This is a genomic window from Micromonospora sp. C81, assembly GCF_018070425.1.
GTDB lineage: Bacteria > Actinomycetota > Actinomycetes > Mycobacteriales > Micromonosporaceae > Micromonospora > Micromonospora zamorensis.
Window position 1 is genome coordinate 56,534 of sequence record NZ_JAGPXS010000016.1, and the last position, 54,639, is coordinate 111,172.

61 protein-coding genes and 1 pseudogene (2 of these 62 only partly in view) are annotated in these 54,639 nt (G+C 69.6%); 14 read left to right on the forward strand and 48 right to left on the reverse strand.

Annotation, left to right across the window (positions count from 1 at the left end; translation table 11 throughout):
• On the reverse strand, positions 1-541 hold the 5' portion of the coding sequence (locus KBX46_RS23795) for an MSMEG_4193 family putative phosphomutase (RefSeq protein WP_088948066.1). 182 nt of this gene lie to the left of the window's left edge; 541 of the gene's 723 nt are visible here — the first part of the coding sequence; it begins with the start codon at positions 539-541; its stop codon lies beyond the left edge, outside the window.
• Between the two features lie 159 nt (positions 542-700).
• Here KBX46_RS23795 and KBX46_RS23800 point away from each other — a divergent pair, with 159 nt between their 5' ends.
• Entirely contained in the window at positions 701-1,429 is a 729-nt protein-coding gene (locus tag KBX46_RS23800; protein ID WP_210794120.1) for a YoaK family protein, read from the forward strand.
• A gap of 17 nt (positions 1,430-1,446) precedes the next feature.
• Here KBX46_RS23800 and KBX46_RS23805 read toward each other — a convergent pair whose 3' ends face one another.
• The 12 genes and pseudogenes from KBX46_RS23805 to KBX46_RS23860 all read right to left on the reverse strand — a co-directional run bounded on the left by KBX46_RS23805 (position 1,447) and on the right by KBX46_RS23860 (position 13,417).
• Positions 1,447-3,144, reverse strand: coding sequence for an ammonium transporter (locus KBX46_RS23805; protein ID WP_308159675.1), 1,698 nt, complete (start codon positions 3,142-3,144; stop codon positions 1,447-1,449).
• Between the two features lie 27 nt (positions 3,145-3,171).
• Complete coding sequence (gene yut, locus KBX46_RS23810; protein WP_210794121.1) at positions 3,172-4,197, reverse strand: urea transporter; 1,026 nt, start codon at positions 4,195-4,197, stop codon at positions 3,172-3,174.
• Between the two features lie 21 nt (positions 4,198-4,218).
• Entirely contained in the window at positions 4,219-5,136 is a 918-nt protein-coding gene (locus KBX46_RS23815; RefSeq protein ID WP_210794122.1) for an urease accessory protein UreD, read from the reverse strand.
• A complete protein-coding gene (gene ureG / locus KBX46_RS23820; RefSeq protein ID WP_210794123.1) occupies positions 5,133-5,762 on the reverse strand; it encodes an urease accessory protein UreG in 630 nt (209 codons plus the stop codon). Before ureG ends, KBX46_RS23815 begins: the two co-directional genes overlap by 4 nt.
• A 66-nt stretch (positions 5,763-5,828) precedes the next feature.
• Positions 5,829-6,506, reverse strand: coding sequence for an urease accessory protein UreF (locus KBX46_RS23825; protein WP_247668066.1), 678 nt, complete (start codon positions 6,504-6,506; stop codon positions 5,829-5,831).
• A gap of 22 nt (positions 6,507-6,528) precedes the next feature.
• The gene (ureE, locus tag KBX46_RS23830) at positions 6,529-7,092 is read right to left on the reverse strand and encodes an urease accessory protein UreE (RefSeq protein WP_210794125.1); all 564 of its coding nucleotides are present in this window, start codon (positions 7,090-7,092) and stop codon (positions 6,529-6,531) included.
• Between the two features lie 60 nt (positions 7,093-7,152).
• Complete coding sequence (locus tag KBX46_RS23835; protein ID WP_088948059.1) at positions 7,153-8,871, reverse strand: urease subunit alpha; 1,719 nt, start codon at positions 8,869-8,871, stop codon at positions 7,153-7,155.
• A 174-nt stretch (positions 8,872-9,045) separates the two neighbouring features.
• Positions 9,046-9,381, reverse strand: a pseudogene (locus KBX46_RS23840) (urease subunit beta); the annotation flags it as partial.
• Positions 9,382-9,424: 43 nt separating this feature from the next.
• Complete coding sequence (locus KBX46_RS23845) at positions 9,425-9,727, reverse strand: urease subunit gamma (protein WP_088948057.1); 303 nt, start codon at positions 9,725-9,727, stop codon at positions 9,425-9,427.
• A gap of 173 nt (positions 9,728-9,900) precedes the next feature.
• The gene (locus KBX46_RS23850; protein WP_210794126.1) at positions 9,901-11,358 is read right to left on the reverse strand and encodes a sugar porter family MFS transporter; all 1,458 of its coding nucleotides are present in this window, start codon (positions 11,356-11,358) and stop codon (positions 9,901-9,903) included.
• Positions 11,359-11,531: 173 nt separating this feature from the next.
• Positions 11,532-12,368 carry an undecaprenyl-diphosphate phosphatase gene (locus tag KBX46_RS23855; protein ID WP_088948055.1) on the reverse strand — a complete coding sequence of 279 codons (837 nt, stop codon included), beginning with the start codon at positions 12,366-12,368 and terminating at the stop codon, positions 11,532-11,534.
• Complete coding sequence (locus KBX46_RS23860; protein ID WP_030332780.1) at positions 12,365-13,417, reverse strand: LLM class F420-dependent oxidoreductase; 1,053 nt, start codon at positions 13,415-13,417, stop codon at positions 12,365-12,367. Before KBX46_RS23860 ends, KBX46_RS23855 begins: the two co-directional genes overlap by 4 nt.
• A gap of 186 nt (positions 13,418-13,603) precedes the next feature.
• On the opposite strand from KBX46_RS23860, the gene KBX46_RS23865 reads away from it, so the two are divergent.
• Positions 13,604-14,575, forward strand: coding sequence for an aldo/keto reductase (locus tag KBX46_RS23865; RefSeq protein WP_088948054.1), 972 nt, complete (start codon positions 13,604-13,606; stop codon positions 14,573-14,575).
• Between the two features lie 61 nt (positions 14,576-14,636).
• Here KBX46_RS23865 and KBX46_RS23870 read toward each other — a convergent pair whose 3' ends face one another.
• The gene (locus KBX46_RS23870) at positions 14,637-15,545 is read right to left on the reverse strand and encodes a hypothetical protein (protein WP_210794127.1); all 909 of its coding nucleotides are present in this window, start codon (positions 15,543-15,545) and stop codon (positions 14,637-14,639) included.
• 272 nt (positions 15,546-15,817) lie between these two features.
• Here KBX46_RS23870 and KBX46_RS23875 point away from each other — a divergent pair, with 272 nt between their 5' ends.
• Positions 15,818-16,009, forward strand: coding sequence for a DUF5703 family protein (locus KBX46_RS23875; RefSeq protein ID WP_013734349.1), 192 nt, complete (start codon positions 15,818-15,820; stop codon positions 16,007-16,009).
• A 54-nt stretch (positions 16,010-16,063) separates the two neighbouring features.
• On the opposite strand, the gene KBX46_RS23880 is transcribed toward KBX46_RS23875, so the two are convergent.
• Together KBX46_RS23880 and KBX46_RS23885 are read right to left on the reverse strand one after the other, a co-directional pair.
• The gene (locus KBX46_RS23880; protein ID WP_141909300.1) at positions 16,064-16,726 is read right to left on the reverse strand and encodes a hypothetical protein; all 663 of its coding nucleotides are present in this window, start codon (positions 16,724-16,726) and stop codon (positions 16,064-16,066) included.
• Positions 16,727-16,784: 58 nt separating this feature from the next.
• Positions 16,785-18,113 (reverse strand): M20/M25/M40 family metallo-hydrolase, encoded by a 1,329-nt coding sequence (locus tag KBX46_RS23885; RefSeq protein ID WP_099853237.1) that lies wholly within the window; start codon positions 18,111-18,113, stop codon positions 16,785-16,787.
• 204 nt (positions 18,114-18,317) lie between these two features.
• Here KBX46_RS23885 and KBX46_RS23890 point away from each other — a divergent pair, with 204 nt between their 5' ends.
• The 3 genes from KBX46_RS23890 to KBX46_RS23900 all read left to right on the forward strand — a co-directional run bounded on the left by KBX46_RS23890 (position 18,318) and on the right by KBX46_RS23900 (position 20,290).
• Positions 18,318-18,920 carry a hemerythrin domain-containing protein gene (locus KBX46_RS23890; protein WP_210794128.1) on the forward strand — a complete coding sequence of 201 codons (603 nt, stop codon included), beginning with the start codon at positions 18,318-18,320 and terminating at the stop codon, positions 18,918-18,920.
• An 86-nt stretch (positions 18,921-19,006) separates the two neighbouring features.
• On the forward strand, positions 19,007-19,987 hold the full coding sequence (locus KBX46_RS23895) for a LysR family transcriptional regulator (protein WP_088948045.1): 981 nt from the start codon (positions 19,007-19,009) through the stop codon (positions 19,985-19,987).
• 57 nt (positions 19,988-20,044) lie between these two features.
• A complete protein-coding gene (locus tag KBX46_RS23900) occupies positions 20,045-20,290 on the forward strand; it encodes a hypothetical protein (protein WP_088948044.1) in 246 nt (81 codons plus the stop codon).
• A gap of 57 nt (positions 20,291-20,347) precedes the next feature.
• On the opposite strand, the gene KBX46_RS23905 is transcribed toward KBX46_RS23900, so the two are convergent.
• Genes KBX46_RS23905 through KBX46_RS23915 form a run of 3 tightly spaced genes read right to left on the reverse strand, consistent with a single transcriptional unit; the run spans position 20,348 to position 23,453 of the window.
• Positions 20,348-20,698, reverse strand: a complete 351-nt coding sequence (locus KBX46_RS23905; protein ID WP_210794129.1) for a DUF3140 domain-containing protein — start codon at positions 20,696-20,698, stop codon at positions 20,348-20,350.
• On the reverse strand, positions 20,698-20,901 hold the full coding sequence (locus KBX46_RS23910; RefSeq protein ID WP_210794220.1) for a hypothetical protein: 204 nt from the start codon (positions 20,899-20,901) through the stop codon (positions 20,698-20,700). Before KBX46_RS23910 ends, KBX46_RS23905 begins: the two co-directional genes overlap by 1 nt.
• Positions 20,898-23,453 carry an ATP-dependent Clp protease ATP-binding subunit gene (locus tag KBX46_RS23915; RefSeq protein WP_088948041.1) on the reverse strand — a complete coding sequence of 852 codons (2,556 nt, stop codon included), beginning with the start codon at positions 23,451-23,453 and terminating at the stop codon, positions 20,898-20,900. Before KBX46_RS23915 ends, KBX46_RS23910 begins: the two co-directional genes overlap by 4 nt.
• 141 nt (positions 23,454-23,594) lie before the next feature.
• Here KBX46_RS23915 and KBX46_RS23920 point away from each other — a divergent pair, with 141 nt between their 5' ends.
• The 5 genes from KBX46_RS23920 to KBX46_RS23940 all read left to right on the forward strand — a co-directional run bounded on the left by KBX46_RS23920 (position 23,595) and on the right by KBX46_RS23940 (position 28,881).
• Entirely contained in the window at positions 23,595-23,987 is a 393-nt protein-coding gene (locus tag KBX46_RS23920) for a hypothetical protein (protein WP_088948040.1), read from the forward strand.
• Between the two features lie 152 nt (positions 23,988-24,139).
• Entirely contained in the window at positions 24,140-24,400 is a 261-nt protein-coding gene (locus tag KBX46_RS23925; RefSeq protein WP_088948039.1) for a hypothetical protein, read from the forward strand.
• Positions 24,401-24,405: 5 nt separating this feature from the next.
• Positions 24,406-25,554, forward strand: coding sequence for a hypothetical protein (locus tag KBX46_RS23930; RefSeq protein WP_210794130.1), 1,149 nt, complete (start codon positions 24,406-24,408; stop codon positions 25,552-25,554).
• The gene (locus KBX46_RS23935) at positions 25,547-28,222 is read left to right on the forward strand and encodes an FtsK/SpoIIIE domain-containing protein (protein WP_210794131.1); all 2,676 of its coding nucleotides are present in this window, start codon (positions 25,547-25,549) and stop codon (positions 28,220-28,222) included. Before KBX46_RS23930 ends, KBX46_RS23935 begins: the two co-directional genes overlap by 8 nt.
• Positions 28,219-28,881, forward strand: a complete 663-nt coding sequence (locus KBX46_RS23940) for a hypothetical protein (RefSeq protein WP_210794132.1) — start codon at positions 28,219-28,221, stop codon at positions 28,879-28,881. The genes KBX46_RS23935 and KBX46_RS23940 overlap by 4 nt, the downstream gene beginning before the upstream one ends.
• A gap of 75 nt (positions 28,882-28,956) precedes the next feature.
• Here KBX46_RS23940 and KBX46_RS23945 read toward each other — a convergent pair whose 3' ends face one another.
• Complete coding sequence (locus KBX46_RS23945; protein ID WP_210794133.1) at positions 28,957-30,231, reverse strand: cupin domain-containing protein; 1,275 nt, start codon at positions 30,229-30,231, stop codon at positions 28,957-28,959.
• Positions 30,232-30,240: 9 nt separating this feature from the next.
• Positions 30,241-30,546 (reverse strand): hypothetical protein, encoded by a 306-nt coding sequence (locus KBX46_RS23950; RefSeq protein ID WP_099853213.1) that lies wholly within the window; start codon positions 30,544-30,546, stop codon positions 30,241-30,243.
• Between the two features lie 157 nt (positions 30,547-30,703).
• Here KBX46_RS23950 and KBX46_RS23955 point away from each other — a divergent pair, with 157 nt between their 5' ends.
• A complete protein-coding gene (locus KBX46_RS23955) occupies positions 30,704-31,483 on the forward strand; it encodes a DUF72 domain-containing protein (RefSeq protein ID WP_210794134.1) in 780 nt (259 codons plus the stop codon).
• A gap of 45 nt (positions 31,484-31,528) precedes the next feature.
• Here the strand turns inward: KBX46_RS23955 and KBX46_RS23960 are convergent, their stop codons facing one another.
• Positions 31,529-31,957, reverse strand: a complete 429-nt coding sequence (locus tag KBX46_RS23960) for a DUF2267 domain-containing protein (RefSeq protein WP_088948032.1) — start codon at positions 31,955-31,957, stop codon at positions 31,529-31,531.
• A 495-nt stretch (positions 31,958-32,452) separates the two neighbouring features.
• On the opposite strand from KBX46_RS23960, the gene KBX46_RS23965 reads away from it, so the two are divergent.
• Complete coding sequence (locus KBX46_RS23965) at positions 32,453-32,656, forward strand: hypothetical protein (RefSeq protein WP_210794135.1); 204 nt, start codon at positions 32,453-32,455, stop codon at positions 32,654-32,656.
• Here the strand turns inward: KBX46_RS23965 and KBX46_RS23970 are convergent.
• Entirely contained in the window at positions 32,641-32,826 is a 186-nt protein-coding gene (locus KBX46_RS23970) for a winged helix-turn-helix domain-containing protein (RefSeq protein WP_210794136.1), read from the reverse strand. The two genes, KBX46_RS23965 and KBX46_RS23970, sit on opposite strands and share 16 nt — an antisense overlap.
• 252 nt (positions 32,827-33,078) lie before the next feature.
• Between KBX46_RS23970 and KBX46_RS23975 the strand changes: the two genes are divergently transcribed.
• Positions 33,079-33,273 carry a hypothetical protein gene (locus tag KBX46_RS23975; RefSeq protein WP_210794137.1) on the forward strand — a complete coding sequence of 65 codons (195 nt, stop codon included), beginning with the start codon at positions 33,079-33,081 and terminating at the stop codon, positions 33,271-33,273.
• 60 nt (positions 33,274-33,333) lie between these two features.
• Here KBX46_RS23975 and KBX46_RS23980 read toward each other — a convergent pair whose 3' ends face one another.
• The 25 genes from KBX46_RS23980 to KBX46_RS24100 all read right to left on the reverse strand — a co-directional run.
• Positions 33,334-33,843, reverse strand: a complete 510-nt coding sequence (locus KBX46_RS23980; RefSeq protein ID WP_210794138.1) for a hypothetical protein — start codon at positions 33,841-33,843, stop codon at positions 33,334-33,336.
• Between the two features lie 4 nt (positions 33,844-33,847).
• Positions 33,848-34,477 carry a hypothetical protein gene (locus tag KBX46_RS23985; RefSeq protein WP_210794139.1) on the reverse strand — a complete coding sequence of 210 codons (630 nt, stop codon included), beginning with the start codon at positions 34,475-34,477 and terminating at the stop codon, positions 33,848-33,850.
• Between the two features lie 92 nt (positions 34,478-34,569).
• On the reverse strand, positions 34,570-35,652 hold the full coding sequence (locus tag KBX46_RS23990; protein WP_210794140.1) for a DUF5047 domain-containing protein: 1,083 nt from the start codon (positions 35,650-35,652) through the stop codon (positions 34,570-34,572).
• On the reverse strand, positions 35,649-36,893 hold the full coding sequence (locus KBX46_RS23995; protein ID WP_210794141.1) for a hypothetical protein: 1,245 nt from the start codon (positions 36,891-36,893) through the stop codon (positions 35,649-35,651). The genes KBX46_RS23990 and KBX46_RS23995 overlap by 4 nt, the downstream gene beginning before the upstream one ends.
• Positions 36,893-38,746 carry a hypothetical protein gene (locus KBX46_RS24000; RefSeq protein ID WP_210794142.1) on the reverse strand — a complete coding sequence of 618 codons (1,854 nt, stop codon included), beginning with the start codon at positions 38,744-38,746 and terminating at the stop codon, positions 36,893-36,895. The genes KBX46_RS23995 and KBX46_RS24000 overlap by 1 nt, the downstream gene beginning before the upstream one ends.
• Positions 38,739-39,188, reverse strand: a complete 450-nt coding sequence (locus KBX46_RS24005; RefSeq protein ID WP_210794143.1) for a hypothetical protein — start codon at positions 39,186-39,188, stop codon at positions 38,739-38,741. Before KBX46_RS24005 ends, KBX46_RS24000 begins: the two co-directional genes overlap by 8 nt.
• Before the next feature lie 145 nt (positions 39,189-39,333).
• Positions 39,334-39,642 (reverse strand): hypothetical protein, encoded by a 309-nt coding sequence (locus KBX46_RS24010; protein ID WP_210794144.1) that lies wholly within the window; start codon positions 39,640-39,642, stop codon positions 39,334-39,336.
• 231 nt (positions 39,643-39,873) lie between these two features.
• On the reverse strand, positions 39,874-40,284 hold the full coding sequence (locus KBX46_RS24015) for a hypothetical protein (protein WP_210794145.1): 411 nt from the start codon (positions 40,282-40,284) through the stop codon (positions 39,874-39,876).
• A gap of 1 nt (position 40,285) precedes the next feature.
• Entirely contained in the window at positions 40,286-40,615 is a 330-nt protein-coding gene (locus KBX46_RS24020) for a hypothetical protein (protein ID WP_210794146.1), read from the reverse strand.
• Positions 40,612-41,205 (reverse strand): hypothetical protein, encoded by a 594-nt coding sequence (locus KBX46_RS24025; RefSeq protein ID WP_210794147.1) that lies wholly within the window; start codon positions 41,203-41,205, stop codon positions 40,612-40,614. Before KBX46_RS24025 ends, KBX46_RS24020 begins: the two co-directional genes overlap by 4 nt.
• 36 nt (positions 41,206-41,241) lie before the next feature.
• A complete protein-coding gene (locus KBX46_RS24030) occupies positions 41,242-41,487 on the reverse strand; it encodes a hypothetical protein (RefSeq protein WP_210794148.1) in 246 nt (81 codons plus the stop codon).
• A 45-nt stretch (positions 41,488-41,532) separates the two neighbouring features.
• Complete coding sequence (locus KBX46_RS24035) at positions 41,533-44,475, reverse strand: phage portal protein (RefSeq protein ID WP_210794149.1); 2,943 nt, start codon at positions 44,473-44,475, stop codon at positions 41,533-41,535.
• Complete coding sequence (locus tag KBX46_RS24040) at positions 44,466-45,986, reverse strand: terminase large subunit (protein ID WP_210794150.1); 1,521 nt, start codon at positions 45,984-45,986, stop codon at positions 44,466-44,468. Before KBX46_RS24040 ends, KBX46_RS24035 begins: the two co-directional genes overlap by 10 nt.
• Positions 45,987-46,838: 852 nt before the next feature.
• Positions 46,839-47,027 carry a hypothetical protein gene (locus KBX46_RS24045; protein ID WP_210794151.1) on the reverse strand — a complete coding sequence of 63 codons (189 nt, stop codon included), beginning with the start codon at positions 47,025-47,027 and terminating at the stop codon, positions 46,839-46,841.
• Positions 47,028-47,237: 210 nt separating this feature from the next.
• Positions 47,238-47,603: a hypothetical protein gene (locus KBX46_RS24050; RefSeq protein ID WP_210794152.1), complete on the reverse strand. Its 366-nt coding sequence runs from the start codon at positions 47,601-47,603 to the stop codon at positions 47,238-47,240.
• Positions 47,604-47,806: 203 nt separating this feature from the next.
• Positions 47,807-49,156 carry an AAA family ATPase gene (locus tag KBX46_RS24055; RefSeq protein ID WP_210794153.1) on the reverse strand — a complete coding sequence of 450 codons (1,350 nt, stop codon included), beginning with the start codon at positions 49,154-49,156 and terminating at the stop codon, positions 47,807-47,809.
• The gene (locus KBX46_RS24060; RefSeq protein WP_210794154.1) at positions 49,149-49,325 is read right to left on the reverse strand and encodes a hypothetical protein; all 177 of its coding nucleotides are present in this window, start codon (positions 49,323-49,325) and stop codon (positions 49,149-49,151) included. The genes KBX46_RS24055 and KBX46_RS24060 overlap by 8 nt, the downstream gene beginning before the upstream one ends.
• Positions 49,326-49,615: 290 nt before the next feature.
• The gene (locus KBX46_RS24065) at positions 49,616-49,888 is read right to left on the reverse strand and encodes a hypothetical protein (protein WP_210794155.1); all 273 of its coding nucleotides are present in this window, start codon (positions 49,886-49,888) and stop codon (positions 49,616-49,618) included.
• A 101-nt stretch (positions 49,889-49,989) separates the two neighbouring features.
• Entirely contained in the window at positions 49,990-50,937 is a 948-nt protein-coding gene (locus tag KBX46_RS24070; RefSeq protein ID WP_210794156.1) for a tyrosine-type recombinase/integrase, read from the reverse strand.
• 64 nt (positions 50,938-51,001) lie between these two features.
• Positions 51,002-51,871 carry a DUF72 domain-containing protein gene (locus KBX46_RS24075; RefSeq protein WP_210794157.1) on the reverse strand — a complete coding sequence of 290 codons (870 nt, stop codon included), beginning with the start codon at positions 51,869-51,871 and terminating at the stop codon, positions 51,002-51,004.
• Positions 51,872-51,919: 48 nt separating this feature from the next.
• Positions 51,920-52,318, reverse strand: coding sequence for a TraR/DksA C4-type zinc finger protein (locus KBX46_RS24080; RefSeq protein ID WP_088948030.1), 399 nt, complete (start codon positions 52,316-52,318; stop codon positions 51,920-51,922).
• 164 nt (positions 52,319-52,482) lie between these two features.
• On the reverse strand, positions 52,483-53,139 hold the full coding sequence (locus tag KBX46_RS24085; RefSeq protein WP_210794158.1) for a uridine kinase: 657 nt from the start codon (positions 53,137-53,139) through the stop codon (positions 52,483-52,485).
• Between the two features lie 41 nt (positions 53,140-53,180).
• The gene (locus tag KBX46_RS24090) at positions 53,181-53,786 is read right to left on the reverse strand and encodes a winged helix-turn-helix domain-containing protein (protein WP_210794159.1); all 606 of its coding nucleotides are present in this window, start codon (positions 53,784-53,786) and stop codon (positions 53,181-53,183) included.
• Between the two features lie 247 nt (positions 53,787-54,033).
• A complete protein-coding gene (locus KBX46_RS24095; protein WP_210794160.1) occupies positions 54,034-54,582 on the reverse strand; it encodes a winged helix-turn-helix domain-containing protein in 549 nt (182 codons plus the stop codon).
• 50 nt (positions 54,583-54,632) lie between these two features.
• On the reverse strand, positions 54,633-54,639 hold the 3' end of the coding sequence (locus KBX46_RS24100; protein ID WP_088948027.1) for a rhodanese-like domain-containing protein. Its footprint extends 479 nt past the window's final position; the window shows 7 of its 486 coding nt (coding positions 480-486); its start codon lies beyond the right edge, outside the window; the stop codon is at positions 54,633-54,635.

Consider the following 54,639-nt stretch of genomic DNA (forward strand, 5'->3'; position numbering starts at 1 on the left):
CCGGGTCGGCCACGATCCGCTGAAAAAGATCAAGGTGTACGCCGAGCGCGTCGGCCACGATCGCCTTGATCACGTCGCCATGGCTGCACGCCAGCCAGACCGCCTCCGGGCCGTGCTCGGAGGTGATCCGCGCATCCCATGCGCGCACCGCCGCGACCGCCCGTGCGGCCATCGCCGCCATCGCCTCACCCTGCGGGAAGACCACGGCGCTGGGGTGCTGCTGGACCACCGGCCAGAGCGGCTCCTTCGCCAGCTTCTTCAGTGGCTGTCCCTCCCAGGCTCCGTAGCCGCACTCGATCAAGCCCTCCTCCACGAGCGGGTCGGCGTCGGGCAGCGCGAGCTCCAGGGTCTGCCGGCACCGGATAAGCGGGCTGGTCACCACCGCGGCGAGCGGCACCGACCGCAGCCGCTCGCCGACCGCGGCCGCCTGGGCCCGGCCCGTCTCGTCCAGCTCGACCGGCTGGCGGCCGGCCAGGCCGCCGTCGGCGTTCGCGGTCGTCCGGCCGTGTCGCAGAAGCAGAAGGGTCGCCACGGGGACCACCCTATGACCTGCGCCCGACCGGCAGCATCGCCCTCCGGCCTGCCCGTGTCCGCGTCGCCCGGTGGGATCGGACGGGAAACGGATCGAGCCGCTGCCTTGGCGGTAAAATACTGAATGCCCGGGTTGTCCGGGCCCTCTGTCGGGAGGGTGTGAAAGGCGATGGGCGACCCGGCACCCGCGCAGGCCTCGGCCATCTCGGACCCGCAGGACGTGTACGGGGAGTTCCGGCGCCCGCTCCTGGTCCTCGCCCTCACCACCGGCATCGCCGGCTTCGTGGACGCGTTCGCCTTCCTGCGCTACGGCGCGTTCGTCGCCAACCAGTCGGGCAACGCCGTCCTCCTGGGCATCGGCCTGGCCGGACGACACGCCGCCTGGCCCGAGTCCGCGGCCTCACTGATCGCGTTCGCCGCCGGGACGGGCGTGGTCTCACAGGTACGCGCGGCACGCAGCCCGTGGTCGCCGTCCTTGCGGGGACTCGCCTGCGCCGTGCTCACGCTGGCGCTCTGGGCGGTGCTCAACGTCCTGCTCCACCACGGCCGGCAGGGCGGGCCGCCGCGGATCGCGCTGGCGGCCGCGGGTGGCTTCGCCATGGGCGCGCTGGCGACCCTGTTCGTCCGCACGGCCGGGATCACCACCCACATCACCTACCAGTCGGGCACGGTGGCGAAGATCGGCGAACGCGTCGGGCGTTGGCTCGCCGGACCGGACAACGGCCGGAAGCGGGCCCGGCAGGGCACCTTCCTCGGGCTCCTGGCACTGCTCTGCTACGCCACCGGAGGCGGCATCGGAACGCTGGCGCAGCAACAACCACTCTGGGTGCCGGCCTGGGGAACGCTCGCCCTGTCCGCCCTGTCGTTCCTGCTCCGTTGCCGCCGGTCAAAGAGGTGACCTGGGCCCGCACCAGCTCAGCGGACGTCCGTCGCGAGCTGGACGTCCTGCACGAAGCACTCCGAGCGCTCGGCACCGTAACGACCCAGCACGTCCAGCACGGCGGACACCGCCTCGCGTTCCACCACGACCTCGACCCGGGCGCGACCGACCAGGTCCTGGTCCTGCCAGTAGCCCCGGGGCAGCGAACGGGCAGTCGGTTCGGCGGTGGAGACCGTGGCGTCGAAGAGCACGATGGAGGTGGCTCCCGCACCGACCAGGGCGTCCCGTAGCTCCCGGGTGGTCGGCAGCAACGTCGGATTGACCGTCGCGGTGACCAGCCGGGCGTTCTGGGCCGGCCGGGCGTTCTGGGCCGGCCGGGCGTTCTGGGCCGGCCGGGCGGGCCGTTCGGCGCCGCGTTCCCGTCCGGGTTCGCGTCGACGCTGCGGTGCGCCAGTGCCGTTGAGGCCCGCAACACCGCCCAGGTGGTACGCGTCGGCGTCCTGCTGGGCGTGGTCGAGGTTGTCCTGCTCGTCGGCGGGGGCACGGAGCCCGAGGACGGCCTGCACGGCGGCGGCGATCGCCCAACTGAGCACGAAGGAGAAGGCCACCACGGCGACCACGCCGACGATCTGGTGCCAGAGCAGGGACCCGCCTCCGCCGAAGAGGAGACCGTCCTTGCCGAGCGGGTTGACGCCACTGTCGCCGAAGAAGCCAACCAGCAGCGAGCCGAGCATGCCGCCGACGAAGTGGACCGCGAGGACGTCCAGCGCGTCGTCGAGCCGGAGCAGATACTTCAACCGCAACGCGAAGTGGCAGACGATTCCGGCGATCGCTCCGATGGCGATGGCGGAGAGCGTGTTGACGTACCCGGCGGCGGGGGTGACCGTCGCGAGCCCCGCGACAGCGCCGGAGACGCCACCCACGACGGTGCTGTGGCCGTCCTTCAGCCGCTCCGCCACCAGCCAGACGAGCATGCCGGCGGCGGCCGCGAGATGAGTGTTGATCAGCGCCTGGGCGGCGAGCCCGTTCGCCTGGAGTCCATCGCCGCCGTTGAAGCCGAACCATCCGAACCAGAGGATGCCCGCCCCGAGGATGGTCAGCGGGATGGAGTTGGGCGGGGACGCGGTGCGCGGCCAACCACGGCGGCGTCCGACGACCAGCAGGGTGCCGAGCACTGCGGCTCCCGCGGAGGCGTGGACCACCATGCCACCGGCCCAGTCCTGGGTGCCGAACCGGGCCAGCCAGCCGTCGGGGTGCCAGAGCCAGTGCGCGACCGGCGCGTAGACCACGATGGACCAGATCGCCAGGAACGCGACCCAGCCGGCGAACTTCAGCCGGCCCGCGGTGGCGCCGGTGACGAGCGCGGGCGTGATCACCGCGAACATCATCTGGTACGCGACGAACGCCAGGGTCGGGATCGTCACCTGGCCGGTGACCACGTGCAGGTGGGGTGCGGGCGGGACCCGGAGGTCGTTGAGCCCGAAGAGTTCGAGGTTGCCGAAGAGGCCGGTGCCGGCGTCGTCTCCGAAGGCGATGGTGTAGCCGACCAGCACCCAGGTCAGGCTGACGACCCCCAGCGCGACCATGTTCTGCTGCAACATCGCGAGCACGTTGCGGGTGCGGACCATTCCACCGTAGAAGACGGCCAGGCCCGGGGTCATGAACAACACGAGGCCGGCGCAAACCAGCACCCAGGCGGTGTCGCCCGAGTTCACCGCGTCCTGAGCGAGCACGGAAGCTCACCTCTCCTCTCGGTACGGTCAGACGGAGTGCTTCACCGTCGAGACGACGGTCTCCTTGGCGCGTTCGTGGTTGGGCACCGGCGCGAAGTGCCGTTTCGGCAGCAGCAGCAACCAGGTGGCGATGTTGAAGGGTCCGGTGAGCACCGGGATGGCCAGTGGGGTGAGCACTGTCGCCAGGGCCATCTGGACGAAGAGCGTCAGGGCGATGCCGAAGAGGGTGTAGAGGGTCACCAGCGCTCCGGGACGGTGCAGCACCGCACCAACGGCGATCGCCGTCAACACCGCGTTGAAGCCGAACAGGCCCTTGTCCAGGGAGGCCGCGTCGGCCCCGAACCAGAGCGCCAGCAGTGTCGCGCCGACCGCGCCGATCACCGCGAAGAGCGCCGACCAGCGGGAGTTGACCAGCAGCGCGACCAGGATGATCAGGCCGGTGACCCAGCTGTTGATCAGATAGATCTGGGAGACCCCGCGCAGGAAGGTGGGGACCAGGTCCCAGTCGAAGCGCCCACCGGTCAACTGCCCCTCGCCGGGAAACATCGGCTTCAGGTTGGTCAGCACGGTGAACCGGTCGAACTGGTACGCGGCCAGCAGCAGCACCCAGGTGGTCAGCACGAACGGCATGGTGAACGCGGTCAGGCCCCAGGTCTTGAAGATCGCGTTCAGGGCCAGTGTGACGACTGTCGTGGCGATCGCTCCGAGCACCAGGTAGAGCCACATCAACGGCCGGTCGTCGAGGAACGTCGGGACGGCGATCCCGGTCAGCAGCGGGCTGAAGCCGAACAGTCCCTTGCGCAACGAGGGCTCGTCCACCCGCAGGGCGACGGCCGTGGCGGTGCCGACGACGAGACCGAGGACCGCGCCCCCGAGGATCCGTGGTTGCCCGTTCTCGAACGCTCCCCAGGCGATCGCGACGAGGACGAGCAGCCCGGTGAGTGGGTTGTTCTGCAGGACGACCTGTGCCGGCCCGCGCAGGCAGGCGTCGACGAACCCGATCAGAGGGTTGTGGTCACTCAGCCTGTCCCAGCTGCGGGTCACGCTCGTCACGGCATTCTCCTCGGGGATCCGTCATCGCCAACTGAAGGCCGGCGGGAAGGTCCGGCCGGTCACCTCTTCGCGGGCGGCCACGCAGAAGGCACGGACAGCGGCACGGACCGGCTCCGTCTCCTGGCCGAGGACCTTGAAGATGAGGCCCGCGTCGTTCGGCAGTCGACTGACGGCGCTGGCCAGCGGCGTCTCCTCGTCCCAGACCGGCGTCGAGGTCCGTTCGTAGACGCGGGCGGCCCGCTCCGGGCTGGTGAGGAGTACGACGTTGCCGAAGATGTGGAAGCGATCCATGACGCCGAGCCGCGCCACTGGGAACTGCCCGGGAGCCACCACGAACTTCTCCACGAACAACTGCCGGCCGTCGGGCCGCTCCGCGCCCAGGGAGGAGGAGAAGAGGTCGTAGGCGAAGAGTTCCCCGTCGCGGTAGTACTTCCGGCCGGGTTGGAGGACCTCGCCGTAGAGCATGGTGGCGCTCTCCGGGAGCCGCACCCGGGTGTCGGTGACGAACCGGCTGCCCCGGTACGGGATCACGGGCTCCGGGAGGTATTCGAGGTAGGTGTCCTCGGCCAGGGTGAAGCGCTGGATCTGCGAGCCGTAGTTCGCGTCCATCTCCTGGATCTTGGTGGCGGCCTGGGTGACCAGGTGCGCCTGGCTGCCCGGTGCCAGGTCGACGTCCATGTGCAGGCGGTCGCCCTGGAGCACACCGCCGGAGGTGGTGAGGATCATGACGCAGGGAAGCTGCGGCATCTCCTCGTCCCAGTAGAGCGCCCGCTGGACGAGCAGCGGTGACTGCCGGTAGAGGTCGTGCAGGATCGTCCGGTCACCGCGCCGTTCGAACCCGAGGCGCAGCACGCCGACCTTGCCGTTGGACGCGGCGGGCAGCTGTGCCGGTTGGTCCTGGTACGGTGCCAGTTCCCGCGCACCGTCCAGTGTGATCATGCGACCACTTCGGCGTCGAAGAGCGCGTTGCGGCGGATCAACGAGACGAGTTCGTCGATGCCCTCACCCGTCTTGCAGTTGGTGAACATGACCGGCTTGCCGTTGCGCGTCACGTCCGCGTCGCGGGCCATGAGATCGAGGTCGGCATCCACGTAGGGGGCGAGGTCCGTCTTGTTGATCACGAGGATGTCGGACTTGGAGATCCCCGGGCCGTTCTTGCGCGGGATCTTGTCGCCGGCCGCCACGTCGATGACGTAGATGAAGTAGTCGACCAGGGCGGGGCTGAACGTCAGCGTGAGGTTGTCGCCGCCGCTCTCGATCAGCACCACGTCGCTGTCCGGGAACCGGGACTCCATGTCCTCCACCGCCGCCAGGTTCATGCTCGGGTCCTCGCGCACGGCGGTGTGCGGGCAGGCCCCGGTCTCCACCCCGAGGATCCGGTCCTCGACGAGGACCCCGGTCAGGGCGCGCCGGACGTGTTTCGCGTCCTCGGTGGTGACGACGTCGTTCGTGATCACCAGTACGCGCAGCCCGTTGTCCACGAAACGGGGCACGACAGCCTCGATGATCGCGGTCTTGCCGCTGCCCACCGGGCCGCCTACGCCGATACGACTTGCCGACTTCATGATGTGACCAGTCCTTCTGGGAGACGTGTTGAGGGTCAGAAACGTGTGGATCGCGGAGGTCAGCTCTCAGCTCATGAACATCCGCACGTGGATGTGCTGGTGCGCGCCGGCCAGGACGTCGATGTGCGGTCCGAAGCTCTGCATGTCGTCGAGGTCGGCGGTGCGCACGTCGCGGTAGTCGTCGGTGACCTTCTCGTTGACCGCGAACAGGATCGACTGCGCGTCGAGGTGGTCGACCCGCATCAACCGGATGGCGGCGCTGAGCACCGTCGAGGCGGCGCCGTACTGGTGGGCCGCGAACGCGTCCTCCTCGGGCACCCCGAGGTCGGCGAAGACCACCCCGAGCGCGACCGGGTAGGTGACCGGCGCGCCCGACGCCGACTCGCCGAGCCGCTTCTTGAGCAGGGTCTCCCCGACGATCCGGGTCGCGGCCTCCGCCAGCTTGCGCCCCATGCGTACGGACATCGTCCGCATCTCTTCGTTGATCTTGCGCAGGTGGACGGCCTCGTCGGCACGCCGGATCCGGTCGAGGTCTCCCGCGACGGCGGCACGGTGCCCGGCGAGCAGGGCGACACCGTCCCCGGTGGCGGCGAGCCGGGTGACCGTGCGGACGTAGTCCTGGAGGGTTTCCCGGTCGTGCACGACGCCGTGCTGGACGGCCATCTCCAGGCCGCTGGAGAAGGAGAAGGCGCCGACCGGGAAGACCGAGTCGCCGAACTGCAGCAGCTTCAGGGTTTCCGCCATGGTGCGCACCGTCCGGCCCCGCTCAGTTGAGGTCGGCGGGGAGGTGGGAGTGCGGCGTCGAGTCGGCGCCACCGAACAACCGCCGCGACTCGTGCGGCGCGAGGTACGCGATGACCTCAGTGCCGGGAACGAACTCGTGGGTGATCCCGGTGAAGGCGTGGGTGCGCATCACCGAGTCCATGACCTTGCGGTCCACGGTCAACGGGACGTACATCTTCGTGCCCTTGACCACGGCCGGCCAGTGCTGGTTGCCGATGGCGTGACCGAGCTCGACCGCCGAGCGGATGAGCAGCTCGGCCGACTCGCCGCGCAGCTTGTCGAGGTGGACCACCATCACCTCGCCCAACTGCACCCGGGCCACCACCGCGGTGGCGGTCAGGTCGTCCCAGGCGAGGACGTCGCCGTCGCGCAGGCGGACGCCACGCGCCAGCGCCACCGACAGCTCCGACCCGGAACTGGTCATCTTGCGGATGCGGCTCTTCTGGGCGTCCCACTGGTCGAGGACCAGGTCGTCGATGCGCGCTTCCTTCAGGCGCAGCGTCCAGTCGGGCTCGTTCATGTTGCCCAGCACCGTCTCGACGAGCACGGGCCTCTCCTTTCGGTCGGTGTGCCGGGACCAGGCACGTACGAGACGGTCCCAACGGGGTCAGCTGAAGAAGTAGAGCTGGCTCAGGGGCAGGTTCCGGGCCGGCGGCACCGTCGCGTGGACGCCGTCCATCTTCACGGCGAACGTCTCCGGATCGACCTCGAGCTTGGGAAGCCGGTCGTTGCGGACCATGTCCCGCTTGGTGAGCCCCCGGGTCCGGTAGACCGGCATGACCTGCCGTTGCAGGCCGAGCTCCTCGGCGATGCCGGCTTCGTGCGCCGCCCGGGACACGAAGGTCACGCAGGTCTTGGCGAGCTGGCTGCCGTACGCGGCGAACGAGGGCCGGTAGTAGACCGGCTGCGGGGTCGGCAGTGACGCGTTCGGGTCACCCATGATCGACCAGGCGATCATGCCGCCCTTGAGGACCAGCTTCGGCTTCGCGCCGAAGAACGCCGGCTCCCAGAGCACGAGGTCGGCCATCTTGCCCGGCGTGACCGAGCCCAGCACGTGCGAGATCCCCTGGGTGATCGCCGGGTTGATGGTCATCTTGGCGACGTACCGCAGCACCCGGAAGTTGTCGTTGGCGCTGGAGTCCTCGGCGAGCTTGCCGCGCGCGGTCTTCATCTGCCCGGCGAGCTGGATGGTCCGCAGCCAGGTCTCGCCGACGCGCCCCATGGCCTGCGAGTCGCTCTGCATCATCGAGATGACGCCCTCGTCGAGCAGGACGTCCTCGGCCGCGATCGTCTCGGTCCGGATCCGGCTCTCCACGAAGGCCACGTCCGAGGGGACCTGCGGGTTGAAGTTGTGACAGACCATGATCATGTCGTACAGCTCGGACTGGCTGTTGATGCCGTAGGGCACCGTCGGCGTGGTCGAGCTGGGCAGCACGTTCATCTGGCTGGCGACCTTGATGACGTCCGGCGCGTGCCCACCACCGGCGCCCTCGGTGTGGAAGGTGTGGATCGTCCGGCCCTCGAACGCGGCGATGCTGTCCTCGAGGTAGCCGCTCTCGTTGAGAGTGTCGGTGTGGATGCTGACCTGCACGTCGAACTCGTCGGCGACATCCAGGCAGGCCCGGATCACCGCCGGCGGGGCGCCCCAGTCCTCATGGATCTTGAAGCTCGGCGCGCCGGCCATGATCTGTTCGACCAGCGGCGCACGGCCGGTGCTGTTGCCCTTCGCCATCAGACCGATGTTGATCGGGATGGTTTCGAAGGCCCGCATCATCGCGTGGAGGTTCCACGGACCCGGGGTGATGGTGACGCCGTTGGTGCTGTCGGTCGGGCCGGTGCCGCCGCCCCACAGGGTGGTGACGCCGTTGCTCAGGGCGGCGTACGCCTGCAGCGGCGTCACCAGGTGCACGTGCGTGTCGATGCCCCCGGCGGTCAGGATGAGGTGCTCGCCGGAGATGGCCTCGGTGCCCGGACCGGTCACCAGCTCGGGGGTGACCCCGTCCATGATGTTCGGGTTGCCGGCCTTGCCGATGCCGGCGATCTTGCCGTCCTTGACACCGACGTCGGCCTTGATCACGCCGAGGGTCGCGTCGACGATCGTCACGTTCGTGATGACCAGGTCGAGGCCACCCTGCGCGTTGGTGTACTGGTTGTTGACCCCCATGCCGTCGCGCAGGGTCTTGCCCCCGCCGTACATCACCTCGTCGCCGAGGACCCGGAGATCCTTTTCGATCTCGATGTACAGGTCGGTGTCGCCGAGCCTGATCTGGTCGCCCGTCGTCGGGCCGTACATTCCGGAATATTCTTGCCGCGAAATCTGGCTCATCGAATCATCTCTCCTGCCCGAGGCTGGCAGCCCTGCGGGATAGCGGATCTACTTCTTCTTGTCCTTGGGGCTGTCCTGCTGCTCCGGGGCGAACTTGAAGCCCCGCGTCCTGGCGTTGTGGATCGCCTCGGTGCGGTCCGGCCGGTAGCTGGGGGTCGACTCGCTGCCGCTCCACCCCTGCACCAGGCCGTTGAATCCGTACACGCGCTGCTGTCCGCCGAAGGGGATGAGCTCGACCGTCTTCTTGTCGCCCGGCTCGAAGCGGATGGAGGTCGTCGCCGGGATGTTCAACCGCCGCCCGAAGGCCGCCTCGCGATCGAAGGCGAGCATCCGGTTGGCCTCGAAGAAGTGGAAGTGTGAGCCGACCTGGATCGGTCGGTCGCCGGTGTTCTGGACGACGACCTCGGTGACCGGCCGCCCCGCGTTCAGCTCCAACGGCTGGTCGCTCAGCACGTAGCCCCCGATGGGTCGCACGTGCTTCGAGTTGGGGCCGGGATGTTGCTTGGCCATTTCCTGCTCCACCTTCCTGGAGATCGCCTCTGGTTGGCTGCGCCTATCGGATCGGTGAGTGCACGGTGACCAGTCGCGAGCCGTCGGTGAAGACCGCCTCGACCTGGATCATGGGCAGCATGTCCGGCACGCCCGGCATCACGTCGTCGGCGCTGAGGGTGCTGCGGGCCTCGTTCATGACCTCTTCGACGGTCTTGCCCTCCCGGGCCCCCTCCAGGGCCGCGGCGCAGATCACCGCCACGGCCTCGGGGTGGTTCAGCTTGATCCCCCTGGCCTTGCGGGCGTTGGCGACGATGGCCATCGAGAGGATCGTCAGCTTGTCGAATTCCCTTGGTGTCAGATGCACGTCCTGGTCCTTCGCGACTGTCGGTCGGGAGCCGCCATTGCGCCGAGAGGACTCGCCACAGGGTGAGCGCTTACGCTTGACCCTAATGAGGTGCTTTGTCCTACTGATCCGTTTTGGGCGGCTTCGGATCGACCGTACGCCTCGCCCCTGCGTCGCGGGTCAGAAGGCGTGAATCACGCCGTACCGGTCGACCGGTCATCGGCACGGTGCGGACGCCGAGCACGAGCGTCGGTCTGCCACATCTGCTGGATCTGTTCGAGGGTCCTGCCCTTGGTCTCCGGCAGGTACCGCCAGACGAACAGAAAGCCGAGCACACAGGTGCCGGCGAAGAGGGCGAACACTCCCGATCTCCCCAGGGCATCCAACATGCTCAGGAAGAACTGCGTGATGAGGTACTCGGTGCCCCAGTGGGTGGCGGAGGCGATCGCCACGCACCGGCCACGGATGCGGCCCGGGAAGATCTCGTTGATGACCGTCCAGGCGGTCGGCCCGATCGACATCGCGTAGAACGCCACGAACATGACCACACCGATCAGCAGGAAGATGCCCGCGTCGGTGGGATGGTGCCCGGTCGCTCCCGCCGTCCGCGCCGCCGGGGCCATCCTGGCGAAACTGATGCTGACCACCACGAGCGAGACCGCCATGCCCAGCAGCCCGACCAGCAGCAGCGGCCGGCGACCCAGCCGGTCAAGGAAGGCGACCGCGACCAGCGTGAAGAGTGAGTCGACCCCGCCGATCGCCCAGGTGGTCGCCGCCAGTTGCGCCTGCGGGGTGTGGAACCCGGCGGACGAGAAGATCTCGTCGGCGTAGTAGATGATCCCGTTGATCCCGGTCAGTTGCTGGAACAGCGCCATGCCGACACCGAGCGCCAACGGGCGCCGCCACTGCGGCGACAGCACCTCCCGCCAGCCCGCCTTGCCGGCCGAGAGGCTCTCCTCGATGGCGTGCAGTCGCTGAGGCACGTTCCGCTCGGGCACTGTCGCCCGCAGGGACGCCTCCGCCCGGCGCCGGTCCCCCCGTCCGAAGTACCAGACGGCCGAGTCGGGGATCACTGTGGTGACCAGGGCGAGGGCCACACCCAGCAGCGCCGCCGCCACCAGCAGGTAACGCCAGGAGTTGCCGGCCTCGAACAGCTCGTCGGCCAGGTAACCGATGAAGATGGCGAACGTGGTGGAGAACTGGTAGACCGCCAGGAGGCTGCCGCGGATCCGTTCCGGCGCGGCCTCCGCCGCGTACATCGGCCCGGCGACCGAGGCCACCCCGATGCCCAGCCCCAGGATCAACCGCGCGCCGAACATGACCCCGATCACCGGTGCGGTCGCCTGCAGGATCGTGCCCACCGCGAACGTGGCGGCGGCGACCCACAGCGCCCCGCGGCGACCGATCCGGTCCGCGAGGTGGCCGCCGAGCAGCGCGCCCACCAGCGCCCCAGGGGTCACCCAGCTCGCCGCCACCTCGACGGCGAAGGTGTCCGCGTGGAAGGTCTGGCGAATGTCGCGGAGCGCACCGCTGATGACGCCCTGGTCGTAGCCGAAGAACGCACCGGAGAGCACGACGATCGAGACGACCGCGACGAGGTTGCGTCTCGGTGGCCGCCCCCGGCCACGCTTCGGGCCAGCGCTGGCAGTCACGGTCGCCCCCTCCGACGCGAGCCACCGACAGATCCCACCCGGGGAGACAGCCCGATATCAGGAGAATAGAACCGCTAAGTCCTCGTTGTGCGGACCAGCGGAAACGGCCCGCCTTGGCCACGGAAAGACCCCCGCCTCCTCTGCGAGGGGGCGGGGGCCGAAGTGCGGGCGGATCAGGTGGCGCTGATCGTGCCGGTCATCAGCAGAGCCAGGACCAGGGTGCCCAGCGCGACCCGGTACAGCACGAAGACGTACAGGGTGTGGTGGGCGACGTAGCGCAACAGCCACGCGATGGCCGCGTAGCCGATGGCGAAGGCGATGACGGTGGCCACGATCGTCTGCGCCACGGTGGGCACGGACGTGCCCGGGGCGGACGGCTCGAAGACGTCCCCGAGGCTGAACACGCCGGACATCACCACCGCCGGGATGGCCAGCAGGAACGAGTAGCGTGCCGCGGCCTCCCGGGTGAGGTTGAGCAACAGGCCGGCGGTGAGCGTGCCGCCGGAGCGGGACACCCCGGGCACCAGCGCCATGGCCTGGGCGAAGCCCATCACCACGCCGTCCTTCATCCGGAAGTTCTGCAGGGTACGCGTCTGCCGCCCCCAGTATTCGGCGAACGCCAGCACGAAGGCGAACACGATCAGCGTGGTCGCCACCACCCACAGGTTGCGCCCAGCGGTCTTGATCTGGTCCTTGAACAGGAAGCCGAACAGCCCGATGGGGATCGAGCCGACGATCACGTACCAGCCCATCCGGTAGTCGAGGCTGGAGCGCACCGACTTGTCCCTGATGCCGACCAGCCACGTCCGGGTGATCCGCCAGATGTCCTTGGCGAAGTAGATCAGCACGGCCGCTTCGGTGCCGAGCTGGGTGACCGCTGTGAACGACGCCCCGGCGTCACGGTCGAAGAAGATCGCCGAGGTGATCCGCAGATGCCCCGACGAGCTGACCGGGAGGAACTCGGTCAGTCCCTGGACGATGCCCAGGACGATGGCCTCGACCCAGGTCACTCGCCAACTCCGGAGAGGTCGAGCGCCTCGGCGACGGTACGCAGGGTCTGCACCCCGCTGTCCCGGTCCGCCACGAACAGGGTCACCGACAGCGTGGTGACGCCGGCGGCAGCGTACTCCCGCATCCGCTCGGCGATGCGCTCCTTCGGGCCGAGCAGCGAGGTGCGGTCGATGAACTCCATCGGTACGGCGGCGGCGGCGTCGCGCTGCCGCTTGGCCAGATACAGGTCCTGCACCTCGCGGGCGGCGTCGCCGTAACCCATCCGGGTGGCGAGCTGGTTGTAGAAGTTCTGCTGGCGGCTGCCCATGCCACCCACGTACAGCGCCGCGTACCAGCGCACCAGCTCGGCGCAGGAGGCCACGTCGTCACCGATCACCACGGGCACCGACGGCACCACGTCGAACCCGGCCAACTCCTTGCCGACCTTGGCCCGCCCGGCGCGGACCGAGGCGAGCTGCTCCTCGGCGAACTCCGGGGCGTAGAACACGGCCAGCCAGCCGTCGGCGATCTCGCCCGCCAGCTCCAGGTTCTTCGGGCCGACCGCCGCCAGGTAGATCGGAATGTGCTCGCGTGGCGGGTGGAAGCCCAGCCGCAAGGCCTTACCGGGGCCGTCGGGCAGCGGCAACGTGTAGTGCTCGCCGTCGTACGCCACCTCCTTGCGGGCGATGGCCAGCTTGACGATGTCGACGAACTCGCGGGTCCGGGCGAGTGGCTTGGCGAACCGCACACCGTGCCAGCCCTCGGAGACCTGCGGGCCGGAGACGCCCAGGCCGAGGCGGAACCGACCACCGGAGAGCGCGTCGATGGTGGCGGCGGTCATGGCGGTGGCCGCCGGCGTACGCGCGGGGATCTGCATCACCGCGGCGCCGACGTCGATCCGTTCGGTCTGGCCGGCCATCCAGGCGAGCATGCTGGGCGAGTCGGAGCCGTAGGCCTCCGCCGCCCACACCACCGAGTAACCCAGCCGGTCGGCCTCCTGGGCCAACGCCAGGTGGTCGGCCGGTGTGCTCCACGCCGTCTGGTATCCGAGACTGAGCCCGAGTCGCACTGGTCCTCCCCCATCCGTGGCACAGGTCGCACCAGGTTACGCAATGCCGATAACAGACTCGATCACCGGCTCGACACCTTTGGTCCCCCCTCCATCGGGGCAGCCCATGGCGGCGGAACCGGCAGAACCGGCAGAGATACGGGAGCGAGGATATCTCTGGCGGCAGGTTCGAAATAAGGTTCACCCATGCAACAGCGACCGCTCGGCCGAAGCGGGCTGGCGGTTTCCCGGCTCGCGCTCGGCACCATGACCTGGGGCCGGGACACCGACGCCGACGATGCGGCCGCCCAGCTGAAGAGTTACCTGGACGCGGGCGGCAACCTGATCGACACCGCCGACGTGTACGGCGACGGCGACGCCGAGTCGGTGATCGGCTCACTGCTGGGCTCCCTGGTGCCCCGCGAGGAGCTGCTGATCGCCACCAAGGCCGGTTTGCGCCCGGGCAGCGGCCGGCGCCGGGACGGCTCCCGGGGGCACCTGCTGCGGACGTTGGACGCGTCCCTGCGGCGACTGGGCACCGACCACGTCGACCTGTTCCAGGTGCACGGGTACGACCCGGACACCCCGCTGGAGGAGACCCTGGCCGCCCTGGACCACGCGGTGGCCAGCGGCAAGGTCCGCTACGTCGGGGTGTCGAACTTCTCCGGGTGGCAGACCGCGCGGGCCGCCGCCTGGCAGACCGCCTGGCCGGGGCGGGCGCCGGTGGTCGCATCCCAGGTCGAATACTCGCTGCTGGAGCGGGGTGTGGAGCGGGAGGTGCTGCCCGCCTGCGACGCGCTCGGTCTCGGCGTGCTGCCCTGGTCGCCGCTGGGCCGGGGAGTGCTGACCGGTAAGTACCGGCACGGCCGTCCGGCGGATTCGCGGGCCGCGTCGCCGCACTTCGAGCGGTTCGTCGCCACGTACCTGGACCCGCGTTGCTCCAGCATCGTGGAGGCGGTGGCGACCGCGGCCGGCGGGCTGGGTGTGTCGCCGCTGGAGGTGGCGTTGGCCTGGATCCGGGACCGGCCCGGGGTGACCGCGCCGATCCTCGGCGCCCGGACGGTGGGGCAGCTGCTCGGCGCGCTCCAGGTGGAACGGATCACACTGCCCGAGGAGATCACCACAGCGCTGGACGACGTCTCGGCGGTGCCGGTCGGCTACCCCGAGCGCGACGGCTGACCCACGCGCCGGGTCACGGGCAGACCCGTCGGCCAGCGCACCGCGCCCGACGCCGTCCCGGTCACGGCGTCGGACGCTGTCCGGGGAGGTCCTGGATCGCGGTCAGGAAGCGCGACTGGTCGTCGCGGAGCGCGGGCTGGGTGAGTCGGATCCACGAGCCGTCGTCGAACACGATGGTGGAGGCGAGCTGCACGAGCCCGCTCGCGCCACGCTCGGAGTCGACCCGGGCCACCCGGTCGCGGCGCACACTCCACAGCACCCGCGGTTGACGGCGGTCGGGCCGGTCGGCGTCCGGGCGGGGACCCATCCGCAGTAGGTGGAGGTGGGTGTCCGTCACCGCCAGCGGGGTACCCGTGTAGCGCTCCAGGAAGAGCAGGAGGCTCCCAGCGAGGGTGGCGAGGTCGCCGCTGAAGACGTACCGCCGGCGGTAGGCGATCTCGGCCAGCTGGTCGGCCAGCGGGCGGTACAGGCTGAGCCGGAACAGCGCCCGGAACGCCTCCTGCTCCTCGGTGAGCGGGATCGGCTCCCGTTGGGCGGGTTGCTGGGGCAGGCCCGGCTCCGGCGCCGCCAGCTCCGGCACACCGGCAGCGATGGCACCGGCCTTGCCCGGCAGCAGCAGTACGCCCGCGGCCAGCCGCACCGGCGTCAGCACGGCGTCCACCCAGACCACCGGGTTGACGATGTTGAGCAGCCCGAACAGCACCTTCGGGTCGAGCGAGTCGACCAGTTCGTTTGTCATCACGTCGGCGAGCTGCCGGCCAGCCTTGTGCGTGTCCGGGGCTCGGACCGGGCCGAGGCCCACGTAGCGGAGCTCCTGCCCGAGCAGGAGCGGCGCCACCAGGGCGCGCTCCGGCTCGTCGCTGGTGCGAAACTCGTCCCGCAGCTCGCGGGCCTTGTCCCGGGCTGCCCGCGCGCCGCCGAGCACCGCGTCGGTGAACCGACCCAGCCGACCCCGCTCCCCTGACATCACCCGTCGCCTCCCTAGCGGCCCGACGGCTGACCTGCCGGCGGCTGCCTGAAGACATTCTGGTCGATCCAGTCCGAGCCGCCCTGCACCGCTCGGTCGATCTGGTCTTCCACGGGCGATAGCCGCCTGCCCGACGAGGCAGTAGGGGTCGGCGCTCCAGCCGCCCGTCCGAGACCGGGCGGCGCGCACAGGGCGGCACGAACCGCCCACGCCAGCGTCGTTGGTCACCCCCGAGGGGGTGGCGAATGGCCGCTGGGCTGGGCAGCATGGATGGCATGGACTACGAATACGCGCCGCTGCGGCTGCCGCCGAACGTCGACCGGTTGACCGCCGCGGCGCAGTTGGCGATCCAGGCGGAGTTCTCAGGATGGGAGTTGGCCCGGGTGCGGCTGTACCGCGACGGCACGCGGCAGGTGGTGCTGCGTCGCCGGCGGGTCAACCAGCCGCAGCCGGGCCTGTCGTACTGAAGAGTCGGGCGGAAACGCCCGGGGCCCCGAACCGGGCCCCGGGCGTGATCCGACCTAGTGCTGGTGCCCGGCGTGGTCGTGGTCGTCGTCGAGCTCCAGGAACGGATGCTCGTCGAGCCGACCGACCAGCCGGTCGTCGGCCGCCGGCTGGAACGGGCCGACCGCGTCGTCGTCGTCGAACGACTCCAGGTCGACCGGGGTGCCCACCTCGCTGACCATGACCACCCCGTCGAGCGGTTCCAGCTCGGGGACGTCCAGCGCGCCGAGCGAGCCGTCGCCGCTCTGCAGCAGCTCCAGCACCGCCTCGCCGACGCCCTCCACCGGTGCCGGCTCGTCGTCCTCGGGAGTGCCCTCGCGCCGGGCCGCCTCGGCCACCCGCAGCAGCGCGGCGACGCTCGGCACCCGGTAGTCGCGACGCTGGCGTACCGAGATCACCCGCGGGTGCGGGTCGCTGGCCTCGGCCCCGTCGACGCCGCCGAAACGCTCGTCGGCCTCGTCCGGGTCGATCGAGTCGACATCCCACGGCGTCACCTCACCGAAGGCGTCGAGCAACCGCTCGTCGTAGGCGAAGGAGGCGTTGTTCAACGCCACGTACGCCTGCCAGACGTCGTCGTCGTCGACGCGGCCCTGAGCGGCGCGTACGGCGGCCAGGTGGTGGCGGGCCGCTTCGATCACGCGCTCGAGAGCGGCGTCCAGCTCACCGTGCTGGTCGGTCATGTGGGGCAGTCCCTTCACGATGGGGAGATTGCGTGCCGGCGGCAACTGCCGGACACGGCTAGCAGGTGCGGAGGAACCGGTCGAGCACCCGCACGCCGAACTGTAGTCCGTCCACCGGAACCCGCTCGTCGATGCCGTGGAACAACGCCGAGAAGTTCAGGTCGGCGGGCAGCCGGAGCGGGGCGAACCCGAAGCAGCGGATGCCGAGCTGCGAGAACGCCTTGGCGTCGGTGCCGCCGGAGAGCATGTACGGGACCGGCCGTGCTCCCGGGTCCTCCGCGCGCAGGGCCGCCGACATGGCCTCGACCAGGTCACCGTCGAAGGTGGTCTCCAGGGCGGGCTGCCGCTGGACGTACTCGATCGCGATGTCCGGGCCGACCAGCTCGCGCAGCTGCCGCTCCAGCAGCTCGGACTGGCCGGGCAGGCTGCGGCAGTCGATGGTGGCGGTGGCCCGGCCGGGGATGACGTTGTCCTTGTAGCCGGCGCTCAACCGGGTCGGGTTGGCGGTGTTGCGGATCGTCGCGCCGATGATGTTGGCGATCGGGCCGAGCTTGGCGATGGCCGTCTCCGGGTCGTCCGGGTCCAGCTCGATGCCGAGCAGGTCGGAGACCTCCGTCAGGAACGCCCGTACGGTGTCGGTGACGACCACCGGGAAGCGGTGCCGCCCGATCCGGGCGACCGCCTCGGCGAGCGCGGTGACCGCGTTGTCGTCGTGCATCATCGAGCCGTGCCCGGGGCGGCCCTTGGCGTGCAGCCGCAGCCAGTCGATGCCCTTCTCGGCGGTCTCGATGAGATAGAGCCGCTGGTTGTCGTTGACCGAGTAGGAGAAGCCGCCGACCTCGCCGATCGCCTCGGTGCAACCGTCGAACAGGCCACGGTGGTTGTCCACCAGGAAACGCGCGCCGTAGTCGCTGCCCGCCTCCTCGTCGGCGGTGTACGCGAGCACGATGTCGCGCGGGGGTCGTACGCCGGTGCGCTGCCAGTGCCGCACCACGGCGAGCACCATCGCGTCGAAGTCCTTCATGTCGATGGCGCCCCGGCCCCACAGGTAGCCGTCGCGCTGCTCGCCGGAGAAGGGGTGCACCGACCACTCGTCGGCGTCGGCGGGCACCACGTCCAGGTGGCCGTGCACCAGCAGCGCGCCCCGGCTCGGGTCGGTGCCCGGGATGCGGGCCACCACGTTCGCCCGGCCCGGTGCGGACTCGTGCAGGACGGACTCCACGCCCACCTCGGCGAGCTTCTCCGCCACGTACTCGGCCGCGCGGCGCTCGCCCACGCTGGTGTCGTTGTCCCCGGTGTTGGTGGTGTCGATGCGCAGCAGGTCGCGGCACAGGTCCACGACCTCTGCGGTGGGGTCGGGTCGGGCGGAGGCGGCATCGCTCGTCATCGCCTCTTCATACCAGCCCGCGCCGGTCGACAGGCCGGCGCACCGGCGCGGACCGGTCGGAGCGGTGGCGCGGCCAGGCCACGCACCCGTCGCGCACGCGCCGACACATCGACGGGTCGGTTTCGCCGTGAGCGCGTTCGGGTACCGCCGCCTGCGACCGTACGTCCCTGCCGGAGCTTCCGCCCGCCAGTCGAGGAGGGCACCATGTCCACCGTTCCCCTGCCGCCGTTGCCGCCCGCACCCGAGGACGGCTTCCGGCCCGGTGGTCGCAGCATCGCCGACATCGTGGACCGGGAGCACCGGCAACTAATGGCGCTGCTGGACCAGCTGACCGGCCCGGACGCCACGCCGCAGGGAGGGCTGCCGGTGCTCAGCGCCGCGCTGTCGCGGCACCTGTCCGCCGAGGAGCAGTACCTGCTGCCGGCGGTGCGTGCCGCGCTGCCGGCCGCGACCGAGCGCGTGGACGCCGAGATCGCGGCCGACGCCGGTCTGCTGAACGCCCTGAAGGGGCTGACGGATGATGCGTTGACCGAGGTCGCCGAGCGGGTCCGTCAGCACGTCGACGGGGTGGGCGGGCTTGTCACGGAGTTGCGCGCGGTCGCGACCGATGAGGAGCTGATCCGCCTGGGCAACCGACTGGAGATCGCCGAGGAGGCGGCGCCGACCCGGCCGCACCCGGGCACTCCGGGCACCCCTCCGTGGAACCGGATCGTGGAGCCGGCGGTCGGCGTGGTGGACAAGGTGCTCGACGTGGTGACCCGGCGGCCGACGTACCTGGCGGACCTGCCGGAGCCACCCCGCGACTGAGGCAAGGCCACGCTCGCCAATGCATTCATTATCACCGATCCGCTCGGGCTATTCCGCCGGCTGACCCGTGGTCCTACCGTCACCCTATGAACCTGGAGCTGCGTCACCTGCGGGTGGTCTGCGCGATCGCTGAGACGGGGAGTGTGACGAAGGCGGCGTCGGCGCTCGGCCTGGCCCAGCCGGCGCTCACCGCCCAGCTCCAGCGCATCGAACGGACCCTGGGCGGCCCGCTGTTCGACAGGGACCGGCGCGGCGCCCGGCCCACCGCGCTCGGCGAGCTGGTGCTGGCCCGGGCCCGGGTCCTGCTGCCGGCGATGAAGGGACTTCAGGACGAGGCGGCCCGGCTGGCCGGCGCCGGCGGGGCACCGCCGTGCTACCGGTTCGGCGGGGTCAACAGCCCGATCCTGGGCCGGCTGGTGCACCGGTTGGCGGCCGAACACCCGCCCGCCCAGATCACCACGTTCGCGTCCTGGTCGGTGGACGAGTTGGCGCAGTTGGTGGCCGGCGGCCGACTGGACTTCGCGCTCACCGGTGTGTGCGGTGACGCCATCCCGTCGGCCGGGTTCGGGTTGAGCTGGCAGGAGGTGGCCATCGACCCGGTGCTGGTGCTGCTGCCGGAGTCGCACCCCCTCGCCGAACGCGACGAGGTGCGCCTGGCCGACCTGCGCCACGAGCAGTGGGTGGCCGCGCCGGGCGACGGCTGCTTCGGCGACTGCTTCGCCGCCGCCTGCGCCCGCGCCGGCTTCACCCCCCGCAAGGTGTACGAGACCGACATCCGCGGCTGCGTCGACCTGGTGGACGCCGGCGTGGCGGTGGCGCTGTGTCAGGCGACCTTCCGCCCGGTGGCCGGGCTGGTGACCCGCCGGATCGCCGGCACACCGCTGCGCTGGCGGCTCCTGCTCGGCTGGCACCCGGACTCCCCCGCCGCTCAGGGCGCCGACCTGGTGTTGGAGACGGCCAAGGCGGCGTACGTCGACTCGCTGGCCCCGCATCCGGAATACCTGTCCTGGCTGCTGAGCAATCCCGGGTTCGGTGTGCGGCGACCCAGCGGGATCCGACCGGTCTGAGCCGGTATTCCCTGCCGGTGGCGGTGCGAACCGCCGTTGGCCGGGTATCTGGCGGACATGACCGACCTCTACCCGCCCGCCGACGACCGCGAACTGCTGCGCCAGGCGGCCGCCGCGCACACCGCCGCCACCCGCCAGGTGGAGGCGTTCCTGCGCCGCCTACCGGCGGTGCCCGACCCGGCCGACGTCACCGAGTACGCCAATCTGCTCACCCGGGAGGACCAGACCCGCGGTGACCGGGACGCCGCCGCCGACGCGGCCGGCCTGACCATCGGCAGCCTGGAACCCGACCAGGGCCAGTAGCAGGACGCCGAACGGTGCCGTCCCCGCCCGGGACGGCACCGTCGTGCGTTCGCTCAGTCAGCGTTCGATGAGCGGGTCGTGACCCAGGTCGAGCAACGAGTGCCGCCAGTTGTCGTCGGCGTTTCCGCGCGACGGCTTGGCGTCCATCAGCTCGCGGATGCGCTCGACCGCCTCCCGCATCACCTCGATGTCCTCCGGGGTGAGGTCCACCTTGCGCTTGTTCAGCACCTTGAGGATCTCCCGGCCCGGCTGGGGCAGGTCGAGGTTCGGGTTCGGGCTGAACGACTCCTCCCCGGAACCCCGGGTCAGCAGCCAGGTTCGCAGCTGCTCCGACGGGACGTTGACCTCGGCGTGGAAGTCCTCCCAGAGCACTTCCACCTCGGGGTCGAGCCTCGCTTCGCGTACCATCAGGTCTCCTCTCCGGGCGGCGGCCCGGACGTCTCCGGGTCGTCCTGGTCGGTCAACGGACGCAGGCCCTCGGCTGCCAGCCGCGTTCGGCGGGGGTTCGCGGTGGGCGGCGCCAGGATCGGGTCGGGATGGTCCTCCTCGTCCCGATGTTTCGCAGGCTCGCGCGGCTCCTCGTGCTCGTCTCGTCGCGCCGGCCCGCTCATCGCGGGTGGGTGGTCGTGGCGGCGGTGTACCCCCGCTCGCCTGCGGTCACGTCGAAGGTGAGCGCGCCGTCGCGGGCGTCCACAATGACCTTCTGCCCCGGTGAGATCGCCGACTCCAGCAACATCCGGGACAGGTGGTTGTCCACCTCCCGCTGGATCACCCGGCGCAGCGGTCGGGCGCCGAACTCCGGCTGGTAACCGTGCTCGGCGAGCCAGTCGATGCCGGCGGTGGTGAACTCCACCTGGAGGTCCTGGGCGTGCATGCGGCGGCGGGTCTCCTCGAGCAGCAGCGCGGTGATGTCGCGCAGCTGCTCGGCCTCCAGCCGGCGGAAGATGATGACCTCGTCGATGCGGTTGAGGAACTCCGGGCGGAAGTTCTCCTGCAGGCGGCGCATCAGCCTCTCCCGCAGTTCGTTGCTCTCCTGCTCGCTGCCCACGTCCCCGCTGCCGAAGCCGACCGAGCGCTGGGCGCCGGTGATCAGCTCCGAGCCGAGGTTGCTCGTCATGATCAGTACGGTGTTCTTGAAGTTCACCGTGCGACCCTGGCTGTCGGTCAGCCGCCCGTCGTCGAGCACCTGGAGCAGGATGTTGAAGACGTCCGGGTGGGCCTTCTCGATCTCATCGAGCAGCACCACCGCGTACGGGCGGCGACGCACCGCCTCGGTGAGCTGACCAGCCTCCTCGTAGCCGACGTATCCGGGTGGCGCGCCGACCAGCCGGCTGACCGTGTGTCGCTCCTGGAACTCGCTCATGTCCACCCGGACCATCCGGTCCGCCTCGCCGAACAGCGCCTCGGCCAGCGCGCGGGCCAGCTCGGTCTTGCCGACGCCGGTCGGGCCGAGGAACAGGAAGCTGCCCATCGGCCGCTCCGGGTCGGCCAGCCCGGCCCGGGAACGACGGACGGCCTCGGCGACCGCGGTGACCGCGTCGTCCTGACCGACCACCTTCTGGTGCAGGTACCCCTCCAGGCGCAGCAGCCGGTCCCGTTCCTCCTCGGTGAGCTGGCTGACCGGGATGCCGGTGGCGCGGGAGACCACTTCGGCGATCTCCTTCGGACCCACCTCGGGCACCTGCGAGGACGACCCGTCGTCGCCGTTCGCCCGACGGATCTCCTCCTCCAGCTCGGAGATCCGGTCGCGCAGCGCGGAGGCCCGCTCGTACTGCTCGTCGCTGACGGCCTGCTCCTTGTCCCGGCGTACCTCGTCGAGCTCCTGCTCCAGCTCCCGCACGTCGGAGGCGGGCGTGCGGGTGCGCAGCCGCACCCGCGCGCCGGCCTGGTCGATGAGGTCGATGGCCTTGTCCGGCAGGAACCGGTCGGTGACGTACCGGTCGGACAGCTCGGCGGCCGCGACCAGCGCCTCGTCGGTGAAACGCACCTGGTGGTGCGCCTCGTACCGGTCGCGCAGACCACGCAGGATGGCGATGGTGTCGTCGACGCCGGGCTCGGGCACCAGCACCGGCTGGAAGCGCCGGGCCAGCGCCGCGTCCTTCTCGATGCTCTTGCGGTACTCGTCCAGCGTCGTCGCGCCGATCACCCGCAGCTCGCCGCGGGCCAGCGCGGGTTTGAGCATGTTGGACGCGTCCATCCCGCCCTCGCTGCCGGCGCCACCCGCCCCGACCAGGGTGTGGATCTCGTCCATGAAGATGATCAGCTCGTCCCGGTGCGCCCGGATCTCGTCGATCACCTTCTTCAGCCGCTCCTCGAAGTCGCCCCGGTAGCGGGTGCCGGCGACCAGACCGGCCAGGTCGAGTTGGACGACCCGCTTGCCGAGCAGGGTCTGCGGGACGTCACCGTCGCAGATCCGCTCGGCCAACCCCTCGACGATGGCGGTCTTTCCGACACCGGCCTCGCCGATCAGCACCGGGTTGTTCTTGGTACGCCGGGACAGGATCTCCACGGCCTGCTCGATCTCGTCGGCCCGTCCGATCACCGGGTCGATCTGATCGTTGCGGGCCAGGTCGGTGAGGTCCTGCCCGTACTGGTCCAGGGTGGGCGTGCCGCGATCCGGCTTCGGGCCGTTCATCGGCCCGCGCTCGGCGTTGGCCGCCTGCAACGACTCGGGTTGGATCCGGCCGGCGGCCAGCATCCGCCCGGCCGGCGACTCCGGGTTGAGCGGCAACGCCATCAGGATGTGCTCAGGGCCGATGTAGTTGGCGCCCATCGCCCGGGACAGCTGGTGGGCGTCGAGCAGCGCCCGCTTGGCGGCGGGGGTCAACGACAGGTTCGGCGGCACCTCCCCGCGCGGTGCGCCGTCGCCCTTCCCCCCGAGCGCGTTGAGCAGGGTGTCCGGGTCGGCGCCGGCCCGGCGTACGAGGTCCCGCAGGGGTTCGCGTTGCAGCGCCGCCCAGAGCAGGTGGTCGGTGTCCAGGTCGCTGCTCTGGCGCTGGGCGGCCCGCCGGGCGGCGTCGGCCAGCATCTCCCGGGCGTCGGCCGTCATCAGACGGGTGATGTCGACCCGGTGCGGTGGCCGGCGCCCTCCCTCGCCCCGGCCGAAGTATCTGGCCAGGAATTCGTCCCACGGGTCGGAGCCGATGTCACCGGGTCCCATCATGTCTGTCCTCCGCAGTCGGGCGCGGCACGGTCGGCAGGGGCTACCCGGCGCGCGGCCCGACAAACGCCGCAGGTGGTGGCGCAGCGGCATTCCGGGAGTGGCGTCCGGCCGGGGCCGGCCGTTTGGTGGCAGGCTGAGGGGATGACTGAGACCCCGCTGCTGATCGTGGACGGCGCCAACGTTGTCGGCTCCCGCCCGAACGGGTGGTGGCGTGACCGCGCCGGCGCCGCGGCCCGGCTACGCGACTCGCTCGCCCCGGTGGCGACCGTCGGGCTGCCGGCCCGGCTGCCCGCCCCGGTCGAGGTGGTGCTGGTGGTCGAGGGTGCGGCGCGGGACGTGCCGGGCACCGAGGGCGTGCGGGTGGTCTCGGCCGCCGGCTCCGGCGACGACACAGTGGTCGAGCTGGTGGCCGACGCGCCCGAGCGCCGTCGGCTGGTGGTCACCGCGGACCGGGAGCTGCGCGGGCGGGTGACGGCGCTGGGCGCCGAGGTGTACGGCCCGCGTTGGCTCCGCGAGGCTCCCGCCAGCAACTGAGAAATTCTCGCACTGGGACTCCCACAGAACGGACTCCCGGCACTTCCGGGTGCCTTCCGGACAGGCGGGCAGGAACACCGACAGGGCGGATGTTCTTTCGCGGCCCCCGATAGGCTCTAATGGAGATCTCCCCGCCCCCAGGAGGTTCCGCCGTGGCGAGCGTCGCCGAGTTGAAGGCTGCCATTGATGTTGCCCTCCAACAGATCGGGGACGGGCAGACAGCCGTGCAGGCGGCCGGCGAGAAACTGTCCGAGGCGCAGCAGACCCTCGCCGGCGCGCTCGAGGGCAGCGGGCACGAGACGGTGGAGGCGGCCCAGTCGTCGCTGACACAGGCCAGCCAGGAGCTGGAGGAGTGTCTCGCCGCGACACTGGTCGCGGTGGAGCAGGCGCAGCTCTACGTCGCCACCCTGTAGGCACCATGTCCATCATCGAGGACGTCGGTGGGCAGGTCCGTGCCGCCAGCGAGGAGTTCCCGGTGGCCCTGCTCGGGCAGGCGCTGGAGAAGTTCGGCCTGGCAGCGGAGAGACTGCGCTGGGTACGCCAGGAGTCGGCCAACCCGATGGGGGTGCCGGAGCTGTCCGCCGCGACCGAGCACGCCGAGAGCGCCGGCTACGCGTTGCGGGTGGCACAGGAGCAGCTCTCGGCGTACATGACCGCGATCGGGCTGGGCGCGGACGGCACCCCGGCGCCCCGCCCCGAACAACGCGCTCCCCGACACGACACGCCGCCGGCCGCCGGGCCCACAGCGGTCGCGCCCGAGCCGGCGGAGCAGGTGCGAATGAGCCGCTGGTGGTCGGTGCGGGTGGCCGAGCTGACCGGCGGGCGCGAGGGCACCGACGACGAACCCGACGAGCGGGTGGACGACTCCCAGGAGTTGCTGCGCCGAGTGGTGGGTGGTGTCCGCTCCGGCGACCGGGACCGGCTCCGCAAGGAGCTGCGCCGGGCTCCGGCCGACGTGGGGCTGGGCATGGCGGCGCTGGCGCCGCCCCTGCTGCGCGAGCTGGCCGGTGAGCTGCTGGGGCACCCGCCCCGCGCCACCGACCTCGGGCGGCTGCGCGGTGAGCTGGACGGGCGGGTACGCGACCTGCTGCCCGGGCTGCCGCCGCCGGTGCTGGAGACACTGCTGACCCGGGTGTGCCGAATGCCGCCACCGCGCGCCTCCGGGGAGCCGCCGCACGCGGCCGACTCCGCGGTCACCGCCGGGGTGGCGACCGGGCTGCTGCTCGCCCGACTCGGCCGGGACCTCCCCGCAGGCGGCGTGAAAGAGCCAGTGGGCGCGGGACAAGCGAACGGGGCCGAGCAACGAGGCGGTGCGGGGCAACCGGCGCGGGCCGGGCGGCCGGCCGGCGCGGGGCAGTCGGGCGGGGCCGGACAGTCGGCGGGCGCGGGCGCGCGCGTCGGCGGTGCTGTTCAGCGGCCGGGTGCGCAGCGCTCCGGTGGCCTGCTGCCGCACCCCGGTGGCCTGCCGCCGCGCACGGATGGTGTGCCGCCCCGCTCCGGTGGTGTGCCGCCGCGCTCGGGCAGCCCGTGGCGGGACGCGCCGGCTCGACGGAGCTCCGATGGCTGACCGGCGCGGCCAGTTGGCCAGCCGGGTCCGCGACACCCTCGCCGAGGCGTTGGGTGCGACCCGTACCCGCCTGTCCGCCGCCCAGGCCGAGCTGACCGCCGGGCGCGAACGGCTGGCCCGGGTCGAGCGGGCGGCTGCGGCCGTACCGAGCCGGGTGGGCGCCCAGCGGGACCGCCGCGTCGCCGAGATCGACGCCCGCTACTCGACCCGGATCGCCGAGCTGGCCCGGCGCGCCGCCGATGCGGCCCGGCAGGAGGCGCCGGGCTGCGCGGGGGCCGACTGGGCGGGGTGGGCCCCGACGCCCGCCCGCCGTGCGGAGCCACCCGGCGCGCTACGGGTCGGCACGGTCCGGATCGACGGCGTCGACCCGGTGCCCGCGCTGGTGCCGCTGCTCGACGCCGGACACGTACACCTGTCCGGGGAGGATCGCGCCGGCTGCGACGCCGTGGTGTCCGCGTTGCTGCTGCGGGCCGCCGGCCGCGCCGACCCGGGCGCGGTACGCCTGGTCGGGTACGACCCGGAGCAGCTCGGCGGTGGCCTGGCCGGGTTCGCGCCGCTGGGCACGGCGGGGCTGCTCACCTTCGTCGGCCCCGGCGGTCTGGGCCCACTGCTCGACGACCTGGTGGAGCAGATCCGCCGGATCAACGAGACGGTGCTCGCCGGCGAGTACGCGTCGTTGCGCGAGCTGGCCGCGGCGACCGGCCGACGACCCGAGCCGTGGCGGGTGGCGGTGCTGCTCGGCGGTGATGAGCTCAACCGGCACGAGCGCGGGCAACTGGACCGGGTGGTACGCGCCGGCGCGGCCTGCGGGGTGCACCTGGTGGTCCACGGTGTGCCGCTGCCGGAGGACCCGACGGTGACCCGGGTGGTGGCCGGGGTGTCCGGCGCACGCATCGGCGGGTCGGCCGGGCTGCCCGTCCGCCTCGATCCACCGCCACCGGCGACGCTGGTCACCGAGACGTGCCGGGAGATCGCCGTCCGGGTGAACGCGGGCCCACCGCCGACCCCGTTCGCGGACCTGCTGCCCCCGCCGGAGCTGATGTGGCGGGAGGACTCATCCGACGGGCTGACCGCGCCGATCGGCGAGGGGCCGCAGGGCCGGCCGGTGCGGCTGACGCTGGGCGACTATCCACCGCACGCGCTGATCGGCGGACCGTCCGGCACCGGCAAGACCAACCTGATCTTCGCGTGGATCGGCGCCCTCGCCGCCCGCTACTCCCCCGCCGAGCTGGAGTTCTACCTGCTGGACTTCAAGGAGGGCGTGTCCTTCGCGCGGTTCGCGCAGGGCCGGCGCGACCCGAGCTGGCTGCCGCACATGCGCCTGGTCGGGATCAACGTCAACACCGACCGGGAGTTCGGCCTGGCGCTGCTGCGTTTCCTCGCCGAGGAGCTGCGTCGGCGCGCCGACGCGGCCAAGAAGCACGAGGTGACCAAGCTGGCCGAGCTGCGGGCCGTCGACCCGACCGGGCACTGGCCACGGATCGTCGCGGTGGTCGACGAGTTCCAGATGCTGCTGGCCGGTCGGGACGTGGTCGCCCGGGAGTCGGCCGACCTGCTGGAGGACCTGGCCCGACGCGGCCGGTCCCAGGGCATCCACCTGGTGCTCGCCTCACAGGACGTACGGGGCATCGAGGCCCTGTGGGGCCGTCCCGCGCTGGTCGCCCAGTTCACCCTGCGCATCGCGTTGCCCAAGGCGCTGCGGATCCTCGCCGAACGCAACGACGCGGCGCAGTCGCTGCCTCGCTGGCACGCGGTGGTCAACGCCGAGTCGGGCATGGTGGAGGGCAACGAGGTCGCCCGGATCCCGTCGGCCAGCGACTGGGAGACGTGGAGCGGCTTGCAGCACCGGCTGTGGCGGATGCGCCCGGCCGACGCGGCACCGGCCCGGCTCTTCGACGGCGACGCGATTCCCCGACTGGCGGACGCCCCGGACTTCCGTACGCTCGCCGCGCCCGCGGACGGGAGCGTGCCGCGCAGCCCGGTGGCCCTGCTCGGCGAGATCATCGACGTGCAGTCCCGCTCGGCGGCGCTGCGACTGCCGCGCGCCCCCGGGCGCAACCTCGCCGTGCTCGGCACCCGGGTGGACGAGGCCTGCGCGGTGCTGGACGCGGCGGCCCGCTCACTGGCCCGCCAGCACCCGCCGGGCACCGCCCGGTTCTCCATCGCCTGCCTCGACGCCGACGCTGACCCGATCGCCCGTGCGCTCTACGACGACCTGGCCGACGACGCCGCCTGGTACGACGAGGAGACCGTCGGTGAGCTGATGGCCGAGACGGCCGACGGGCTGACCGGGCCGGGGAGCCCGCACTACCTGCTGCTGTTCGCTGTCGATGCGGCAGCCGGCGCGCTGGCCGCCCGAGCCGGTCGACGCACCGGGCTGGAGCAGCTGCGGCGGATCCTGCACGACGGGCCGGAACGACGGACGCACGTGCTGGCCTGGTGGCGGGGAGTGGCACGGATGCGTGCCGACCTCGGCGGGCCGGCCGCGCGTACCGACCAGATCGGCGCCTGGGTGGCGCTGGACACCCACGGCGGCGAGCTGGGTTCCTCGCTCTACCCGGGCACCGGCGGCCCGGACTGGTATCCCCGCCCCTGGCGGGGCCTCTTCTTCGACCGGGCGGTGCACCGCACCGGACAGGTGATCATCCCTTATGGTCCGTCGCGATGAACGAACCGGTGGCCAGCGAGACGTACACAGCCCAGCTCAGACGGCTTGCTGACCTCACCGCACGAGTGGGTGAGCAGCGCGCTGAGGCGCACACCTGGTACGAGCGGCAGTGCGCCGCTGCCGAGCAGGCTGTCGCCGACGCAGCCGAGCAGCTCCAGTACGCCGAGGAGGAGCTGGTCGCCGCCCGCGAACAGCAGAAACGCGTCGATGCGGAGGTAGCCCACCTGTGGCAGCAGGTCCGCTCGCGCCTCGGCGCCCGTCGCCTCGGTGGCCCGCCCGCACCCGCGAACGGCACCACGGCCACCGATCCGGTGCTGCTGCTCGGAAAGGCCCGTGACCTGCTCGACCGCGCCGGGCAGCCGGGTGAGCTGCCCGGCTCGGTCAACCCGCTGCTGGCGCTGTGCGGGGTGGCAGGCGCCGTCCTGGCGTACGCCCTGGGGGTTGGGGCGCGGGCGTTGGGCGTCGGGTACGGCGGCGATCTCGCGGTCGGGATGCCGGTGCTGGCGCTGGTGGTGACCCTGTTCGGGCCGCTGATCGGTCTGGTGCCGGCGCGGGTGCTCGCCGACCGCCGGCACGCGATGCTCGGTCCCCGGCCGATCACCGTGGTCCTCGGCGCCGGGGTGGTCACCACGGTGCTGCTGCTGGTGCTCGGCCGCTGACGCGCGGGGTGGCCGGGTGGACGCCGCCGACAGCGCCGACAGCGCAAGACCGGCGGGACGCGCGGGCCGGCGAGGTCAGGCCGGGACCAGGACGGCCTCGCGCAGCAGTCGACGGGTCAGGGTGACCCGGTCGGCGTCGTCGGACAACCCGGGCAGGTCACCGACCCGTGTCACTGCGCCGCTGAGCAGGACACGAGCCGCCGCCTCGCAGTCACCAGGCAGGGTGATCGTCCGGTCGAACAGCCGCAGCGCCACCGAGTCCGACCCGTGCGGCACCAACTGCCAGCGCAGGCCCGGACGCAGGGTGACCTGGGAGTCGGCGTCAAGCGCGGCCACCGCGTCGGCCTGGGCGAGCGGCCGGATGGGTGCCGGGCGGGCGGCCGGCCAGGCACGTTGGCGCAGGCGCGCGGCGACCGCACCGGGGTCGGCGCGCAGGAGCCAGTCCCGCAGTGCCTCGACCGTCTCAGTCAGCTCCGGCTCGATGGCGTCCGGGTCGGCGACGTCGGTGCCGAACGGCAGGCTGGCCCGCAGCCGTTGGTCCTCGGCGGCCAGCGCCAACAGCTCCTCGACCAGGGCGTAGCGGGTGAGCGCGCGGATGCCCACGGTCAGGTGCAGCGAGCTGGCGTCCTGCGCCTGCGCGCTGTGCAGCCAACCCCGGGGCAGGTAGAGGGCATCGCCGGGGGCGAGCACCACGTCCAGCGCGGCCTGGCCCTGCGCGGTGGCGCCGACCTCGTCGGCGCGGCCACCCCACGGCTGCTTCTCCAGCGGGTCGGGCAGCACGGGCGGGTGGATCCGCCAGTGTTTGCGGCCGTCGACCTGGAGGACGAACACGTCGTGGGTGTCGTAGTGGGTGGCGAACCCCTGGCTGCCCGCCGGGGTGAGGTAGGCGTTGATCTGTAGCGGCTGGTTGAGCGCGAGGCCCAGGTCACGGGCGAAGTCGACGAGCGGTGGCCAGATCCGGTGCAGGCCCTGCAACACCAACGTGGCGCCGGAGGCGTACTGCTCCAGGACCCGCTCGTCGAGCACCTGGTCGCCGATCTCGGCGCCCGCGCCGCCACCGCCGGTCCAGCGCGCCGCCGGCACCAACTGGCCGTCCTTGGCGACGCGCAGAAAGGGGGTACGCAGACCGCGCCGGCTGAGCAGCTCGTCGGCGTCGGCGGGGCTGAGCAGGTCGGCGAAGCCCGACGCGTTGGGCAGCTCGGCGGCGCGGGAGAGCAGCGGGGTGTGTCCCCAGTGCGCGGCGGCGAACTTGGCCGGCTCGACCGAGACGCAACGGGCCAGTGCCTCGGCGGCGTTCGCGGACGGAACCGCCGGGCGGCCGTGGCCGCCCGGCGGGTCGAGGTGCGTCATGATGTGCCGCTACCGGGCGCTGCCGTCAGCGCCGCCGTCCTGCTGACCCGGGGTGGCACCGCCATCGGCGGGACCCTCCGCGCCACCGTCGGCGCCACCGTCGTGCTGACCCGGGGTGGCACCGCCATCGGCGGGACCCTCCGCGCTGCCGTCGGCGCCACCGTCGTGCTGACCCGGGGTGGCACCACCGTCGGCGGGACCCTCCGCGCCACCGTCGGCGCCACCGTCGTGCTGACCGGGGGTCGCGCCACCGTCGGCCGGGCCCTCCGCGCCGCCGCCGCCCATGGTCTGCATGTCGTCATCGTTGAGTGCCATCGGTACTCCCTTGGGTGTGCCGCCCCGCCGTGCGCCGGGGTCCGTCGTGCTGCGGGTGGTACCCCACGCGCGATCTTCTCTAACCCTCACCGTAGACGCCGAACCGGGGCGACACGGGCAGTTCGCGAGCGGCGGCGGAGAGTGCCAGGATGGGGTGGTGATCCTGGTGGGCACGTCCGGCTGGCAGTACCGGGACTGGCGGGGCCGCTTTTACCCGCAACAACTGCCGCAGCGGCTCTGGCTGGAGCACTTCGCGGCCGGGTTCGCCACTGTCGAGGTCAACAACGCCTTCTACCGGCTGCCGGAGCGGCAGACCTTCGCCGCCTGGCGGGCGCGCACACCGGCGGATTTCTGCGTGGCGGTGAAGATGAGCCGCTACCTCACCCACATCAAGCGGCTGCGCGATCCGGACGAGCCGGTGGCCCGGTTCCTCGGTCGCGCCACCGCGCTGGGTGACCGTCTCGGCCCGGTGCTGCTGCAACTGCCGCCGAACCTCCGGGCGGACGTCGACGCGCTCGACGCGACCCTGCGGCTGTTCCCGGCCGAGGTGCGGGTCGCCGTCGAGCCCCGGCACCCCTCCTGGTGGACCGACGCCACCCGGGCGGTGCTGGAACGGCGTCGGGCCGCGCTGGTGTGGGCCGACCGGCTGGGGCGCCCGGTCGCTCCGCGCTGGCGCACCACGGACTTCGGGTACCTGCGCCTGCACGAGGGGCGGGCACGGCCGTGGCCCCGCTACGGCCGCGCGGCGCTCACCTCATGGGTGCGGCGGCTGACCGACGCCTTCGGCGAGGACGAGCCGGCGTACGTCTATTTCAACAACGACCCGGGCGGCGCCGCCATCGTGGACGCTGTCGCGTTCGCCGCGCTGGCCCGTGCGGCCGGGCACCCGGTGTCGCGGGTGCCGACGCCGGCCGAGGCGGACACCTCCGGCGACTGAGCCCGCCCGAGGCGTTCCTCGGACGGGCTCACGAGCGTCAGGCCGTCACGGCATCATCTTGGCGAGGTCCTTGGGCATGGTGTCCTTCACGTCCTGCCACTCGCCCTGGGTGACGTGTCGGCGCAGGGTGTCCAGCACCACCTGCGTCACCCGTTCCGGGCCGCCCTCCGCGTCGTACGGGAAGCCCTGACGGACCTCGTAGAGGAAGTCGTCCCGGTTGAGCTTGATCGGCACGTCGGACGGCACCCAGCCGTCGAAGTAGATCCCCCGCACGAGCACCGGCAACTGCTGGGCGAACTCGACGCTCTCGTCCACCGGCAGCCGGTCACGCAGCAGGTGCAGCACCGTGCGCAGAGCCGCGTACGACTGGTTGCGCCGTTCCTTCGGCCAGCCGTAGGCGTTCTCGATGTCCTTGAGAATGAGGTTCGTCTTGTCCAGCGAGGACTCGAACGCTGAGATCATCGAGTCAGCCATCGTTCGACCCCCGTTCCGTGCTGTCCCACCGTCGGTCATCCGCGCGGCGAGGCGGCCCCGATGGGCCGCGGCGTGCCCGCACCGGGCTGCCCTGCGGCGCGCGGCGGGCGTTGTCCGCCGTACCGACCACGTGCAGGACGGCACCGCGCCGTCGATCCGTCACCACTCGAACCGTCATCCCCGTCACCTCCGTGTCGTCTGCGGCGTCGACCACCCCCGGGCGGTCGTACCCACCGTCCCCAGCCTGCCGGCGCTGCGGGTGACCCGGCCCCACCCGGATCGGGTGAGGTCAGTTGGCGTCGAGGAGGCCAGCGAGGGTCTTCGCGTTGGTCTGCGCGTAGTCGCGGTAGCAGTTGTCTGTACCGGGCTGGACGTTGTGCTTACCCCAGGTGGGGGCCCTTCCCACCGGAGCGTTGTGCGTCTGTTTATCGGTACCAACCCGGCGGGGTTCACAGTCCGTGACCCCCGCCCCGACCCGGAAGCGGAGCCGTCCCCGTGTCCCTTTTGCCGTTCCTTCGTACCCGCCCCCAACCGGTCCCGTCGGCGACGTTCCAGTTCGTCGCCACGATGATCACCGACATGGGCCACCACGATCCCCGCTTCATGCGGAACGTGGTGGCCCGTCTCGTTCTGTCGGAGAAGCTGGCCCCGGCTGAGGGCCGGGATCTGCTGGCCCGCCTGGATCAGTCGGCGACGTAGTACCCGCTGCCGGCGATGGATTCCACGACCCCGGCGGCCTTGAGCCGTTCCATGGCCATCCGGACGGTCATCCGGGACACGTTGTACTCGGTGATCAGTTCGGAGCCGCTGGGCAGCTTGTCTCCGGGGTTGAACTCCCCGGCGTTGATCCGGGCGGTGATGGCGGACATGAGTCGGTCCGTTTTGGTCTGGGCTGGCATGACGGTCTCCCTGGCAGGATTCGCCGAGTTGACCATGCTGTCCGCCATGTCGTCAATCATCACCGGTGACAACCTGTGATCAGTTCTTGACCTGGCATACCCGGGTATGCCAGATTCGGGACTCGGGTGTCTCCCTGGCAGGAAACGCCCCCTAATCCCCTGTGGGGACCGGTGAACGGGGTTCCCGGTCCCTGCGGGGGTACGGCCGGAAGGGGAACCACGGTGAGCGTGGAGAGGATCCTGACGAACGTCCCGTTCTATGTGGAGCAAAGTTCGTACTGCGTCCAGTTCCATGAGAAGAACCTGTGCACCCAGTGCACCGACGAGGGGTGCCCCCGCCTGGACGAGGCAGCGGAACTGCTCGCCGACTACCGGGAGCAGCGGGCCACCCGGTACCGCAACGCCCGCACCAACTGACCCGCAGAACAAGCAACCGCCCCCGGAGCCGTCATCCGGGGGCGGTTGCGTCTGTGGGCCCTAGTAGGGCAGCACCACCACGGACAGACCCGTGTGGGTGGCACCGAGACGTCCCAGGGCGGGGGTGCCCAGTCCTTGCGCCTGGAGCTTGAACGTGTGGTTTCCCGACCCGGACACGACACCCGCCCACGAGTTGCCGACGGTTGCCCGTACCCCCGCCGCCGCGTTGGCCGGGTTCCAGATAACTTGCCGGCCACCGGGCACCCCGTCAATGAGGCAAGACATGACCCCGGTGACACTCCCGGCGGTGACGAGGGTGAAGTCGCCGGTGAACTCCAGGAAGTACACGGCCAGTCCGGCGGCACCAATGTTGATGGTGACGGACGCGCCGGTGAGGTCGGCCATGGAAGCGGTCAGGGTGTAATTCGAGGACAGGGAAGCGTTGCCCTGCAAAGGGGTGCGGCCCTGGAGCGTCCCGTCAATGTTCTGGGCCATTGTCTGGAGGTGTTCCCAGATTCGCCCGTGACCAGTGGACGCCGGGTAGGTGAATCCCAGTGGGGTGGTCGGCATTGTCTTAACCTCTCTGCCAGGTAATGGCCAGGGTGAAAGCCGGCGACCAGGAACCGCGTCCGGCGAATCTCACAAATGGTGAACCGTCTGAGTCAAAGAATGCAATCCCACCGGCGGTTCCGTTGACCATTGCCTGCGCCCACGAATTCGGGACGGTGAAGATGGTTTCCGTATCAACGGCCAGGGATGGGCCCGCTGTGGTGGAGGTGAGGGTGGGGGTGCCGCCGGGTTTGGTGGACTCCGTCATTAACCGCATGGTGGTGGCCTGAGCGGTGAACGTGCCGCCTTGGATCCGCTGGACCTGAACGGTGGCCCCGGTAACGGTGGCCCCGGTGAGGCTTCGTGGCGCGTCGCCGTAGAACACCGCCCCCGTGTGGTTGCCTCGCCCGTCGTCGCCCTGGGACACGTCGGTGTTGTCGGTGCGCCACCCGAACGAGGCCCGGTACGACCCGGTGTCCACCGGGGACACCACCAGGGTTCCGGTCCGGACAACCTCGGTGGGGTTGGGGGCCGCGATGATCGGGGGCGGGTCGGTGATCGCGGCGGTGAACATGCGGGCCACCGCGACCCATTGGGCTCCGATGCGCAACACGGCCAGGACGTCCCCGGCACCGACGGTGAGGTCGCGGGCCACCTGGATGGTGGTGACTTGACCACCGATGTTGACGGTGACGGTGGAGCCGGACTTCGCTGCGGTGGCGGTGGCGGTGATTGACCCTACGGGGTTCACGTCAGGCTCCTCACGGTCAGAAGCTGCGACCCGCCATCAGCCGTGTACGGCAACGTGAGGGCCTGGACTGTGCATAGCAACCCGGACACCTCATCGGTGGTGATGGACACTGTGTCGCCGTCCTGGAGGCCGGGGTGGGGCACCATTTCGACCTGGAATTCGCGGCCCGCCTCTTGGCGCTTGCGGTCCAGGACGGTCTGCGCGGCCTGGTTCACCTGGTCGATGGTGGTGAGCAGCGGCGACGGGAAGTAGAACGGCACCGGCAGCGGGTTGAACGGGCCCCCGATGGCTTTCGGGCCGGTGGTGTCGTAGGCGACGCCTTGCACCTGGGCCCCGTCTGAGTTGGTGCCCCGGGCCACGACGGTGTTGAACACGTTTTCCCGGGTGGATCCGCCGGTGGATCGGATGATCGTCGCGTCGGGCCCCGTGTCACTGAGGTTCAGGTCGGCGGTGGTGGGTGTCGTGGCCGGGTACACGTGCAGGAACCCGTGTTCGGTGACCCGCGACGCTGCCGGCCACGCGTCCAACAGTTCACCGACTGCGCCTAGCCGGTCTTCTTCCCAGTTCATGCTTGCCGGGACCGCCCGGTCGTTGAGGGCCCCGTCGATGATCACGGTCATGGCCGGTTCGAGGAGTTGCCGCAGCGTGGTGGAGAACGTGCCGGTGGGCTGGAACGGGGTGACGAACCGGGCCTCATCGATGAGGTGCAGCAACCCGACCGCTTCCACGGTGACGGTGTCCCCGTCCGCGTTACTTGAGTGGATGACGAACCAGCCGCGTTGGAACCATTCGGTGATCCCGTTGCCGACCTCAATGCCCAACTGGACGCGCAGCCACTGCCCGTTCGCGGCGAGGGGGTGGGTGTCGGTGGTGGGTGCCCACGACACTCCCTGAACCCGCCGGGGCACGGTGAGGGTGAGCCGCTGCGGCACCCGCCGGGACCGGTCCACTTCTTCGGTTGCCGTGTCGACGGGCACGGAGGCGGCGAGGAGCTTTCCACCGCGCCACGACTCGACCATGACCCGACGCTTGTGGCTGCGGGTCAGGACCGATTGGGCGGTGTCAGACAGGTGGATCATGACCAGTCCGCCTCTGCGATATCCAGCAGGGTGGCGAAGTCATTCGACAATTCGAGGAGAGGGGCCCCCTCATAAGCCTGAACCGAATCGAAGTACAGCAGTTCGGTAGGCCCGGCATTTCCGACGTGAGTGAATGAGGCCCGGAATTGTGTCGCCCCGACCGGGGCGGTGAATCCCACGGTGGCAATGGTCCACGTCGTGGCGTTCACCGCGCCAATAGACACCGACCCGGAACCGCTGATGAACGCGCTGCCGGCGTTGTAGAACCCGAGGGTCACATAGCCAAGCAAAGCGCTGATCCCCAGCGCCGAATACAGCGAAAATGTCAGCCCGTAGGTGGCCCCGGGACCAGTACCAGTCAGGGCCGTTAGCGGTGATCGGATTTCGGTAACACCAGTGCTGTTGGGGGTCCACCGCAGCGAACCGTCACCCACCGCCGACGGGGACGCGACCCGGGCCACCGCGCCGTTCGTGGTGGTCCAACTCTCGGTGGTACTGGTGAACGTCCACTCCTTGATCAGGACCGGGTCGGTGTACGCGTCGGCGATGTCCTGGAGGGTGAACCCCCGGGCCTCCAACGTTTGGGGCCACGCGTCGGTTTCCACCGCGTCTACGGCCAGGACCCGGCGGGGGTCCGACCCGTCCTGACTGTGCCGCCGGTCCGTGGCCCCGACAACGGTGACGTACGAGTCGACACCGTCGTACGCCTTCGTGCCAGGCTGGCGGATCTGCACCACACCTTCCGTGGCCTCGGTGAGGGTGGTCATCAGGTTGTCCCGCTGCGACGTGGACTCCGTGACGAACTCGATGGTCCCCTCGTACTGGCCCCAGTCCCCGGCCACGACCACGTTGCGGCCACCCGGCTTGAACACCGACACCGGGCGCGCGTACCGCTTCTCCGGCCACGCCAGGATCACCGCCTGGGCCGCCAGGCCACTGATCGCGTCGGTGACCACCACCTGGCCCCCGGCGAGGGTGTACGTGTCCGGGGTGGTGGTGTACTCGTCCGTCCCGTTGACGATCGCCAGGTACGACACGGGCACCCCGAACGGCATCTCCGCATCAATGCGCAGGAACGACGGGTCCGGGACTGATGCGTAGGCACCCGCCCGGACCAGGGTTCGTTCGCCACCGGTCACCCGGTACACGTGAACCGAATCGCCGACGGTGAGGCCGGTGACGGACACCAGGACCCGGGGCGGTTCCACGTCCTGTTCGGTGGCCACGATGGTGACAGCCATTACCGCCTCCCGTTCCGGGCGTGCCAGTTCTGCTTACGCTCGGAGCCAGCAATCGCCTTATCGACGTAGCTGTACAGGAACTGACCGTCCAGGTAGATGTTGTTCGTCAGGGTCATTTCCGTTTTCGTCGGGCCACCGCTGCGGTGCGTTCCGGCACCGTCGGAAGCGGACCACGAACCGGTGGAGGCGAACCCCTTCAATTGGGTGCCGACACCCGGAATGTAATGGTCACCGCTGGACTGAACCCGAACCGTGACCGTCTTACCCCTAAGCCCGTTCACCTGCTTTTGGAACGTGACCAGCTTCGACGTGGCGGTGGACGTGTCCGCGTTGATGGTGGTGTTCACGTTCTTCGGGATCTTCAACAACTGGGCGGCGAGCTTGTTCGCTTCCGTTCTCGAATAGCCGGCCTTCTCCGCCATCTTCACCAAGGCGGCCCGGTTGTTGTGGTACGCGTTGCTGGCGTCGTTCGCGCTGATACCGCTACGCTCACCGGCCGTGGCCTCATTGTTGAACGCGGTGGCCATAGCGTTCAGGGCCGCTTCGTTCTCCCGGCCCTTCTGCGTATTGGTGCCCTTCGCCTTACCGTTTTCCTTCAACGCGGCGGTGGCCTCAGCGGTGGCGTTCTTCGCCGCGATTTGAGCCTCACGGAAACTGATGTTCGAATCGGCCAACTCTTGAGCCTTCGCCCGGACATCCGCGAGTCCGTTAGCCGCAGCCGCCGAGTCGGTGCCAATTCCCCGCAGCCCGCCGGCCAACCCCTTGGACGATTCCGCAGCAGTGTTGCTGGACGCGGCGTAACGCTCCAGCAGCGCCTTCCCGCCCGGGATTATGTTGATGAACGCCTCGAAGGTTTCAACGAGGATGTTCAACCCGATACCGAAACCGCGAATGGCACCGGCAACAACGCCGAACGCGCCCCGAACCGCGATAGCCATTGATGCGCCATTGTCAGACAGGTCGCGGAAAACGGAACCGATGGCCCGGCCGATTTCCTCCACACCCTCCCCGACCGCGTTGATGATCGGTCCGGCCTTTTCCACCGCCTGGGCGATCCCCGACAGGGCCGACTGGGCGGCCCTGCCCAGGGACCGGGTCAGTGGGGCCACGAACGTGGACGTGGTGTTGAAGATGCGACGCAGGTCCGGCATCAGGTTCTGGAACGCGCCCCGGGCGATCCTGACGGCGTCCAGGGCGGCCGGACCGAACGACTCGGCCGCGTCACCGAGCATCCGGGAAACGTCGCGCTGGAGGCTGCTGAACGCCCCGGACACGCGGGGGTCCTTCGCGGCGAGGATGAGGCCACCGACCATGCCACCGATCCCGGCACCACCAACGATGGCACCACCGATCACGGCCCCGATGGCGGGTGCGGCTGCGGCTGCGGCCAGGACGACCAGGCCCATGAGACCCGCCATGGCCACCTGGGCGTACGGCCCGGCGGCTTGGATGGCGTTGGACAGGTTCTTCCCGATCAGGGACCCCGCCTCAGACAGGGCACCCAGCCCGGCGGAGAAGCCTTTGAACAGCAGCCCGCCGACCTTCGCACCGACCTTGAGCATCGACCCGACACCCTGGGACACGCCGCGTACGAACCGGTTCCCGGACGTGGACCCGGAGTCCGACCACCGCTTCGCGGCCTGGCCGATGCGGCTGAACCCCCGCCCCCACTGGTCGGATACGGTCCGGATCGCCGACCCGCTCTTGGTGAACTGGCTGAACGCCTTGGCGAAGACACCACCAGTGCGTTCCGCTTCCCGGGACGCCCGCTTGAGGTTGCCCTCCACGGACCGGATGCCGGGACTGGTCTTGTCCCGGGCGACGAGGTCGAAGGTTGCGTCACGACTAGCCACGAGTGATCACCACCGCTGCGTTCTCCAATGCCTGCTGGCACGCGTCACGCCACTCGTCCGCCTCAGCCGCAGGTTCGGTGAAGAACCCCGCCGTGACGTTCTGGCTGTGCCACTGGCTTTTGCCGCGTCGACCGAACGACGGGTGGCGTACCCGCCCCTGGTCCAGGCGGCGGATGTCACTCTTGTCCTTTGTGGACTTCCGGGATCCCTTCAACCGGACCCGGGCGGCCCGGGAAGTCACCGACACCGTCGCGGTGACCTGAGTCTTCGACGCCCACACGTTCAGGCCACCCCGGGCCGGCAAGGTGTCCAGGGCCCGGCGGCGGATCGCGGTCCGGACGGCGGGGATGGGTTCGCGGATTTCCTTACGCAGTTGCCGCATGACCTCTTTGCGTCCCTCGAACGCCTGGAGGTCGCGGATCAGTTGATCCAGCGTCCCCATTCCCCTCACCCCCCTGCCCTTTTCCGCGCTGCTCGTTCCTCGTCCAAAATGTCGACCAGGGTTGCCAGGTCCCGGGGGTCCCAGTTCTCCAAGCCGTCCGGTCCCATCAGCGGCCGGTCCGTGGCGTGTGCCAGGCGGACCAGGCTCAGGCGGACGGAACCGTCTGGCCAGGGTCCAAGGCATCCGCCGGGACGACCGACTCCTCATCGGGCATGTCGGTGACCTCGACGCACTGGGCGTCGAACTCATCCCACTTGAGGGTGATCACGTTCCGCCGAGACAGTGCCGACCAGGCCATGTACCGCATGGCGGTAGAGATCCGGGACGCGATCTCACTGGTGGTGCACCCAAACGGCTGGACCTCAAACTTGGCCGCGTCGCGCTGGTCAGCGACCACGTCATACGTGGCCCCGTCTTCCATCTCGACACGCAACTCGAACAGCATTGACGGCATGTCACTCACCCCTGCGCTTGTTCATAGATGCGACATGGTCGCGGATCTCAGAAAGGTCATCCACGAGGGCCGCCCCGTTTTCAATGATCAGCTCGACGGCCAGGATTCGACGCGGGTCCTGCGGATCACTGGAGAAGGGCCTCAATTCGCCGCACTCCAGGATCGGAACCTCAGTGGTCCCGATTGGTAGACCAGTCAGGAAGTTAGACATTGACGGCATGTCCGATCCCCTTAGCTGGAGGTTCCGAAGGTGACCCCGCCGACGACCGGGAACGTGGCCTCGAACGGGATGATCTGGCCCTGCTCACCACCGAAGGTGACGGGCATGGCGACGATGTTGAAGGTCGCGGTGGGCTGGCCGGTGCCAACCTTCGGCTGGAGAACGACCTCCACCGTGTCGCCTTCCGCGTCGGTCAGGGCCTTCGCCAGGCCACCGGTCGCCCAGATGGACGCCCCGGCCAGTTCCAGGGTCCAGATGGTGGAGTCGACGTCCTGGATCACACCGTCCGGGACGAGGGTCCGCATGGTCTGGATCGGGGTGTCGGGGACCAGCCGCGCCTTCGTGAGCTGGTTCGCGTACTCGACGTCATCGATGGTGATGGTCGCGTTCCGCATGACGATGTAGTTGGCGGGGGCCGGCATGTCAACTCCTCATGGTGATCTGTAGTGCGAACTGGTCGGATCCCTCAGCGGGTGCCGGCACGAACTCGATGCGGTCCACGAACCCCACCGGGAGCAGGGCGTCGACCAGGTCTTCCATGTGGTCGTCAGCCCAGTCAGAAGCGCCCCGTTCGTCCTGAGGCAGCAGAACCACCACCCGCCACGTGCGGATGAACGTCAAGCCCTCTGAGCGGTCCCACGGCCCCGACAGCGGCCACGCGTCACCCGGTAGCGGGGTGGTGGGCCGGTAGGCGTAACCGGTGACCCCGTCGGCGGTGGACAGGGCGTTGGCGATGTCGTCGCGGTAGCTCACCCGATCACCAACCGGCGGTGAGGGGCCTCCAGGCGGCGGATCTCCGGGTCGCGGCCCGGAAGCACCGACCCGCCGATCTCCGCGTCGCCCTGGAGCACGGCCAAGGGAAGTTGCCGCATGGCAAGGTTGCGGGCCACCCGCCGTAGCAGGGCCTCCCGCAGATCCGGCGGGTACACGGCACCCACCCGGCACACGGACCGCTGTGCGGCGGCCTCAGCGTCCAGGGCACCTTGGATTTGGTCTTCGGTGTGGGAGGTCTGACCCAGGTACTCGACAACGTCGGCAACCTGAGGCATCCCGGTCCCGGCGGTGGTGGCGTACACGAACGCGGCGAAGTCCACCGCGTCGTCGGTGGTGGTGACCCGGGCGATGTACCGCCCGGCGGTGCCCACCGTGTACGTGGCCCGGTACCGGCCCGTGCTGGTGGATTCGAAGGTCGGGGTGGCGGTACCCCCGGCGGGGAGGGTGACCACCACGGTTGGAGTCGCAGCCGCCGGGTAGCCGGTCAGGTCGCGGTTCTCCACCTCAATGACCCACTGTCCGCCGATCGGCAGCAACGCTGCGACGCTGGACGTGGCACGGATTCCCATGATGGTCACCCCCTTCCGTTGGATCGGTGTCGCTGGTTACTTGTCCAGGTCCGCGCGGGTCAGCTTCTTGCCCGTGAACGGGTTGACGGCCTCACCGTTGCGCTCCAGTTCCTCGCGGGTGCCTTCCGGCAGGAACGAGGGGACGTGCGGCTTGGCCGGGGACTTCTGGTCCTGGAGCTGGGCCCGCAGTTCCTCGTTCTCGGCCCGCAGCCGCTCCACCTCGTCAACGCTGGTGGCCCGCAGGGTCTGGGTCTGGTTCTGGGTCTGGGTCTGGTTCGCCACGATCAGTTCCTTTCGTTGTCTCGGGAGTCAGTCGTCAGGCCCGGATCACGCCGGGTCGTAGATGACCTCGCGGACGGCGTTCACGTCGCTGATCGCGGTGGCCTTGTAGCCCCAGATCGCCAGGTCCACGTAGGCAACCCGGTACTGGAAGTTCAGCCGCTGCGGGGCGGTGGCCCAGCCGTTGACGAACTCCGAGTCGAACAGGTAGCTGGACGCGGCGACGATGCCGGTCGCGGCCAGGGCCCACGACGGGATGGCGGTGACGCCGTTGACGTCGACGGTGGCGAACCGGGAAGCGACGGTGCCGGAAGCGTTCGTCGGACCCAGGGCCGGGTACAGCCGACGGCCGGTGGTGTCCTTCGCGGCAACCAGGGCCTTGTACAGGTCGATCTGGGTGGCCATGAAGTCCATCGAGAACCCGCCCCGGATGAACTGGAGGGCCGCGAACGCGGCGGTCAGCTCAGAGTCCAGGGTCTGACCGGTCGTACCGCCACCAGTGGTGAGGGTGATTCCGGTCGGGGTCGCGGCGTCCAGGACCGCAACGGCCGCAGCCTCCAGGGCCTCGTACCAGGCCCGCTCCATCTGACGCCAGATCAGGTTGGAAATCTGCGGGTTGCCACCCTGATCCCAGGTTTCCCGGGTGATCTCCACCTTGCCGGAAATGGCGGTCGGGGTGACCGTCTGGCTGGCCTCAGTGAACGTGCCCGGAGTCGGCTCAACGCCCTCGGTGTGGTTGTTCACCAGACCGGAGGCGGTGTTGAACTTGGCGAAGGTGAACGGAGTGGAGTCCGCCAGGGTGCCCTTGTTGATGGCGTTCCACAGCGGGTACTTGAACTCCCGCTGGTCCACGTACATGTCGGGCCGGTACCGGTTCGGGTTCGCGGGAGCAACGTCCGCGCGGTCCACATCGAACTGTGCCCGCATGAACGTCTCGGCCCGGTCCAGGGCCGACTTGTCACCCTGGGAACCCGCGATGAGATCCGAAGAGAAGTCGTGGCTACCGCGCTGGATGTTGCCCTTCCGGTCGAACCGGTACGGGGTGGCCTCGTTCACCGAAGTCATGGCAACCCGGGTCGGGTTGACGACCTGGCGGGTTTCCGCCTGGATGCCCACCGGCTGGTTCTGGATGTTCTGGGCCGCCCATGCCGAAAACAGGGCACTCATGTCCGGCGCAATGGCCGGGGCGGCGGGAGCCTGCGGCTCGATCGCGTCGGTCATCTCATTCCCCTCATGTTGGCTCGCCCGGACAGACGTCAGGCGAGAGTCATCGAATGCGGGCATCGCGGTGAGCGACACCTCCAGCAACTTGGCTGCCTTGACCAGCCACACGGACGGCTCGTTGGGGTCACGGACTACCTGGTCCGGCATGTCGTGCCAGTCCGCCGTGACACTCAGGCCGTCCAGGACCCCATCGGCGGCGAGGGCCAGGGCCTCATCGCCTGCCTTTCCGCGGCTGATCTTGAACTTCGCCATCAGGCCCCGTGGGGTGTCGTCCAGCTCGACGGCGCGACCCAGCGGCTGGGTACGGTCGTGGTCGCGGAGCAGCTTCACCCGGCCGATATCAGCGAACCGTGCCCACCCCTGAGCGAACCGGTAACGGCCGCCCTGGTTGCGCGCCACCGGGCCGTACGGCACCGCCAGACCGGTGATGGTCCGGGCCTCCACGTCGACGGCGAACGAGGCGGACTCACTATCGAACCCGAACGTGGCCCCCTGCGGTTCGGCAGAGAAAGACACCCCACCGTCGCCAGAGGCCGCTACAGCCGCCGGGGCCGCGACGGGTGCCTGAGTAGGTGCCGGGGTCAGTTCCCGCTTCTGCTGGCTCGTGAGGGCCGGCATCCGCTCCTCAGCCCGGACCTCGTCCACGGTCATGGCCCCCATCGCGATCATTTCGCGGTAGTAGTTGACGCGGGCCACCTGATCCGCCCGCATGTAGTCGTCCAGGTCGAACCAGACGGTGTAGCCACGCCGGGTCACGTCGCCCATGGACAGCCGGTCCGCGATGGCCCGCATGTACGGCATCAGCACGTCATTGATGCGGTCCTGGCGGCGATCCACCGCGTTCTGATAGGTGCGGCTGGTGGTGGAGATACCGAGGTCTTCCGGGTCCAGGCCCAGAGCGTTGGCAATCTCAAGGCCAACCTGGCGTTGCAGTTCCACCAACTGGAGATCCGCCGGGGACATCACGTCCACCGCGTTGTACTTCATGGAGAACGGGACGTAGGCGGTGCCACCCGCCTGCCGGGCCTTCTTCCACTTGGCCAACAGTTCGTTGACCTCATCGTCGTCGGCCGGATCCGCGCCCTCAGTTGTGGTGAAGAAATCCAACGGGCGAGGGTCGTCGGCATACATTCCGGCGGCACGGTCGAACTTGATGGCCCGGCGGATAACCGCCCCCGCCACCTTGAGGACACCCGGATTCGGTGAATCGAACCGGATCATCTGCGACGCCGGGACTGGAACGCCGTCAACCCACACCACCGCGTCACGCGGGTCCACGCCGGACGGCAGCGGAGCCAGATTGCGACCGGCGGGCGGTTGCAGCGACACGGAAGCAACGTCAACGTGTCGGGCACTCGTCGGGAAGTCGCCCCAGCCGGATTCGATGATCCGCCACCAAGCGATGCCCTCAAACAGCAGGTCCTCCACCGTCTGGGAGAGGGTCGTGATGTTCGCGACGTCGGGATCAATCTGTTCCAGCAGCGGATTGCGGGCCGGCTTGCGGTCGGGTCCGTACTGGATCAGCGGGAGGCTGGAGATGCTGCAAATCAGGTTCCGGCCCCGCAGTACCGCCGGGATTGACATTGCCTCTTCGCGACCGACCCGAGTGGCGACACCTTTGCCCCCCATTTCGATGACAAGGCGGTCAACCAGTTGTGGGTCAGATTCGGCGGCGAATGTCGCCGGAAGCGCAGGAATGGTAAAGGCGCTCGTGAAGATGGAACGCCAAAAACCTGCCATACCAGGAACTGTAGCCACTAGGCCCACAAAATGCGAGGTTTGCCAATTGGTGTGGGCAGCGTCTTGGCCAGGTGAATGGCTCCGGCGACCGCATAGGCAGCGTCACATTCCCCGCCCCCCTTACGGCTGAATCTCCACACATCCCCGCTCCACAGTTTCTCGGCGGCGAGAATGTGACTGTTTAGCAAAGGATCATCACTGTGCAAAACCTGGCCAGCGTCAACAAGGTCCGCCAGACCCATGCACACCGCTGAGACTTCCGCCCGGATTTCCTCCACCGAACAATTCGCCGGGAACGGAGACACCCGCCCCGGACGTTCCTTCAAATCCGCCGCGAGAGCAGCCGCCGGACCGTTCGGGATCCACCCGAAAGCCTGCGGGCCCACCTTCCGCACCCAACCAGCCAGGTCCCGGCGCAACTCCTGCGTTGCCTGCGGGCCCTCCCACGCCGCGACCACCCGGGTCCGGACCCGACCGTCCGGCATCACCGCTGCGGCAACCAGGGTGGCGTGACGGCGGGTCACCGACACGTCCAGGCACAGCGCCACCCGGGACTTCGCTTCCGCCAAGGAACCCGGCACGTTCCCGGCGGACCAGGCTTGCGGATCCACGGCCGCGTCGAGGGCGGACACCCGCTGGCACATGATCTCCGTGCGGAAGCCGGTCAACTCTTCCCCACCGGCCTCTACGGCCCGCTGAGCGTCCGCCAGGAGGGACGCGCCGCGCAACCGGTGCCCCAGGTTCGGGTTGGCCTGTGCCAGGGCGTCCAGGTCCAGAGGGGAGGCCCCGTCGGGGGCGGACCACTCGAAGAACCCCAACTCGGGGTCAATGACGTTGCCGCCCAGGGCCTGGACCCCGGTGTCCCGCAACGAATTCAGGACGATGGACTTGTCTTCACCCTGGTTGGTGATCAGCCACGCCTGAGCATCCGGGCGGGCGTTCATCGCGGGCATCGCGGCTTTCCAGGCCGTGTAGTTGTGCTGCTCCCGCAGCTCATCCATGATCAGCCGGTCCAGGGTCAGCCCACGGCCACCCTTACGGTTCGCCGCTGCAATCTTGTACTTACCGCCGGACTTGAGCTTCAAATGGGTGTCGTTGTTTCCGCGCATCACGGCCTGGATCTGCCCGGCCAGCAGCGGCACCCCTAGGGCCATCTCAATGGCCCCCTCCCACGCCTCTTTCGCGGTGGCGAGGTTCGCGGACGTACCCAGCAACATGGGCCACTGCTCAACGAACAACCAGTACAGGGCCAGGACTTTGAGAAGGTGAGTCTTCCCGTTCTGGCGGGCCACAATGACCAAAACCTTGCGGAATCGGGGCCGCCCGCCCTCCAGCAGTTCACCCGCGTGGATGACCAACCACTCCTGCCACGAATCCAGCGGCATCCCGAGAATGTCCCGGGCGAAGTCGATGACCTCGAACCCGTATGAGGTTTCCGGGGTCAGTTCCCTAAGCGGCGCAGTCCACAGTCGCGGTTCTACGTGCCCGAGAACGGTCCTGGAGGGCACGGAGAGCGGCTGCGGCAGGGTCAGCGTCACTCTGTTCACCCCCCTTTCCTGAACCCGTTAGACGGGCCGCTGGCGTCATTCTCAAGGCCGCCAGCACCGCCAACAGTTTCGGGCCCACCTCCACAACCGAATCCGGCTGCTGATCAATAAGAGTCGCATATCTGCGGGCCAATTCCACCGCAGCGGCGTCTGAGGCCGTAATGGTCGCGGATCGGACCGAATCGGCCACGATCTCACTCATTGTCGGATGATCATGACTCATGGGGACCTCCGGGCAGGGAAAACACTTACTACGGGGGTGTTGCTATAGGCCCCCATGGGGAAAATCAGTGGCACAGGGTTCACCATTCGTCCCATGGCAGTGGTGCCGGGCTGGTCACTGGCTCACCAATGAACAGGTTGCATGGTGCACACGCAGCCTCAAGGTATCGCGGGTCATCACCAGTCACTGACCTACCCAGTGTGTGGTGCACCTGGGTGGCAGTACCCAGGCACTGGCGTACCTGCCCTGTCCTGGTGGTCCACGTACCTGGGATACGTATCTGACAGGTGAACAGGTCACGGGCCAGGATGTCCAGCCGCAGTTTCCTCCACGCGGTGGTTGATCCTCCAGCCCATTGCTTACTCACCACATAAGTGTGCCGGGCCCCCACCCATTGGATGAAGGCCCGGCGCTCACCAGTCAAGCGAGCTATTTAGTTATCGCGTCCCACGCAGGTACACAGCAGCAGCATACGGTGAGGACCACCGCAATCGTCAGGATCACCACCGCCAACACCGGGTTGGGTTCCTGTTCCTCACCCGGCTTGGGCTTGCGCTTCTGACCCCCGATCGGCGCGTTGTAGCGGATAGGTCCGATCCCGAAACTCCAGCGGAAGTTACTCATGCGACGGCTCCAATGCGGTGGTAGCGGATAGCGGTGACCCCGGGGCAGTACGCCTCAACGTCATCGGGGTGGTTGATGCGGAACTCCAGCCCGTGGATGTGGGCGTAGCGGGTGGCCCACGCCCGAACCCGGTCGGGGTCTTGGTACAGCCACGCGAACAGGTACCGGGTGTTCCCCTTGGCCATGATCAGACCGTGGTCCAACTCGTGGTAGTCACAGCCGTCCCGGTGCGGGTACACGCCACACGTGCGGCACGAGGCCCGGCGTAGACCGTGGGCACATCCGGGGGCGGTGGGGATCGGGCGGTATCCCTGGGCCTTGAGGGTGGGGACTGGTTCGGTGATGCAGATGGACATGGTGTTCCTCGTTTCTCGGCTGCGGGCCGGGTGGGTTGGTTACTTCGCCTGGAGGCGGGTGCGGGCCATTTCAAGGCGGTCCTGGAGGCATTCGAGGGCCATCCGTTCCGCCTCGTCCACTGAATCGGCCACGAAGTTGGTGACGCCCTTCGCGGGGTACCGAACATCCCGGAGGGTGACGTAGGTGAGGTCCCTGTCCAAGGGCTCTCCGTCTTCGGTCAGCGGCACGAGGGTCGCAATGACGCGCTCGGTGAAGAACTGATCTTCCGGCTCCCTTAGGACCGCCTCGGCGTACCGAATGAAGCTGGCCACCTCGTCACGTTCGCTGGAGTGCCATTTGAATACGTCGTGCAGCGTGGACGCGTACAGAGGAATCGAGACAGGGACGGTGAGGTACGAGGCCATGATCATTTCCTTTACTTTCGGCCAACTTCCAACACCCCCTACTACGTAGGGGGGGTGATTGGATTGGAGGATTGGAGACTTTGGAGACCCATTGGAGACCCATTGGAATCCCCAGGTCAGAGGCTTGTGATCATTGGAGGGTTCATTGGAGCCCGTTGGAGGCTCCAACCGTTCCTCCAACGGGATTCCAATGGGTTCATCGATCAGATTCGCTGAGACAGGGGGATGTAGGTGAACTTCGCCCCGTCCGCCTGGACCATCGTGGCCTCAACCATCTGGTTCCAGGCGTAGTACCAGGAGCTGTCCGTCATCCCGGCCTTCTTGAGACAGCGGGCCTTGATTTCCGACTTCGTGCCGCCAGCGGAGAAGTAGTCCTGCATGATCCCGATGATCTTGGCCTGGTTCTCGGTGACGTCTTCCTTGTCCGGGTCGACCGTCGCGGCCACAGTCGTTTCGGTCAGGACCGCCGACCCGAGAGGCTTGCCCCGGGCGTCGGTTCCCAGGTCCACCGGAGCCAGCAGGAACCGGAGGTCTTCACCTTCGGCTTCATCCTTTTGCTTGCTGTTCTCCACCGTCACGATCCGGGTTTTCTTGTCCATCGACACCCGGATCTCGGTGTTCATGGCCCCGATCAGGGCGGAGCTACCGCGCCCGTTCTCACCCTTGTGGCCCTGGTGGTGAACCAGGCTGACGCAGGCACCGCACGCTTCCCGCAGCCTCTCGGCCTGGTGGACGAGGATCCCCATGTCCTTGGATGAGTTTTCTTCCATCCCGGCGGACACCCGGGCCATCGTGTCGAGAACGATCAGGACGGGACCGATCCGGCGGCACGCCTCGACCAGGGCACCCCATTCGGCCTCATTGATCAGGACCGGTCGGGGCAGTACCAGCAGGTTCGCTCCCATCTTGAGGTTGTGGTGTTTCTCCCAGGCCCGGATTCGCTTCTTGAATCCCCGGGCCCCCTCAGCGGCGATGTAGACCACCTTGCCTTGGACGGATTTGTGTCCGTGCCATGGGGTTCCGGTGGTGACGCTGCCGCAGATGTCGATGGTGACGAACGTCTTACCGTTGCCGGACCGGCCGATGATCCATGCCAGGGTGTCCAGGTCCAACAGTCCCTCGATGAGGGGTTCCGGGTCGGGGATCTGGTCCAACCCGTCGCTGTCCAGCAGTTCCGCCATGAGGGCCAGGACTGCGGCCTCAGTGGCTGCGGCGGCTTCGGCTTCGGTCGCCTCAGCCTGCGGGGGCGGGGTGCTGGCCTTAGCCTTGGCTTCCTCGTTCCGCTTCCGCTTGAGGTCCCGGAACCGGTTGAGCATCGCTGTCTTCGCGTGGTCCCTGGCGCTGCAACGGTCGCTGTCCAGGTACCAGGAGGTCTGACTCTTGTGCGGCAGTGGGCAGTTGGTCGCGTACATGGGTTCGTCGTCGGGGTTCCGGAGGTTGCGCACCTCTGCGCCGAGTCCATGCAGTGCCTTGACCAGGTCCAGTCCGGTAGGATTGGTGCCGTCGGAACTGTTGGGGGCCCCCTGCCCGGGGCCCTTTTCCGTGTCAGTCATTGGTGTCGCCACCACCGTTCTCACGGGCAGCGCGACGGGCGGCAGCGTTGGCCTTGCGAGCCTCGCGGGCCTTTGCGGTAGCGGCTTTGCGATCCTCGGGCGTGGTGTCTTTCCACCGCAGTGCCACGAGCATCCGGGCGTATTCACTCAGTTCAGGATTGGTGCTCACCGGCGGTTCTCCCGGCTGGAAGGGATATGGCCTTCCTCCCCAGAAAGGTCATCCCTTGGCTTGGGTTCCCCCGTACCAATGAGCAGTACATTAGCTCCGCGATCTTGACCGTCACAAGGTCATGGATGCCCGTTATGGTCAAGGATGATCACCCATGATCAACGATCACCAGGAAAGATTTTCCCCGGGGCATGCGAAAGGGGCCCGAACCGAAGTCCGGACCCCTTTTCTGCCCTCCGTACCCAGAGGTTTCCTGTCACCGGCCCGCAGCCAGCGTGACGTTTCCTATTCTACGCGGCCCGGCCACCTTTGCGTTCCCGGCGGGCCTGGGCGGACTTGAGGGCCAGCTTGGAGTACCAGGCCCGGCGTAGGTGTTCGGCCATCTCAGCGCGCTTCTGCGGGTCGGTGACCTCCGGGGGTACCTGGGTGAGGAACCGGTCCCGGAACGCCTTCCTGGCGGGTTCTGTGGCGGCGGTGCGGTCAATGGTGCGGCCCCACCGTTCCCCGGCGGCGATCCGGGCGATGAGGGTCCGTTCAGCGGGCGACTTGTCGTCGCGGGTCATCCGACACCCCTAGGCGTCGGGGGCCCTGGGTGGGCCCCGGTCTTCAACCGCTCAGGTAGTGCTCCCCTCAGGCATCTGGAATATGACGGTGGTCCCCTTCATCAGATCCGGTCGCCCAGCGCCACCCGCCGGTACGCCTCAGTGGCCCGTGCCTGGGCGGCGACCTTGCCGTAGCGGTCCAGCATCGTTCGGGACCGCCACCCGCCCAGCGACATCAGGTCACCTTCTTGGAGTCCGGCTGTCTTCGCCTCTGAGGCCCAGGTGTGGCGTAGCTGGTGCGGGTGGATCGCCCCGATGCCCGCTTTCGCGGCGCGACGGTGCACGACCGCTTCAACCCCTTCGGTGGACAGGGTGGGGCGGCCCCGGGCACCCAGCCACAGGGTGTCGCGGTCGGCGTGGGGGTGCCGCCTGCGGTCCCTGAGGTACCGGTCGAACGCGCGGGCCCCCTTGCCGGACAGGACCACTTGCCGCACCCGGGCCCCGGAGCGGTTGGAGCCTTTCCCGTGCACCACCAAGGTTCGGTCGCGCAGGTTGACGTGTTCGACGTTCAGGGCGGCGACTTCGGCCAGACGCAGCCCACAGTCCAGGAACGCGTACATGATCGCGGCGTCCCGGCGGTCGGTGAAGTCGTTGCCGTTGCACGCGGCGAGCAGGGCCCGGACCTGATCCAGGTTGAGGATCGCGGTGACGGGCTGGTTCGGGGGTGGGGTGCGGATCCCGTCGGTGGGGTCGCGGTTGGTTTCCCCTTCGGCGACCAGCCACCGGAAGAAGTGCCGGACCCCGGCGAACCAGGATCGGGCGGTGCCGGTGGACGCGTTGTCACGTACGTGCACGATCCAGGCCCGGATCTGGTCGCGGGTGACGTCCAGGGGCCCGGTGCCGTGGTGGCGGGTATCGAGCCACGCGGTGAGTTGTCGTAGCCCGTTGAGGTAGGCGCGCCGGGTGTTCGCGGCGTACTGGTCGGCGTCCAGGCTGAGGTCCCAGGACTCCGCGAAGGTGGCGAAGTCGGGGTGACCGTGCATGGTCGCGCCGTTCCCGTGTGAGAGCATGTGGGCACGTTATCGGTACTAGGAGCGTTGTGCCAACTTTGTCGTTCGGATGCCAGCTTACGTTTTACCTGGCCAGAAGGGCGGTTAGTGTCTCCGCGTTCTCCTGTGCGAAGGACCGATAACAGTTGTTCATCAACACGTGCGTCTGACCGGCCTCGTCGGCCAGCTCGCGCAGCTTCGGCGCCCAGTCGGCCAGCTCCCGCTTGGAGTAGTGGTAGCCGAACTTCTCGTGGATGTCCTTGCTGGTCCACTTGTCACTGTGGCCGTGGAAGCGCACCACCGCGAGGTCCGCGGTGGCGGCCAGGATCGGGGGCAGCGACGAGCGGTGGCCCTGCGGCATGTCAACGCAGACGTACGGCAGTTTGTGCTCGCGCAGGAAGGCCAGGGTCTCGTCGGCGTTGTCGCCGTCGAACCAGGAGGCGTGCCGGAACTCGTAGACCGGGCGCAGCGGCGCGCAGCGCTTCGCCACCTCCAGCAGGTACTGCTTGTTGGCCCGCTTGATGGTGAACCAGGGTGGGAACTGGAACAGCAGCGCACCCAGCTTGCCCGCCTCGACCAGCGGGTCCAGGGCGGACAGGAAGCGCGTCCAGACCTCCTCGTACGACTGCGCGGGCAGGTCGTCGGGGTAGACGTTCTTCTTGTCGGTCTCCGGACGCAGGTCCTTGTAGAGGGCGCTGACCCGGGTGGGGTGCCCGGTCAGCAGACTGAACGCCTTGATGTTGAAGGTGAAACCGGCCGGCGTGCGCTCGGCCCACAGCTTCGCGGTCGCCTCGGCGGGCGGCGAGTAGTAGGTGGCGTCCACCTCGACCAGCGGGAACTGCCGCGCGTAGTAGGCCAGCCGCTTCTCCGGGGTGTCCGCCGTCTGCGGGTACCAACCCGAGTCCAGCAAGGTGCGGTCGGTCCAGGACGCGGTGCCCACGAGGATGTCACCCATGGTTCAAGTCCATCGCGTCACGGACCGACCGGCAACCGCTGACGTCGCTCAGGCCGCCCGCCGTTCGCGGGTCTGCTTGCAGGTCACACAGGTGGTGGCGGCCGGGAAGATCTCCAGTCGCTCCACCGGGATCGCCGCCGAGCAGCCCTCGCACCAGCCGTAGGTGCCCTCGGCGAGCCGGCCGAGCGCGTGCTCGTACTGGGCACGGCGGTCGAGGATGGTGCGCAACAGGGACTGCGCGGTGTCCCGCTCGGCGGTCTTGGTGCCGCTGTCGGCCTGGTCGTCGCCGGCGGTGTCGCCGACCTCCACCAGCCGCAGCACCTGGCTCTGGAGCACGGCCTGGTCGTACTCGGCGGTCAGCTCGTCGTAGCGCGCCTGCAGGGAGAGCCGGATCTGGTCGATCTCCGTCTGGGAACGGGTCGTACCGACCGTGTCGTGGACGAGCATCGCTGCCTGCCTTTCCTGGGCCTGTGGCTCACTGTGAACCGGGTGCCGGCGGCGCGAAGCCCCGGTCACGGTCGCAAACGGTGCGCGGGCGATCACCTGCGCTCTGTGAGCCGGGCGATTACCCACGGGATCGGCCGGGCAAACCGGCGAATTCCCGGGGCTTGTCAGCCGTCTCCGCCGGGCTCCACGAGCGCGGGGCGGCGGGGGTCGTCGGCTCGTACCACCACGTCGGCGAAGCTCGCCGGGACGACCTCCTCGGCGTAGCGGTCGAAGGCGGGCAGCGCCCACTCCTGGGCCGGTTCGGTGCGTCGACGCAGCGCCGCCGGGGACAGCTCCAGGTGGACGGCGATGTCGAAGGGCAGGCCGCCGCCGAGCAGCAGCGGGCCGCTGACGAGGACGACGCCTCCGGGTGGCAGGTCGACGTAGTGAGCACGGCTGGCCCGGTCGGCGTCGGCGTCCCAGAGCGACGGGAGCACCCGCCCGGTGCCGCCCGGGCCGGCCGGGTCGAGCACCTCCCGGCGCAGGCCGGCCTCGTCGACCCAGTTCTCGTAGAAGGAGTCCGGGTTGGTGCGGCCCAGCTCGTAGCGCAGGGAAGCGGGGCGGAGGAAGTCGGTGGCGCGTACGTGCAGCACCGGGCGGCCCCGGGCGCGCAGCGGGTCGACGAGCGCGGCGGCCAGCTCGTCCGGGCCGGCGGCGGGAGCGCCGTCCACCGCCACCCGCAGCCGGGCGGGCCCGGTGGTCGCGGCGCGGGTCGCGGCGTCGGCCAGCCGGCCGGTCAGCTCGGTGACGAGCAGGTCAGGCGAGATGGGACGGATGCGCACCGGACCATCCTGCCCCGCGGCGGGTAGGCGGGTGACGCCGGTCAGCTGCTGCGGTCGATGGTGACCCGGGCGTCGTCGGCCAGCCGGTAGCCCACGCCGTAGACGGTGGTGACCAGGGGTACGTCCACGCCGACCTTGCCGCGCAGCCGACGCACGTGCACGTCGACGGTGCGTACGCCGGCGTGCTCGTAGCCCCAGACGGCGTTGAGCAGTTGCAGCCGGGTGAACACCCGGCGCGGGTGGGCGACCAGGTGCAGCAGCAGGTCGAACTCCAGCCGGGTCAGCGACAGCGGCTCGTCGTCGCGCAGCACCGAGCGGGACGAGGCGAGGATGTGCAGGGCCGGGATGGTCGGGCTGAGGGCCCGGGTCGGTGGCCGGTTGGCGGGCGCCTGGTCGGGGCGGCGTTCGGTCGGAACGGATCCGATGATCACGCCCTCGCCGCGCTCCAGCATCTCCCGGGCGGCTTCGAGCAGCCGACGTGCCGCTGGGGTCAGCGACTCCTCACAGGCCAGCGGGATGGACAGCGTCACGGTGAGCACGGGCGTCGCGGTGTTCGCCGGGCGACGCTGACCGCCGGGCGGTCGACCGGGCACCGCGGGTTGCGACGTATGCCATCCGGCGCGCGACGAGGCAGGGCTGACCGACATGGTCCTCCTTGGGCTGGTCCGGGTATCTCCCCACGGCCCGGGACGCCGCTTCATCGATGCTTCCCGGCGCCCGGGCGAGAATCAAGAGGCGGCTGCGTTGCATGAATGTGACAATTGACGAACACATCGGAGCCAGATGCTCGCTCTGCGTACGAAGCCTGATGATTACAGCAGAGTCGCCGAGATGCCCCGATACGGGGGTCCCCGCCCGGTTCACCGGGATGCTCGCAGGCCGCCGGACCAGGGCTTATCGGCTGTGGTCCACGCTGATCCGCGCCTCGTCCGCCAACCGGTAACCAACCCCGTAGACGGTGGTCACCACCTCCGAGCCGTCCAGCTTGGCGCGCAGCCGTCGAACGTGCACGTCCACGGTCCGGGCCACCGCGTGCTCGTACCCCCACACACTGGACAACAGCTGGAGGCGGGTGAAGACCCGGCGCGGCCGCTCGGCCAGGAACAGCAGCAGCTCGTACTCGATGCGGGTCAACGGGACGACCCGGTCGCCCTGGCGGACCATCCGCGAGCCGGCCAGGATTCGGACGTGGGCAGCGTCGGCGGACGGCGCGCCGGCGGCGGGGCTCGCGGCCGGTCGCGGCGTGGGCGCCACGTCCTCGACGGTACGCAGCTGGCCCTCCCCCGACTCGGCCAGTTCGCCGAGCAGCTGCACCAACCGGGCCAGCCGGGGGCTCAGCGGCCCGGGGACGAGGTCGAGGGTGATGGTGAGGGTCGGGCCGGTGCGCGGGCGGGCCGGGCGGGTGCCCGGGTGGCGGCGCGTGGGGATGGCGACGACGGACATGGTGCCTCCTGAGTGGCGGTACGCCCGCCACGCCGGGTGCGGCGTGACGGTCAGCGG

Excerpts from the sequence above, each read along its gene's own strand:
- KBX46_RS23835 (WP_088948059.1), bottom strand. The coding sequence starts at position 8,871 with ATGAGCCAGATTTCGCGGCAAGAATATTCCGGAATGTACGGCCCGACG.
- KBX46_RS23950 (WP_099853213.1), bottom strand. The coding sequence starts at position 30,546 with ATGGCACTCAACGATGACGACATGCAGACCATGGGCGGCGGCGGCGCG.
- KBX46_RS23960 (WP_088948032.1), bottom strand. The coding sequence starts at position 31,957 with ATGGCTGACTCGATGATCTCAGCGTTCGAGTCCTCGCTGGACAAGACG.
- KBX46_RS24065 (WP_210794155.1), bottom strand. The coding sequence starts at position 49,888 with ATGACCCGCGACGACAAGTCGCCCGCTGAACGGACCCTCATCGCCCGG.
- KBX46_RS23970 (WP_210794136.1), bottom strand. The coding sequence starts at position 32,826 with ATGTCCGCCATCACCGCCCGGATCAACGCCGGGGAGTTCAACCCCGGA.
- KBX46_RS24045 (WP_210794151.1), bottom strand. The coding sequence starts at position 47,027 with ATGGCCAAGGGGAACACCCGGTACCTGTTCGCGTGGCTGTACCAAGAC.
- KBX46_RS23800 (WP_210794120.1), top strand. The coding sequence starts at position 701 with ATGGGCGACCCGGCACCCGCGCAGGCCTCGGCCATCTCGGACCCGCAG.
- KBX46_RS24070 (WP_210794156.1), bottom strand. The coding sequence starts at position 50,937 with ATGCTCTCACACGGGAACGGCGCGACCATGCACGGTCACCCCGACTTC.
- KBX46_RS23890 (WP_210794128.1), top strand. The coding sequence starts at position 18,318 with ATGTCCACCGTTCCCCTGCCGCCGTTGCCGCCCGCACCCGAGGACGGC.
- KBX46_RS23915 (WP_088948041.1), bottom strand. The coding sequence starts at position 23,453 with ATGATGGGACCCGGTGACATCGGCTCCGACCCGTGGGACGAATTCCTG.
- KBX46_RS23885 (WP_099853237.1), bottom strand. The coding sequence starts at position 18,113 with ATGACGAGCGATGCCGCCTCCGCCCGACCCGACCCCACCGCAGAGGTC.
- KBX46_RS23910 (WP_210794220.1), bottom strand. The coding sequence starts at position 20,901 with ATGAGCGGGCCGGCGCGACGAGACGAGCACGAGGAGCCGCGCGAGCCT.
- KBX46_RS24055 (WP_210794153.1), bottom strand. The coding sequence starts at position 49,156 with ATGACTGACACGGAAAAGGGCCCCGGGCAGGGGGCCCCCAACAGTTCC.
- KBX46_RS23880 (WP_141909300.1), bottom strand. The coding sequence starts at position 16,726 with ATGACCGACCAGCACGGTGAGCTGGACGCCGCTCTCGAGCGCGTGATC.
- KBX46_RS23945 (WP_210794133.1), bottom strand. The coding sequence starts at position 30,231 with ATGACGCACCTCGACCCGCCGGGCGGCCACGGCCGCCCGGCGGTTCCG.
- KBX46_RS23990 (WP_210794140.1), bottom strand. The coding sequence starts at position 35,652 with ATGATCCACCTGTCTGACACCGCCCAATCGGTCCTGACCCGCAGCCAC.
- KBX46_RS23905 (WP_210794129.1), bottom strand. The coding sequence starts at position 20,698 with ATGGTACGCGAAGCGAGGCTCGACCCCGAGGTGGAAGTGCTCTGGGAG.
- KBX46_RS23930 (WP_210794130.1), top strand. The coding sequence starts at position 24,406 with ATGTCCATCATCGAGGACGTCGGTGGGCAGGTCCGTGCCGCCAGCGAG.
- KBX46_RS24090 (WP_210794159.1), bottom strand. The coding sequence starts at position 53,786 with ATGTCGGTCAGCCCTGCCTCGTCGCGCGCCGGATGGCATACGTCGCAA.
- KBX46_RS23920 (WP_088948040.1), top strand. The coding sequence starts at position 23,595 with ATGACTGAGACCCCGCTGCTGATCGTGGACGGCGCCAACGTTGTCGGC.
- KBX46_RS24075 (WP_210794157.1), bottom strand. The coding sequence starts at position 51,871 with ATGGGTGACATCCTCGTGGGCACCGCGTCCTGGACCGACCGCACCTTG.
- KBX46_RS24025 (WP_210794147.1), bottom strand. The coding sequence starts at position 41,205 with ATGGGAATCCGTGCCACGTCCAGCGTCGCAGCGTTGCTGCCGATCGGC.
- KBX46_RS24050 (WP_210794152.1), bottom strand. The coding sequence starts at position 47,603 with ATGGCCTCGTACCTCACCGTCCCTGTCTCGATTCCTCTGTACGCGTCC.
- KBX46_RS23995 (WP_210794141.1), bottom strand. The coding sequence starts at position 36,893 with ATGGCTGTCACCATCGTGGCCACCGAACAGGACGTGGAACCGCCCCGG.
- KBX46_RS24010 (WP_210794144.1), bottom strand. The coding sequence starts at position 39,642 with ATGCCGTCAATGCTGTTCGAGTTGCGTGTCGAGATGGAAGACGGGGCC.
- KBX46_RS23895 (WP_088948045.1), top strand. The coding sequence starts at position 19,007 with ATGAACCTGGAGCTGCGTCACCTGCGGGTGGTCTGCGCGATCGCTGAG.
- KBX46_RS23900 (WP_088948044.1), top strand. The coding sequence starts at position 20,045 with ATGACCGACCTCTACCCGCCCGCCGACGACCGCGAACTGCTGCGCCAG.
- KBX46_RS23825 (WP_247668066.1), bottom strand. The coding sequence starts at position 6,506 with ATGGCGGAAACCCTGAAGCTGCTGCAGTTCGGCGACTCGGTCTTCCCG.
- KBX46_RS23940 (WP_210794132.1), top strand. The coding sequence starts at position 28,219 with ATGAACGAACCGGTGGCCAGCGAGACGTACACAGCCCAGCTCAGACGG.
- KBX46_RS24005 (WP_210794143.1), bottom strand. The coding sequence starts at position 39,188 with ATGGGGACGCTGGATCAACTGATCCGCGACCTCCAGGCGTTCGAGGGA.
- KBX46_RS23875 (WP_013734349.1), top strand. The coding sequence starts at position 15,818 with ATGGACTACGAATACGCGCCGCTGCGGCTGCCGCCGAACGTCGACCGG.
- KBX46_RS23935 (WP_210794131.1), top strand. The coding sequence starts at position 25,547 with ATGGCTGACCGGCGCGGCCAGTTGGCCAGCCGGGTCCGCGACACCCTC.
- KBX46_RS24095 (WP_210794160.1), bottom strand. The coding sequence starts at position 54,582 with ATGTCCGTCGTCGCCATCCCCACGCGCCGCCACCCGGGCACCCGCCCG.
- ureG (WP_210794123.1), bottom strand. The coding sequence starts at position 5,762 with ATGAAGTCGGCAAGTCGTATCGGCGTAGGCGGCCCGGTGGGCAGCGGC.
- KBX46_RS23980 (WP_210794138.1), bottom strand. The coding sequence starts at position 33,843 with ATGCCGACCACCCCACTGGGATTCACCTACCCGGCGTCCACTGGTCAC.
- KBX46_RS23865 (WP_088948054.1), top strand. The coding sequence starts at position 13,604 with ATGCAACAGCGACCGCTCGGCCGAAGCGGGCTGGCGGTTTCCCGGCTC.
- KBX46_RS24080 (WP_088948030.1), bottom strand. The coding sequence starts at position 52,318 with ATGCTCGTCCACGACACGGTCGGTACGACCCGTTCCCAGACGGAGATC.
- KBX46_RS23815 (WP_210794122.1), bottom strand. The coding sequence starts at position 5,136 with ATGATCACACTGGACGGTGCGCGGGAACTGGCACCGTACCAGGACCAA.
- KBX46_RS24015 (WP_210794145.1), bottom strand. The coding sequence starts at position 40,284 with ATGCCGGCCCCCGCCAACTACATCGTCATGCGGAACGCGACCATCACC.